Annotated in this window: 33 protein-coding genes, 6 tRNA genes, 2 pseudogenes and 1 other annotated feature (1 of these 42 running past the window's edge); of the genes and pseudogenes, 31 read left to right on the plus strand and 10 right to left on the minus strand. The window is 45.0% G+C overall.

Annotated features, from left to right (window positions below):
* The 7 genes and pseudogenes from BMY80_RS01175 to BMY80_RS01205 form a co-directional block, all read left to right on the plus strand.
* Positions 1-274, plus strand: a pseudogene (locus BMY80_RS01175) (transposase); the annotation flags it as partial.
* Between the two features lie 454 nt (positions 275-728).
* Entirely contained in the window at positions 729-1,700 is a 972-nt protein-coding gene (gene glk, locus BMY80_RS01180; protein ID WP_031579587.1) for a glucokinase, read from the plus strand.
* A gap of 219 nt (positions 1,701-1,919) precedes the next feature.
* Positions 1,920-2,198: a hypothetical protein gene (locus tag BMY80_RS01185; RefSeq protein ID WP_093140144.1), complete on the plus strand. Its 279-nt coding sequence runs from the start codon at positions 1,920-1,922 to the stop codon at positions 2,196-2,198.
* 14 nt (positions 2,199-2,212) lie between these two features.
* Positions 2,213-2,479 (plus strand): hypothetical protein, encoded by a 267-nt coding sequence (locus tag BMY80_RS01190; protein ID WP_093140147.1) that lies wholly within the window; start codon positions 2,213-2,215, stop codon positions 2,477-2,479.
* Between the two features lie 92 nt (positions 2,480-2,571).
* Complete coding sequence (locus BMY80_RS01195; protein WP_093140149.1) at positions 2,572-5,265, plus strand: ATP-dependent DNA helicase; 2,694 nt, start codon at positions 2,572-2,574, stop codon at positions 5,263-5,265.
* Between the two features lie 151 nt (positions 5,266-5,416).
* Positions 5,417-6,121, plus strand: coding sequence for a tRNA (adenosine(37)-N6)-threonylcarbamoyltransferase complex dimerization subunit type 1 TsaB (gene tsaB / locus BMY80_RS01200; protein ID WP_177178459.1), 705 nt, complete (start codon positions 5,417-5,419; stop codon positions 6,119-6,121).
* A gap of 380 nt (positions 6,122-6,501) precedes the next feature.
* Positions 6,502-7,578, plus strand: a complete 1,077-nt coding sequence (locus BMY80_RS01205; protein ID WP_093140155.1) for a Gfo/Idh/MocA family protein — start codon at positions 6,502-6,504, stop codon at positions 7,576-7,578.
* A gap of 83 nt (positions 7,579-7,661) precedes the next feature.
* On the opposite strand, the gene BMY80_RS01210 is transcribed toward BMY80_RS01205, so the two are convergent.
* Both BMY80_RS01210 and BMY80_RS01215 read right to left on the minus strand, forming a co-directional pair.
* Positions 7,662-8,360, minus strand: coding sequence for a hypothetical protein (locus BMY80_RS01210; RefSeq protein WP_093140158.1), 699 nt, complete (start codon positions 8,358-8,360; stop codon positions 7,662-7,664).
* Between the two features lie 326 nt (positions 8,361-8,686).
* Positions 8,687-10,243 carry a hypothetical protein gene (locus BMY80_RS01215; protein ID WP_143066424.1) on the minus strand — a complete coding sequence of 519 codons (1,557 nt, stop codon included), beginning with the start codon at positions 10,241-10,243 and terminating at the stop codon, positions 8,687-8,689.
* A gap of 544 nt (positions 10,244-10,787) precedes the next feature.
* Here BMY80_RS01215 and BMY80_RS01220 point away from each other — a divergent pair.
* From BMY80_RS01220 to xseA, 13 genes are all read left to right on the plus strand, one after another.
* A tRNA-Gly gene (locus tag BMY80_RS01220) sits at positions 10,788-10,863 on the plus strand.
* A gap of 5 nt (positions 10,864-10,868) precedes the next feature.
* Positions 10,869-10,942 (plus strand) — tRNA-Cys (locus BMY80_RS01225).
* 14 nt (positions 10,943-10,956) lie between these two features.
* Positions 10,957-11,046, plus strand: a tRNA-Leu gene (locus tag BMY80_RS01230).
* Positions 11,047-11,545: 499 nt separating this feature from the next.
* Positions 11,546-11,621: transfer RNA gene (locus BMY80_RS01235), tRNA-Gly, on the plus strand.
* 5 nt (positions 11,622-11,626) lie between these two features.
* Positions 11,627-11,700, plus strand: a tRNA-Cys gene (locus tag BMY80_RS01240).
* Positions 11,701-11,714: 14 nt separating this feature from the next.
* Positions 11,715-11,804: transfer RNA gene (locus tag BMY80_RS01245), tRNA-Leu, on the plus strand.
* 303 nt (positions 11,805-12,107) lie between these two features.
* Positions 12,108-15,635 (plus strand): protein kinase domain-containing protein, encoded by a 3,528-nt coding sequence (locus BMY80_RS01250; RefSeq protein ID WP_093140164.1) that lies wholly within the window; start codon positions 12,108-12,110, stop codon positions 15,633-15,635.
* Between the two features lie 401 nt (positions 15,636-16,036).
* Positions 16,037-18,424, plus strand: coding sequence for a protein kinase domain-containing protein (locus BMY80_RS01255; protein WP_093140166.1), 2,388 nt, complete (start codon positions 16,037-16,039; stop codon positions 18,422-18,424).
* 612 nt (positions 18,425-19,036) lie between these two features.
* Positions 19,037-21,358: a reverse transcriptase domain-containing protein gene (locus BMY80_RS01260; protein WP_177178460.1), complete on the plus strand. Its 2,322-nt coding sequence runs from the start codon at positions 19,037-19,039 to the stop codon at positions 21,356-21,358.
* A gap of 408 nt (positions 21,359-21,766) precedes the next feature.
* The gene (locus BMY80_RS01265; RefSeq protein WP_051621917.1) at positions 21,767-22,111 is read left to right on the plus strand and encodes a CPCC family cysteine-rich protein; all 345 of its coding nucleotides are present in this window, start codon (positions 21,767-21,769) and stop codon (positions 22,109-22,111) included.
* 458 nt (positions 22,112-22,569) lie between these two features.
* Complete coding sequence (locus BMY80_RS01270) at positions 22,570-23,595, plus strand: alpha/beta hydrolase (RefSeq protein ID WP_177178461.1); 1,026 nt, start codon at positions 22,570-22,572, stop codon at positions 23,593-23,595.
* Positions 23,596-23,937: 342 nt separating this feature from the next.
* A complete protein-coding gene (locus tag BMY80_RS12665) occupies positions 23,938-24,888 on the plus strand; it encodes a methyl-accepting chemotaxis protein (protein ID WP_093140172.1) in 951 nt (316 codons plus the stop codon).
* A 313-nt stretch (positions 24,889-25,201) separates the two neighbouring features.
* Entirely contained in the window at positions 25,202-26,701 is a 1,500-nt protein-coding gene (xseA, locus tag BMY80_RS01280; RefSeq protein ID WP_093140174.1) for an exodeoxyribonuclease VII large subunit, read from the plus strand.
* Between the two features lie 42 nt (positions 26,702-26,743).
* On the opposite strand, the gene BMY80_RS01285 is transcribed toward xseA, so the two are convergent.
* Positions 26,744-29,959: a tellurite resistance TerB C-terminal domain-containing protein gene (locus BMY80_RS01285; RefSeq protein ID WP_177178462.1), complete on the minus strand. Its 3,216-nt coding sequence runs from the start codon at positions 29,957-29,959 to the stop codon at positions 26,744-26,746.
* Between the two features lie 374 nt (positions 29,960-30,333).
* Here BMY80_RS01285 and BMY80_RS01290 point away from each other — a divergent pair, with 374 nt between their 5' ends.
* The 9 genes from BMY80_RS01290 to BMY80_RS01330 all read left to right on the plus strand — a co-directional run bounded on the left by BMY80_RS01290 (position 30,334) and on the right by BMY80_RS01330 (position 47,140).
* Positions 30,334-31,719, plus strand: a complete 1,386-nt coding sequence (locus tag BMY80_RS01290; RefSeq protein WP_093140180.1) for a YcjX family protein — start codon at positions 30,334-30,336, stop codon at positions 31,717-31,719.
* A gap of 32 nt (positions 31,720-31,751) precedes the next feature.
* Positions 31,752-32,876 carry a TIGR01620 family protein gene (locus BMY80_RS01295; protein WP_093140182.1) on the plus strand — a complete coding sequence of 375 codons (1,125 nt, stop codon included), beginning with the start codon at positions 31,752-31,754 and terminating at the stop codon, positions 32,874-32,876.
* A gap of 29 nt (positions 32,877-32,905) precedes the next feature.
* Positions 32,906-37,999, plus strand: a complete 5,094-nt coding sequence (locus tag BMY80_RS01300; RefSeq protein WP_093140185.1) for a hypothetical protein — start codon at positions 32,906-32,908, stop codon at positions 37,997-37,999.
* 340 nt (positions 38,000-38,339) lie between these two features.
* Complete coding sequence (locus tag BMY80_RS01305) at positions 38,340-38,798, plus strand: ribosome maturation factor RimP (RefSeq protein WP_031579694.1); 459 nt, start codon at positions 38,340-38,342, stop codon at positions 38,796-38,798.
* Positions 38,799-38,885: 87 nt separating this feature from the next.
* Positions 38,886-40,415, plus strand: a complete 1,530-nt coding sequence (gene nusA / locus BMY80_RS01310) for a transcription termination factor NusA (protein ID WP_031579693.1) — start codon at positions 38,886-38,888, stop codon at positions 40,413-40,415.
* Between the two features lie 227 nt (positions 40,416-40,642).
* Positions 40,643-43,147 carry a translation initiation factor IF-2 gene (infB, locus tag BMY80_RS01315; protein ID WP_093140187.1) on the plus strand — a complete coding sequence of 835 codons (2,505 nt, stop codon included), beginning with the start codon at positions 40,643-40,645 and terminating at the stop codon, positions 43,145-43,147.
* Between the two features lie 81 nt (positions 43,148-43,228).
* Positions 43,229-43,678 (plus strand): 30S ribosome-binding factor RbfA, encoded by a 450-nt coding sequence (gene rbfA / locus BMY80_RS01320; protein WP_031579691.1) that lies wholly within the window; start codon positions 43,229-43,231, stop codon positions 43,676-43,678.
* Between the two features lie 12 nt (positions 43,679-43,690).
* Positions 43,691-44,707, plus strand: a complete 1,017-nt coding sequence (gene truB, locus BMY80_RS01325; RefSeq protein WP_093140190.1) for a tRNA pseudouridine(55) synthase TruB — start codon at positions 43,691-43,693, stop codon at positions 44,705-44,707.
* A 570-nt stretch (positions 44,708-45,277) separates the two neighbouring features.
* Complete coding sequence (locus tag BMY80_RS01330) at positions 45,278-47,140, plus strand: AAA family ATPase (RefSeq protein WP_093140193.1); 1,863 nt, start codon at positions 45,278-45,280, stop codon at positions 47,138-47,140.
* Positions 47,141-47,678: 538 nt separating this feature from the next.
* Here BMY80_RS01330 and trpA read toward each other — a convergent pair.
* From trpA to BMY80_RS01355, 6 genes and pseudogenes are all read right to left on the minus strand, one after another.
* Entirely contained in the window at positions 47,679-48,494 is an 816-nt protein-coding gene (trpA, locus tag BMY80_RS01335) for a tryptophan synthase subunit alpha (RefSeq protein ID WP_093140195.1), read from the minus strand.
* The gene (trpB, locus tag BMY80_RS01340; RefSeq protein WP_031580003.1) at positions 48,494-49,696 is read right to left on the minus strand and encodes a tryptophan synthase subunit beta; all 1,203 of its coding nucleotides are present in this window, start codon (positions 49,694-49,696) and stop codon (positions 48,494-48,496) included. Before trpB ends, trpA begins: the two co-directional genes overlap by 1 nt.
* A gap of 92 nt (positions 49,697-49,788) precedes the next feature.
* Positions 49,789-51,282, minus strand: a complete 1,494-nt coding sequence (trpCF, locus tag BMY80_RS01345) for a bifunctional indole-3-glycerol-phosphate synthase TrpC/phosphoribosylanthranilate isomerase TrpF (protein ID WP_093140198.1) — start codon at positions 51,280-51,282, stop codon at positions 49,789-49,791.
* A 2-nt stretch (positions 51,283-51,284) separates the two neighbouring features.
* Positions 51,285-52,325 (minus strand): anthranilate phosphoribosyltransferase, encoded by a 1,041-nt coding sequence (trpD, locus tag BMY80_RS12490; RefSeq protein ID WP_245730019.1) that lies wholly within the window; start codon positions 52,323-52,325, stop codon positions 51,285-51,287.
* Positions 52,323-52,895: pseudogene (locus tag BMY80_RS12495) on the minus strand (aminodeoxychorismate/anthranilate synthase component II); the annotation flags it as partial. The gene trpD and the pseudogene BMY80_RS12495, both read right to left, overlap by 3 nt.
* Positions 52,896-52,898: 3 nt before the next feature.
* Positions 52,899-54,449 carry an anthranilate synthase component 1 gene (locus tag BMY80_RS01355; RefSeq protein WP_031580006.1) on the minus strand — a complete coding sequence of 517 codons (1,551 nt, stop codon included), beginning with the start codon at positions 54,447-54,449 and terminating at the stop codon, positions 52,899-52,901.
* 44 nt (positions 54,450-54,493) lie between these two features.
* Positions 54,494-54,594 (minus strand) — a sequence feature (Trp leader region).
* A gap of 356 nt (positions 54,595-54,950) precedes the next feature.
* Here BMY80_RS01355 and BMY80_RS01360 point away from each other — a divergent pair.
* Entirely contained in the window at positions 54,951-56,309 is a 1,359-nt protein-coding gene (locus BMY80_RS01360) for an MATE family efflux transporter (RefSeq protein WP_177178463.1), read from the plus strand.
* A 98-nt stretch (positions 56,310-56,407) separates the two neighbouring features.
* On the opposite strand, the gene BMY80_RS01365 is transcribed toward BMY80_RS01360, so the two are convergent.
* Complete coding sequence (locus tag BMY80_RS01365; RefSeq protein WP_143066425.1) at positions 56,408-56,980, minus strand: hypothetical protein; 573 nt, start codon at positions 56,978-56,980, stop codon at positions 56,408-56,410.
* Between the two features lie 596 nt (positions 56,981-57,576).
* On the opposite strand from BMY80_RS01365, the gene BMY80_RS01370 reads away from it, so the two are divergent.
* Positions 57,577-57,671, plus strand: the start of a protein-coding gene (locus BMY80_RS01370; RefSeq protein ID WP_093140209.1) for a carbohydrate kinase family protein. It continues 796 nt past the right edge of the window; the window shows 95 of its 891 coding nt (coding positions 1-95); the start codon lies at positions 57,577-57,579; the stop codon falls past the right edge of the window.

The following is a 57,671-nucleotide window of genomic DNA, read 5'->3' on the forward strand; positions in this document are numbered from 1 at the left end:
ATACGGCGAAATGATGGATGATCTGTCATCCGCATGGAGAATGACTGATGCGCCTTTAAATGTACCGGCATCATCAGATGACGGATACTGGGTTCACACCCTCAATACAGTGATGGAAACATTAGAAAAATTGGGACTTTCAGTTCCTGCAGCAAAACCTGAACCAAAGAAAAGAGGAAGAAAGCCCAAGGTAAAAGAACAGTCCGAAACAACACCTCGTAGACCGAGGGGGAGACCAAGAAAGGTTATAGTTTCACAAAACACTGAAAATTAGAGGTATAGTCCGTAGAATTGTGAAACTTTTATTTAACTTAACGTGATAACGTTTTCAATTAAATAACTGAATTTTGGCACAAGATCGTTTAAAAATTGTTTAAAAATACTACATCTATCATAAATCACTGAAAAATAAAGCCGTTTAACTTTAAGTTCATAAAGTGTCAGAGGACGGGTTTTTACAGGTTTTCGCAGAGTTTTATGGGATTTCAGGACACCTGAGGCCTGATTTTGTAAAGATGTCTGAATGCGTCCAGGAAATATTGAGCAGGCGGGGATTCTTTTGATGTAATTATCTTCCTTTCAGGTTGTCATGCAACATCATAAAATATATAATACTCTTTATTATTTTTATGTTCAGACCTGCGGGCGGATTCCGGTCCGGAAGTCTGAATATCACATGTTTACATACAGAATGTTTTAGAAAAGTTCAAAGAGACTTAGGAGTTTTTATGTCAGGTTTTGCTTTAGTCGGTGACGTGGGCGGTACCAATGCTCGTATTGCATTATGTAATCTTGAAAATGGAGAAATTCAGGATACCGTAGTGTACTCAGCTGTGGAAAATGAAAGTCTGGAAGGTGTGCTCAAGTCATACATCGCCGATCACACGGACAAGAATATCAAGCAGGCCTGCATTGCCATCGCCTGTCCTATTACCGGTGATCATGTTTCCATGACCAACAATCCATGGGAATTCTCAATTTCTGAAATGCGTACCAATCTCGGTCTTGAAAAACTGTCAGTAATCAACGACTTCACTGCCCAGTCAATGGCTATCCCCGTTCTTGATGAAAAGGACATGGTTAAGCTCGGCGGCGGTGAACCTGACAAGACCAAGCCTGTAGCAGTATACGGTGCAGGTACCGGTCTCGGTGTTGCTCATCTGTTTAATTTCAACAATACCTGGTACAGCGTTCCGGGTGAAGGCGGTCACGTAGACTTCGGACCAAACAGCCCTGAAGAAGATATCCTACTGTCTGTTCTCCGTGAAGAAGTAGGTCACGTATCATGCGAAAGACTTCTTTCAGGCATGGGTCTTGTTAACATCTATCGTGCGATTGTTCTTTCAGACAACCGTATTCCTGAAGATCTTGAACCTAAGGACGTAACCGGTCGTGCCTTACTCGAAGACCCTGATACCGACTGTCACAGAGCACTCAATCTGTTCTGTGTGATGATGGGTCGTTTCGGCGGTAACCTCGCTCTCAACATCGGTGCTTTCGGCGGTGTTTACATTTCCGGCGGTATTGTTCCTCGCTTCCTCCAGTTCTTCAAGAACTCTGGTTTCCGTGTTGCTTTTGAAGACAAGGGCAGATTCAAGAACTACCTTTCTGCAATCCCTGTATACGTTATCACCAATGCATACACCGGTTTAATCGGTGCCGGTGCATACTTAAGACAGGAACTCGGCTATAAGCTCTAACGGTTTTTTACGGAGATGAATATTCTCTGCTGAATCGTGTTAAAGTTCAATTTATGCCAATAGGGTCGGAACAATGTTCCGGCCTTATTTGTAATAAGCGTAAAAATAACGGATTGTCAGCAGAGACTGTCTTACACGAAAAGACATATTCCGGATATAATTTCAGTTGCGGATAAGAAGAAACGGATCCGTGTCGTATGTTTATAAGGGATGCGATAAATGAGTGCCAAAAGCGATTTTAAGAATAAAAATGCCGTAAATCTAAAGTTAAGAGTATTTTTATTGGTTATAGCTATAATTTTTTTATTGGTGTCCTTGATCTTTTTATCAGACTGGTATATTGTTATTTTTTTCGCACTTGCCGCCCTGGCTGCAAACTACACCGTGGAAGGCATGAGGCATGTTATGTGCTACAAGGGACAGTCTGCTGAACCGGGGAATCCTGAAAGGGATCCCTATGCGGACCTTGACAGATATGACTCGGACTGCGAAGAGTAAAGTACGGATTGATTATGAGTGAAGCAAAAGATTCCGAAAAGGAAAAAATGAACGGCAGTTCAGCATTCGGTACCGGATATTACGTAAGATGCGTGATTATTCCGGTTACTGTCGGCGCGGCCTCCATTGTCTTCGGTTTTCTGAAAGAGCCTGAAAGAATAGACCACTGGAGTTATTTGTGGAAGCTGGTTAATCTCCAGCCGAAGTACGCCATAGTCTTTGGCGGAATTCTTATATATCTGGCCGCAAGGGCTTACTTCAGAGCTCAGGATAAAAAGTAACAGTTTGTTTCAGGTTGTGACAGGCAGGCTTAAATGTTCATGTTCAGAATTTCTGCCGTCGGGTTTTTGTTTTAAAGAAGGATTCGTTATAAATGAAAGATTCAATGCCATCACCATTTGAATTTGACGGGCATAGTTCTCCTTTTAACGGCAGCGGCATGCCTACCTTCTTTAAGACCAGCGGAAACGACGAACCTGAAGAAAACACAGAGGCTGAAACCAGTGAGCTGACTTCTGAAGACGAGGTGACCCGGGTTTTTGACAACAAGGGGCCTCTTTCGGAAAAGGAAGGATACAAGATAAGACCCGGACAGGTTGAAATGGCCAAGGAAGTTCTGAAAGCCATCTACGATCGACACAATCTGGTTGTTGAAGCGGGTACCGGCGTAGGTAAAACCTTTGCGTATCTGGTGCCTATCCTTCTTTCAGGCAGAAAAGCGCTTATCTCAACCTATTCCAAGGCCCTGCAGGATCAGCTTTTCAATAAGGACATTAAATTTCTCAAGTCCGTTCTCGGTGTTTCGTGTTCCGTATCTGTTCTGAAAGGCGCTTCAAACTACATATGTCTTAAAGGCATGAGCAGAGCTTTCAGCGTCCCTGAACCTCCTAAAAGCAGCGACGAGGCGGACTCAGGAGGTTCTTCTCATGAGGAAATTCCCGCTCAGCAGGATCTGTTTGCCGGCATGATTGATGAAGCCCAGGCCGGTCTTACCAGGGAACAGATTCAGAAGAATAAAAAGATCGTTAATACGGTTAAGAACTACCTTAAATCTGCCAGAACAGGCGAAATAGAAGAATTCAAAAACTACATGATGTCCACCGGCGGTTTTGAGCCGGAGGTGCTTCAGCTGAACCGCCTTGCATACAAAAAGGCGTTCTGCAACAAGAAAAGCTGTCCTTTTTCCGAAAACTGTTTCCTTTCCATTGCCCGTAAGAAAGCCAAGACTTCTCAGATTGTGGTGCTTAATCAGTCTCTGCTGTGCTACGGCGTTCAGAATGACGAAATGCTCTTTCCGAAAGCGGGAATCGTGGTGGTGGACGAAGCACACAAGTTTGAGGATACTCTTAGAGACGCTTTCAGTGCCGAAATAGGTACTGAATCGTTTAATGAGGCCATCAGCTCCGTTTTTATAAGTCAGCCTTATGAAAAGGTTAAAAAGGATCTTAACGGCAGGGAAAAGAAGAGAACCGGCGGTAAAAAGCTGGTTGAGGGTAAACTCAGGGATACTGCCGCCGATAATAACGGTGAGGCCGGCAATAATGAACAGGATGCGGTAATCAGGTACGAGCATGATCTTCTTTCCGAAGTGGATAAGGTCATGGCGGATCTGAAACGTTTTGTCGATGGAAAAAACAAGGACTCATTCCTTTCCTACCTCGATAACATGTATACTGATGATTCCTGCAGTCTGCTGCCTCAGTATGAAAAACAGGCATACAGAATCAGTACCTGTGCCTCCGTGCAGAAGAACAGACAGGAAGCAACGGTAACCTTCGGTTCAGAGGAAGCCGTTCTGATGGATCTTAATATCGACAGGTTCATTCAGGGGCTGTACAGGCTCGGAGAAAAAGTGGGGATGGCACACAAGGCCGTCAGCCGTCTTAATGAAGGTGCCAAAGTTATTCTTACCCAGGCCGGCAGAACCTCGGAACTCAAGAGTGTGTCCGAGGAAGGTGAGGCTGTTCTGAACATATTTGTCGACACCTATAATTTCATAGGCGGAATAATACAGTATATAAATACCTGCAGAACCTCCGGGATGATGGCGTCGGCCTATTACTACTGGTACACCAAGGTTGCGGAAACCGGCTTTACCATAACCAAGTCTCCGTTCAGACCGAGCATGGAATTCAAGAACTTTTTCCTGTCAAAGGAAGACTGTTTCCACAGTTTTATTTTTGCAAGTGCCACCATTGATACCGGAGCCACGTCATCACCGGCTCTGGATCTGATTTATGATAAAAAGTCGGAAAGCGGAACAGGTAAGGAAACGGACTTCCAGAACTTCCGTTACGGAATAGGACTGAGCAGTGACAATACCGTATGCAGACTGGTTTACAGTCCTTTTAACTTTAAGAATAATGCCATTCTGTGCGTTCCTGAAGACCTGGCAAACTTTACCAGTAATTATGATGAAAGCAAGTCAAAGAATCTGCCTTACAGCTGTCCGATGAATACCATAAAAATGCTGGCTCCGGTAATTAATGCCACCAGAGGCGGTATTTTCATACTGGTTACCTCCTATGATGCCTGTCACCGCTACGCCGAGGCTTTGCGCAAAAATCAGTTTACGTCATTCGGCTTTACCACTGCCCGCAAGGTTCTGGAACAGGAAAGAAACAGTACAAACAACGGTCTCATCAGCAAGTTCAAGGAGGCCGGAAATGCGATTTTAATCGGTACAAAATCATTCTGGGAAGGTGTTGATATTCCGGGTGACGCACTGTCTCTCGTTATTATTGATAAGATTCCGTTCCCTCAGAAAACAGTTCATAAATTCATGACCAGAATGAGATATGAAAGTGAGGGAATGAATGCCTTTGACAAGGTGGATGTCACCTCCGCCATTATTGATCTTAAACAGGGCGTAGGCCGCCTCATCAGAACAGAAACCGATAAGGGTGCCGTTATCATCTGCTCAAAGGATCTTCTGAGCTCGGCCAACAAGAGTTATGCCGGAAGAATACTGAACAGTCTGTCCTATTTCAATATTACCAACAGGATAGAGGTGGTGAGGGATCTTATGGAAAATGATTTTAAGCATGACGGTGACAGTCAGGAATAGAGTCTTTTCATGAAGGTTCGCAGGCACGGAACATGGTAAAGATGTTTCGTGCCTTCTGTTTTTATGGAAGATATTTCAAGCTTGGTTTATACTACACCGAGTTTAATGAGTGCTGATGGTTTTGAATGCATGTATGCAGAATGGGGGAAATATGACCAGAATTCTAGCAATTGATGCCGCAACGGAAGGCTGCAGTGTTGCACTGTATCAGGATGGCAAAATTGAGGCTGTAAGAAGCGTGTCTCCGCAGGGGCATACCAGACTGCTGCTGCCGTACATTGATGACGTGCTCAAAAAATCAGGACTCAGGCTTTCAGATCTTGATGCCGTAGCCTGCGGCAGAGGCCCGGGATCATTCACCGGGGTTCGCATAAGTGTAAGTATGGCTCAGGCTCTGGCTTTCGGCGCCGAAAAGCCTTTAATCGGTATTGTGGATCTGGAAGCCATGGCTTTACGGGCTCATAAGGAGACCGGATCCCAATACGTGGTATCTGCAATCGACGCCAGAATGGGAGAAGTCTATCTCGGTATTTACGAAATTTCCGAAAATGTTCCGAAGGCCATGATTCCCGAGGCAGTGACAGCTCCGGAAAAAGCCGTTGAACTTATAAGCGGAACTCTTTCAGGAAAGAAATTCACTTCTGTAGGCACAGGCTTCGGTACTTATCCTGTTCTTTCAGAATCCTTTGCCGGTTACGTTTCTCCTGCATCTGATAATCTTCCTGATGCCGTTGAAATAGCCGAGCTCGCAGCCGGAGCTTTTGCAGACGGCAGGGGAGAAGAACCTGAGAATGTTCTTCCCGTATATCTCAGGGACAATGTATCATGGAAAAAAGTCAGTGAGCAGCATGCTTAAACCTCGTATGACTGCATAACCTGATACAAGGTTGTAATTCAAGACTCCGCTACCGGACAGTCAGGTTCGTTAACGGAGTTTTTTCTTCTTCTGCAGTGATGAAGCATTCACTGCGGAACTCTGTTTTCAGGCTCTGAATGAGGCATTTTTCGAACGCATGAAGCCTTATCGGAGATAAAGAATTCCAACTCCTTCAAAATACACGGTATTACAGGTGATACATATCAATAATGTGATACTGATATAATGCAAATTATTTTTTTTTGATTTATTCTTTAAGCATACTCAGGGATAGTGTTTGTATAATTTCCGCGGTCTGGATAACTATTATGAAAATGACCGTGGAATTTGTGAGTGTTTAAATAGTAGTGGTTACGCATATGGCTGATTCAGTCGCTGATTCACATGGTTATGGAGTGGCAATTATAGGTGCCGGTGCCATGTCACGTGAACGCATAAAAATATATAAGGCGTTGAATCGTCCCATTACTGCCATTTACAGTCATCATACTGACAAGGCTGTCGCCCTGGTTGAAGAATTCGGTCTTACGGGGCAGACAAAGGTTTTTGACAGCATATCAAGTTTCTGGGAATATGAGAAATCATCGTATGTCTATATAGCCACATCCAATGATTCACACTGCAATTATGCCACGGAGGCGATGCTTCATGATCGCAATGTGCTTGTTGAGCAGATGATGGTCTGTTCCATCAGTGAACTGGCAAAAATTCACGAGTGTCTGAAAAACAGCAAAAAAATAATTATGGAGGCCAATCCGACACTGACATCTCCGCTTCTTAACAGTTTCGGCGAGGTAATCAGAGGGCATGAATCCTTTGAAGATATAGGCCGTCCCACAAATGTCTGCATCAGTCTCGGAAAGTCCAATCCGAAGTTCGTCAGAGACGATTTTCTGAGATATAAGATCAATCTTTCAGACGGGGTGCTGTTTAACCTCGGCGGTTATGCCATAGGAGCTGCGGTATCTCTTCTTGGAACCCATGTTGAAGTGGTTAATTCCCATCTGGACATATCCAGGGAATACCATGTAGGTGTAAATGCCCATATTATTCTGAGAAACAGGTTCGGTGTCAGTGTCACCATAACAATTTCCAACGTATCCAATCTTCCGTGCGTCCTTGATATCGGCGGAACCAACGGCTTTTATTTTGCCAGGGATTTTATTCATGCCCAGTCCTATAACTGCTGCATGAACGGTGATGCTCCGGAAGCAAGGGATCTGACTTCAAGGTTTGACAAAGAGTCAGGAATATGCAGAAAGACTTTTGAGAATGATTCGGAATACAATTTTGCCATGCAGATTCTTCAGTTTGAAAAACTTCAGGAAAACGGATACGATTCATGCATGGCCGGTAACAGGAATCATTTTAAGGAATCAAAGGCCGTCTTTCGTATAATAACTGAAGTAATGGCCAATAATTACAGTGACGTGTAAAACACCTGCGGAAATAGCCGTTTAAGCTCTGATGAAATAAAAAAATCCCCGAAGGGATTTTTTTATTCTGTACAGGAATCAGGCTACTTGCTTTCTTCTTTTGCCTTGCTCTTGTTCTTGTTCTTTGAAGAAGTGCGAAGTTTCTTCTGGGGCTTGTCATTATCAGCTTCATCACCTTGATTAGGATTCATCATGCTCATGTCGTCAGCCTTGATGGTAGGGGCTTCACGATACTTTTTCATGACTTCGTCAATCATGGACTGATCGGTGATGTTGTTGAAGCAGTGGTTTGCACTCTGTTCCAGAATTTTCAGGTTTTTAAGACGATCGCTTTCTACCTGAAGAATACACTGATCGTATTTTGCAGACTGCTTGGTTCTGTTGTACTTGTATTCACAGTCCAGCTTCTGTTTGATGCTGTTATCATCTATGTGACGCTTCTGATATGACATCTTATCAAAAGTTATATCCACACAGGTCTGCAGACGCTGAATTTCATGTTTTCTCTGTAACTCCTTTTCCAGAGCCAGCCTGTCCTGATTCTGAATATTGTAGAGTTCCTGCTTTTCCTGATTTGACTTTTTAATGGCTTCCAGCTGCTTGCTTGAGAAGGTCGTGTCAATTACGTCAATACTTTTTACGCCATAAGGCTTGGTAGGAGAGTAATGGATGGCTCCATTGCTGTCTTCCCATCGATAGAATTTATTGCCGGCATAGACAGGTGATGATACAACGGAAACAACCGTTAGTAAGCCTGCAATAAGAGCTAATTTTCTAAACATCCTTTAAACGACCTCATAAAGATAGAGTTAAAACTGCTGATTTACGGGGTGTTGCCTTGCCGTTCTGAACAAAACATTATGCCGGACCGGCTACATGATATGTCAGGAATAATCCTAAACCCTCTTTCTTCTAGTTATACAATAATTATTGAACCAGTTCTAGAAATATTTTTACATTTGATAGGGCTCTCAATAATTTATATACAAAGTTTCCGTAAATACAGATTAAATTGTTTTTATGATCAGTAATATCTCTATTATATATAATTTTTTAGCAAAAAATTGTTTTATTTGAATTTAATTATAAAAATCAAATAATGTGTGCTTTATTTGCTTTTGTTTGATGTCAGAGAGGAAGAGCACTGCTTGATAAGTTCCAGCAGCTCTTCCGGAGTGGCATCCTGGTGTCCTGCTATGGCCTTTTCCGCTTCGGCAATAAAACTGTTCCATGTTTCTTCGTTCCTTTCCGCTTCAGGAAGGTTGTTCCACATTCTGACGTTAGGTATGGTCATGATGTAGTCTTTTTCCATTTCAGTCATGTTGCTCAGTGTCGGATTCCATCTCAGATTGTTGTACATGAGTCCGGCATTCACAATATCTTCAATTTCGTTGTCTGTATTGTCCCCGAGGAGCATTACCAGCATGATGGAATCATTCATCCTGTCTTCAGCTTCGGAATGTCTGTCATTATTCATGAGTGATGAGACATTTATTGCCAGATAAGATTTGGTGAATTCGTCTGTGCCGAAAGTGTTGTCACAGTCAATGATGATGGAAGGCAGTCCCATGGTTTCTTTCTGGGTAATCTCGTGCGGTGCCATGCAGGTCTTGTCTTCGGCAATTTTTTCAGCCAGATTCTGCATGGACTCGGTTCCCATGAGTTTAGGAGTGACAAGGGTCAGGGCGGCCACATGCTCCTGAGAGTCGTCACTGATGGTCATGAGATTGTTGCCGTAGTAATTTTCCGTAACGTTGTACAGAGACAGTGATACGTTTGCGGTATCGTAATTGATTTTTACCTGTTTGAATTTATTCTTTCTGGAGGATATCAGCAGTTTTCTGTTGAAAAGTGAATCCTTCATGATGTCTTCCGCTCTGGAATGAAGAATGTCAAAATCACTGGCAAGGGACTCAGACAGGTCTTCAGACTGACCTTCAGGACTTCTTTTGGCGAAAGAGGATGAAAGGAAAACGTTGAAAGTTGCTTCCGGAATAACCAGATTGCTGAGAGTGGTGTCAGGATTCTTGTAGTTTACCAGTTCTCTTGCAAGATAATTGATTATGAATATTTTTCTGTTAGGCTTGTCCTTTGATGAAGAATTCTTCGGAGGTTCGGAAGCATACATGTATGTCTGTCCGAGTTTCTCATCATCATTCTGAACAATCACGAAAAAATCAGCATTGCGGGAGGAACATCCGAAATACATGACATCCTGATCGTTTATGCTGAATTTTTTAGTGTACAGGTTACGGCATTCCTCATTCATTGTTTTTGAAATGCTGTCCAGGTTAAAATCATCCCCTGATTCAATAAGTCTGCCGGACAGGTCGGGAGATATTTCCGACATGTCAAATTTAGCCACACCGCCGTCCTTTATGCCGATGAACTCAACAAACGGCTTGCTGTAGAACTGTTCCCTGATTTTCATGACGTTACCGGAGACTTTCGGAGGTGTGAAGGTTACACCTGATGAAAGGGTGTCATAAGGTATAGGATTAAGAATTATGTCCGCGGTTGTGAACAGAACCTGTTTAGGCTTTGAGGAAAGGGCGTGATTAACGTATACACCCATGAATGATGTGTTGATGTCACTGGGTATCTGAATATTGATTTCGGAAAAATCATTTCCGAGCACAGCCCCTGAGACAAGTCCCAGTAGCACAGCTATTGCTTGGCAGGTTTTCCGAAAATTTACCCCGAACATTTTTATTATTACATCTTCCTGATTTATGAATGTGGCAATGATTATGCTGTAATGATTTCATGATTGATAAATTACATGGCGATAATCCTTTACGGCACGTGTAACAAAATTATGAAACCGTTCTTAAATTATAATTCAATAGGGATTAAACATAAATTTTGAGATTACAAAAACGCATTATATGTCATGTGTTTTGTGATCGTCTATAAATAGTTGTGTTAATACAGTGTAAAAAATAACCGGTAAAATACTGAGAAAAACGTTTTATCGTAATATTGAAAGGTGAAAACATTGCAGTGATAAAGGCGCCTTAAGCATCTCTAAACAATATCCAGGCATAAAATGTTTAAAAAGAGAACAAAATAACGTAAAAAAGGCTGTTTTATAGACTTTTAGTTCAAATTTTGAATGAACGGATAAAAATGTTTAATTTTTTTTTGACAGAAAAATAATTTTCTATATAATACACCTTGTTCTCTGACAGAGAGCAAAGCATTGAGATGCGGGAATAACTCAGTTGGTAGAGTGCAACCTTGCCAAGGTTGATGTCGCGAGTTCGAGCCTCGTTTCCCGCTCCAAGTTTGGCGCGTTAGCAAAGCGGTTATGCAGCGGATTGCAAATTCGTCTAGTCCAGTCCGACTCTGGAACGCGCCTCCATCAAATGTGTCAGTGCCCGAGTGGTGAAATCGGTAGACACAAGGGATTTAAAATCCCTCGGAACTTATACTTCCGTGCCAGTTCGATTCTGGCCTCGGGCACCATCTTAAAATTTCTTATTCCATCCGACACCCTAAGAACAGATTCTTGCGTTGTATTTTTCTTTATCGACGTCAGCTGTGCCATTAGAATTCTGTACTCCGCATTCCGTTTTTCGAAATTTCATCACATGCGGTATCAGCAAACACCTTGTCGGCCCGGTAAAGTGGTTCTAGGCGGTCAGTTAATAACCTGTGCGATATTTCTGATTCTGTTTTTGTCCAAAAGAGCGGAACAGCCTGAAGCTGTTTTCTGTACTTAAGAATGCATGGCGGTGAGCAATTCTTCTTCATGAGATAACCGAAAACGGAAAAGAAAGCCCGGCAGACTGTTATGCAGAGATTGTTTTATAAGCATAAACAGCTGTTTCTGTATGTATTTTGTACGAAAAATACTTTTTCTGAAAAATTCTGCATATTTTTTTTGACAATGAAAAGTTTTCAGCTATAATGACCATGTCTTTTGGAGATGCAGCCGACAGGTTGAGTCCTCAATGCTGGACGTGCGGGAATAACTCAGTTGGTAGAGTGCAACCTTGCCAAGGTTGATGTCGCGAGTTCGAGCCTCGTTTCCCGCTCCAAGTTTGGCGCGTTAGCAAAGCGGTTATGCAGCGGATTGCAAATTCGTCTAGTCCAGTCCGACTCTGGAACGCGCCTCCATCAAATGTGTCAGTGCCCGAGTGGTGAAATCGGTAGACACAAGGGATTTAAAATCCCTCGGAACTTATACTTCCGTGCCAGTTCGATTCTGGCCTCGGGCACCATCTTGAAAATCATCCATAATTTCATCAGTACATATCATAGTCATTTTTATTGCTGAATTGTTTCTGTTTTTCCTCATGAACATGCAGTTATTCCTGATTAAAAATCAGACATGATTGTTCACCTAAAAAACATAAATGCGAAAAACTATACATGTTTTAATATTAACAATCTTTATCAATTTTTTTTATCGGTATGTCCTGATATACTTTGAAAAGTCTTATTTTCTGCGGCACCGTTTATTTTCAGATAAGTGATTTCATGTTCCGTTTCAGGAACAGACTGTCCGGTGCAGGAGTACATTCATGTCTGATACCAAAGTCAATTTTTTCAACAAACTTAAAAGCACCGTCATAAACAAGTTCAGTTCACTCAGGGATATTACCGGACAGACGCTGGGAGCTTTCCATATCGACAGTAAGATGGATATTCCATCCGGAGAAGCTGATATATACCTGTGTTCCAACGTCAGTTTTCACTCAAGTGATAAATTTATTTTAAAATACTACAGAAGAGAAAATGCAGTTAAACAGGAAGTCATTGAGAAACTCAGAAGTGTTCACAGTCCTTATGTAGCTCCGGTTTCAGACTATGGCGAATATAACGGACATCAGTACACCATACGTCCGTATTATAAGATGCCTGCACTTTCCGATGTTCTGACATCAGGAACCAGATTTTCCGAAGAAGAACTGAGAGTATTTATTATTCCTTCGGTTATAGAAGGACTTAAAGCGGTTCATGATGTGGATATTCTGCACAGGGATCTTAAGCCCGGAAACCTTATACCTGATGACAGCGGGGATCATATAGTTCTTATCGATTTCGGCATCAGTTCAAATGCCGACGGAAAGACTTTTATAGTGACTCAGCCTGGAATGACACCTTTCTACGCGGCTCCGGAAGCAATTCAGGGGATTTTTCACAGGGAAACTGATTACTACGCTCTCGGAATAACCATATTTGAGCTATTTACCGGCTATACACCGTTCCAGAATCCCGGTATGTCCGGAGAAGAGGCCGCCAAACTTGCCGCCATCAGTAAAATTGAGTTTCCTGCCGATTTTCCTGAAAATCTCAAGAAACTGGTTCTCGGACTCACATACAAAGACATTTCCCGCAGAAACGAAAAGGATAATCCTAACAGACGCTGGGGCTATGACGAAGTTAAAAGATGGCTTGGCGGAGAGGATGTACCGGTTCCCGGGGAAAATACAGGTGCCGGTAATACCGAATCAGCTACTGTTCAGGCTTTTCAGCAGTATCGTTTTTACGGAAAAACATATACTTCAGAAAAAGAACTTCTTGTGGCCATGCTGCAGAATCCGGAAGAGGCTTTAAAGGATCTGGGAAGGGGAATTCTTACCCATCATTACTACATCATCGACGAAAATAAAGGCAAACTCTGTGATTCGGCTGAAAATAAAATCAGCAAGGATAATCCGGAAAATATCAGACATTTATCTGCGCTTATCTACAGTCTCAGACCGGATATAACAGAGATTATATTTAACGGCAGAATACTGAACGGTCTTCAGGAAGTCGGTATGGCCGTTATAGATGCCGTAATTGAGGAGGCGGCAAAAAACGGAAATCTGCAGGGAAGGGATTTTGATCTCATCAAGCCGGTTAAAGAATTTGCGTTATCCGGTATTGCAGAAGACTACGCCTCCATTGTTTTAAAAAATTCTGATTATGCAAAGATTTTTGCCAATGTCCGAAAGCTATGGAGAGAAGGTAAAGGGGTTTATACCGACACGGAAATTGCATTGATTCTGGGATATTCCATCTGTGACGACCGCAGGCTTCCGGTTAACGGAAAAGTGTATGACAATCCTGAAGCATTCAGGCAGGAAATGAAGAAGTTTGCAGAAAATGATCGAAGGGCATACACGGAATTTACCCAGAAAGCTAAAGCTGATCTGGATTTTTTGGAAAACAAGCTTCCTGATCCTGAATCACGTGAAGCCGTAATTCAGGCACTTGCTGATGCAAAATGGGCCGTATTCGGAGATAGTGAATATATCTTTAAGAGCGGTAAGGATTTTGATAATTTCATTGACAGGCTGGTTAAGGAAGAAAAACCTTATGAACTGCAAAGTCTGTTTAACCGTTACAAAACACCTCTGAAGGAGGTCTCAAAGAAAGTCTGGAACTCTGATTCCGGAGCGAAACTTGAAAAAACTGTTTCCGGATTCATTCGTATTGGTGAACATCTCTTTACCGGAGAAAAAGCCTGTAAGGATTTTCTCAACGGTGTCATGGTTCGTGGAAAAAATGAACCGGCATATCTGCTTGGTTTTATAAAGGGTCACAAAAAATCTCTAGACAGTGCCGCCGGAGATTTTCCTGAAATTAAAGAAGCAGTATCAAAACTCTATGCAGCAGGTGACAACGTGATATCCCTGAATGAATATTTATTCCCGGGCATATCAGAATTCAGGGACTTTATTGATACTGTTCTAAACCATGGCCGCATAGATCCTGGATATCTGACTGACTTTATGAGACGTCATAATAATGCTTTAAAAGCTATGGAATCAAAGGAAGGTATCAGCAGTATCACGAAACCTCTTTATCAGGCCTACGGTGAACTCATATCCTTTGATAACAGGGTCTTTACGGGTGTTCAGGATTTTAATGCATACATAGACAGTGTAATACAGCAGGGAAAGAACAATCCCGGATTTCTGGTGAGCTTTACCAGAAATCTCCGTCAGGAAATTACAGAACTCCGAAACAGAGACAGTCGCTGTAATGAGGCATTAAACAAACTCATGCAAGCCAGAAACAGCTTTGTTTCCCTTGATGAATATGTATTTCCGACTGTCACTGAATTCAGAACCTTTATGGAAAATGTTCTTAAAACAGGAGAAAAGAATCCTTCATACCTTAAACGATTTATCAGTGTTCATGGAAAAGCTCTGACTGTTCTTAACGGAGTATCCGGTCTCTCCTCAATTGTAAAACCTGTTCTGGATGCCGGAAACAAGGTTGTTGAACTTGACGAGTACACCTTCAAAAATGCTGCTGAATTTGAAAACTTTGTAACCGGATTTTGCGGAGAAAACAACGAAAGAACTCTGCAGACGGCAGGTTTTGTAAAGGAACATCGTGACAGTCTCACTCTTCTTGAAAACAATACTTCCATTGCCACTCAGGTGAAGAAACTGCTTAAATCTGAAAACTCGGGAGAGAAAGAAAAATCAATCAGCGTAAACGGAGTAAAATACACTCCGGTTACAATGAAAAAAGGAGATATTATCAGGTTCGGACACTATCCGCAGAATTCTGATATCCAAAAATCTCCTATTGAATGGCTGGTCCTTCACGTGAAAGAAAAAGAAGTTCTTCTTGTCAGTCGTTATGCTCTTGACTGTAAACAATATCACCATGGCTATACTAGTACTAGTATAACCTGGGAGAATTGTGATCTCAGAAAATGGCTGAATGGTGATTTCATAAAATCTGCATTTTCAGAAGAAGAGGCAGAAAGAATTTTAGTCTCAGATATAAAAAATGGTGACAATCCTCAACATCACACTAAAGGCGGAAACAATACAAAGGATCGTGTGTTCTGTCTGAGTATTTCTGAGGCAAAGCAGTATTTTGGTAACGATGTATCCAGAAAATGTAAACCGACGGCTTACGCACGTCAACAGGGCGCTTCTGTTTACAATGACTGTTGTTACTGGTGGCTTCGGTCGCCGGGCGACTTTCAGTACTGCGCTGCTTTCGTAGGTACGGGCGGCGCTCTCAATCTGCGTGGCTACAGCGCCAACTATGGCAGCTCTGCTGTTCGGCCCGCTTTACGGATAATCTGTAATCAGTAATCTTTTAATCTGAAATCATCCGACCGCGGCCCTGCCGCGGAATTATGGCTTAGCTCATTGGTCGGTCTTTGTCAAAAACAGATGAAAAGTTCCATTCTCATTAAAATTTAAGACTGTCAGTTCAATGGTGCTGTCTGAATTTTAATGAGAGATGATTTTTGACGGACAGACAGTTACCTGATTGAATCCGGATTTTAAAGATACAGACATAAAAAATATACAGTCGTTCAAAGAAATCAAGCATATGTAGTGCCTGGAAATAGTATTTATGTTAATGTGGTACCAATGACACGGAGCAGCAGAACTATTCAGAATAGTATCAGTAAAAATGATGAATCTTTTGTTTTTTTAATGTAAACCTATCCGTTATTACAGATATATAAGCAGTCAGGTTAAAAGTTATGTCTTCCGAAACATTACTAAATTCAGCAAATAATAAAACACTCATAAATACCGGTTCAGGCAGTGAAGTTGATAATCTTACAGGATCTGTTGTATTAGAAAAATACACTCTGTTAAATAAAATCAATGATCCGTCAGGAGAAGCTGCTCTGTACATGGCTGTAGGCAATACCTCACAAAATTCTTCTGTTCAGAATACTCCGGTGGTAGTAAAGATATACAGAAGAAAGGAGGCCGTTAAACAGGAAGTTTTAAATAAGCTGGCGAAACTTAAATCTCCGGGAATTGTTGAAATTATCGATCATGGTTTTTACAATGGTTTCGCCTGCATTGTTATGCCTTATTACATGAATGGCAGTCTTGCCGGAAAAACCTTATCCTACGGTGTAATAAAGGATATAGTCATACCTGAAGTAACAGCAGGATTAAAGTATCTTCATGAGAACGGCATTATTCATAAAGACATAAAACCAGCCAATCTGATGATTTCCAATGACGGAAAACATGTACACATCATAGACTTCGGCATCAGTTCCGCAAAGGATGACGGAGTATCTGTACTGATTACTAAAACCGGCATGTCTCCGGAATACTGTGCTCCTGAAACATTCAACAATGTCTGGGTCGAGGAATCTGATTTCTACTCTTTCGGCATTACTCTTTTTGAACTGTTTAAAGGTCATACTCCATTTAATTATTCATCCGACAGAGACGCCTTGGCCGCAAGCGCATCCATTCAGAAAATCCGGTTCTCACTTGATTTCCCGGAAGAACTTGTAAATCTTATCAAAGGACTTACATACAAGGATTTATCCAACCGCAACGATCCGAATAATCCGAATCGCAGATGGAACTGGAATGAAATAGAAAAATGGCTTAAAGGAGAAAATATTCCTGTTCCTGGTGAATTAAATTCCAATAATAAAACATCCGATTCAACCGGGAATACCAGTGAATCCTCAGGATATATTTTTTCCAATCCGTATGATTTCAGAAATAATCAGGGCAAAGTTGTAAAACTTAACAACCTGGCAGAGTTTACAGATGCCTTCGGTCTGAACTGGAATGACGGTAAAAAACATGTCGGCAGAGGTTTTGCTTCAAAGTTTTTCATTCAGCAGAATATGCAAAACTCAGCAAGTATCATCATGGACTGTGAAGATGCGGGTATTACTGACATGGCATATGCCAAAATGCTTATAGAATTGAGTGCTTCTGCCGGTAATTACAGACTGTATTGGAATTCAGTTCGTGTCGATGACAACATGAAGATTCTGTCAGATCTGCTGACTAACGCATTGTACAGTCAAAGCAACAACCTTAATGAAGAGTTCGATACTATTAGGCAGCTACTCTGCTGCTGGTATGAAAAAACAGGAAAAGATAAAGAATTAGGTGTAATCAATAACCTGCAAAAAATTGCAGAGGTGTACAGTGATGACCTTTCTACCAAGATAATTGCACTGTGTTCATTTATTGATCCGAATTTGGTTATAAAAATCGGTAATGATATTTTTCAGACAGCAGAAGAACTGAAAACCAAAACCCAAAAGCAAAAATTGAGTAATGAGGAACAGTATTTTGAATGGCTGCTGAATAATCAGAATGATATTACAAGATATCAGGCTTGTATTATTCCCGCAGTAAAACAAATTATTGACAGTCTGTTACAGGACTTACATTCAGAATTAAACAGGCGCAGAGAAGAGCTGGCACGAAAGGAGCGTGAAGAAAAGGCACGAAAGGAGCGTGAAATACGTATTTTCGGGAAGCCTTTAAGCTCTGTACGAAAAGGAGATATTATCAGATACGGCAAATATTATCAGGATACTGACAGACAAAAATCCCCCATTGAATGGCTTGTGCTTCACGTGAAAGAAAAAGAAGTTCTTCTTATCAGTCGTTATGCTCTTGACTGTAAACAATATTATCATGGCTATACTAGTATAACCTGGGAGAATTGTGATCTCAGAAAATGGCTGAATGGTGATTTCATAAAATCTGCATTTTCAGAAGAAGAGGCAGAAAGAATTTTAGTCTCAGATATAAGAAACGACGATAATCCTGAATATCACACTCATGGCGGAAACAATACAAAGGATCGTGTGTTCTGTCTGAGTATTTCTGAGGCAGAGCAGTATTTTGGTAACGATGAATCCAGAAAATGTAAACCGACGGCTTACGCACGACAACAGGGCGCTTCTGTTTACAATGACTGTTGTTACTGGTGGCTTCGGTCGCCGGGCGCCAATCAGTACAGCGCTGCGAACGTAAATGCGGACGTCGCGCTCGATCTTTATGGCTACAGAGTCCGCATTTATGGCTACAGCGTCCGCAGTGGCGGCTTTGCTGTTCGGCCCGCTTTACGGATAATCTGTAATCAGTAATCTTTTAATCTGAAATCATCCGACCGCGGACTTGCCACGGAATCAGGGCGTAGCGAAGCTACGCCCCAAACCGACCGTGAAGCGGTCGGTTGACAACAAAAAAATAGAATAGTTGGACGTGTATATATAAAATATCATAGACAGTTATGAGACATTACTGATAAAGGTATTCTCATAAGAAATCAAAACAGTCAATGGGTTACCACCTGTTATTTGCACCTTTTCGACAGGATTATAAATGAAAGGTTTTGGATATGATATTGTCTCTGTTACACGGATGAATTGTTGCTAAAGGTGCTCTGACTCGGGTAATAAAAACAGAACGCTCATCTGAAACAGGGACACACAGGTAATCTTCGCTGTCTTGCTTTCAGACAGTTTGTACTGAAAAGGAATGAAAAGAGTATTTAACACCTATATTTCTTAGTTTAATAAAATTTTTTCTGAAAGATATTGTATAATTGATAACAGTTATTTTGCTATGATGTATTTTCTGGTGTTGTTCAGATGAAGCATACACAGCAGGTATTCAAAAGATACATGGAAACTCAAGGTTAAGAAAGGATAACGGCTCCGATTCCTTAAAGTGAGGTTATGAGCCGGGCTGACTTTATGAAAAATAATAAAAAGAAGAACAAAAACAATAAGAAAGTAACAAAAACAGATAATGATTTCGTGTCTGATTTTTCCGTAAATCTGCACGCGCTCTCCCGTTTTATGAAAAATCTGCCTAAAGACGCCAGACTGAAGGAAATGGCCGGCGGCAGAAATGTTATAGAAGTAAAGAAAATACTTGAAAACAACGCATTGAACGAAATGCTGATTTCCAATCAGCAGCTGATATGCGATCATCTGCGCGATGAGGCTGAGGTGTATCATGAAATTCAGAACCTTATCGCTGAATATGAACGGGAACTTAAGAGTCTGGAGGAAGAATTTGATGATTCTGAATCTGAAGAAACTCCCGTGTCTGCGTCAGATTCCGAAAAGTCAGAAAATGGAGCCGGCGGAAAACATAAACGCAGATTTTCACAAAAACACGTCCCTGATGAAGCCACTCTTAAGCTTCAAGCTCTGATTGCCGAGAAGCTTCCTTACTATCGTGAAAAAAATACCGCGCATTTTGATTCAAGAATCAGCTTTTCCAGTGAAGACGATGTCATAAGAATGCATGACTGGATAAATAATCCTGAAGAAATTGCCAGACATTCATTTTATCCGCTGATATCAAATACTCAGAAGACCCGTCAGAAGAGAAAAATCGAGGAATTCCGTTTTTACAGTAAAGCTCTTAAAGAAAACACGGATCCTGAAATTGTAAAAGAATGTCGCGAGAAAATTGAAAAGTTCAAAAAAAACGGCCCCGTAAAGGAAAGACCGATAAGAATCTGTTCACATCTTGATTCCCTCATTTATGCCCGCTACGCCAGACTGCTGCGGAAAAAATATGAGGAATACATACGTGATCTGGGATTTTCGGATTCCGTTCTTGCCTACAGAAAAACTCCCGTGAGAAAGATAAACGGCGTGAAAGTTGAGTTTCCGACCATAGGAGCCGTTTATGATGTAGTGCGGTTTATCAGAGAGAAGAACTGCAGGTGCATCGCTCTTTCCGTAGATCTCTCATCTTTCTTTGACTGCATTGATCATCGTAATCTTAAGGAGGAATGGCAGAACATTCTCGGGGTAGCAGAGCTTCCACCCGATCATTACAATGTTTTCAAATCACTGACAAACTACTGTTACGTGGAAAAGAGTGAACTCGAAAGATATGCCTGCGAGTGCCATGCTGATGAAATTCCTGATGATGAGGATGAGGACGATGAAGTTGTATATACCTCTTTTTCATGGCGCAGGTTCTTCAGAAACGGTGCTGATTTCCGAAAATTCAGAAAATGGTACAAGGCACAGCCTGATTTTGCCGGTTTCTCATCATTTCACCGGAATCCCGGAATTGTCAAAGGCGGCCGAGGCTGCGGTGTTCCTCAGGGACTGAGCATCAGTGCGGTTCTTTCGAACATCTACATGATTAAATTTGATAAGGCAATGGCTGATTTTGCCAGGGAAAACGGCTGTATGTACCGCCGCTACTGCGACGATATTCTGCTGATAGGTCCGGATGACCGGAATTTCATGGACAGCGCCTATGAGTTTCTCTGTGAAAAAATCAGGGAAAGAGGGGAGGGACTGAAGCTGCACCCGTATCACAGGAATTTCAGAAATCCTTACTCAAAGTGTCAGATGTATGATTTTACTTCTCCGCAAATCAGAGAGATGCCGATGCAGTATCTCGGTTTTTACTTCAACGGCGAGAGAGTGCGCATCAGAGAAAGCAGTATTGCCGGTTTTTACAGGGATATGAGCAAGGCGGTGACGGCCCTGCGCATCAGAAAATTCAATTTCGCCAGAAAAAAGATAATGGATGATATAGGTTATCTTGCTGCAGAAAATTTAGGAAAGGTTAAGCTTGTCTGCGTCCGGCACGTGATGGAGGATAAACTGTCAAAGGAGGTTAAAAAGGTTATCCGCAGATGTACTCCCGAAGCGGCCAGACGTGTCACCAACCGCTGTCTTGATATCAGTTCAAGAATAGACGACTTTGCCGAAAGTGATCAGTTCAAGGATAAGCTTCTCCGGTTTATCATCAGTGACGTGGACAAAAAGACCGGCAGAACCGTATACAGACAGGCGTTCGTACCAAATCTCAGGCTTCTGCACAGAATATATTCCTTCAGATCCACCAGAAACTTCATGCGTTATGTGATAAACGCGGCTGAGGTTTTTGATGAACCGGAAAAGGGGAACGATACCATCAGAAGACAGCTTCGCTCACATACGACCCACCTGAACAGAAAGATTCGCAGGGCTTATCTCATCAACTGTGAGAAGCTTAAGGAATATGCTTCCGAGTTTCTTCTGGCACAGAATAGGTAACAGCTGACAAAGTTACGTTCCCGAATGACCTGAATGTCATGACGGAGTCGGTATCAGACTCTTGACATCATTAACCGTTGGGATAGAATGACCGGTGCTGAATATGCAGATATTCAGGTTAATTAGTAACTAGTAAATAATCAATCAGGCCCTGCTCACTGAGCTTTTACGGCTGAAATTCTAGTCTGTGGAATGTGTCTTAGGTTCTTGAGATTAAATCCGTTGCACATTCCGTGCAGACCTGTCGCTGACCGTGTTCAATTTACGGTTTTCATCAGAAAGCATCTATACGGAATATTGACTTTTTGTTCCCTTGACATATATTTGAATTAATTGATTTGTATCTTTTTCTGAAGCCGGTCATATACGCATTCTGCGGAAAAATGGTCCCGGCATGACGGAGATAATATGGGAAAAAAAGCTTCAAGGTGGTTCAGGAGTCATCAGATATCCGAAAACGCTCAGAATAAAAATAACGGTGATGTCATCAGTAATAAGGCTTCTTCGGAACATCTCTGTCCGGTGTGCGGACGTTACCTGTTTGAATCAGAATCAAGTCATGACATCTGTCCGTTCTGCGGCTGGGAGGATGATAGCCTGATGGAGTCTGAACCTGACGGCTGGGCCGGCTGTTCCAACGATTTATGCCTCAGTATGTACAGGAAACGTTATCTGAATGCTCTGAAAAACAATTCCTCATACGAATATTCAAGAGACGGAATTCCGGAAAATTCCGAAGATTCCGGCAGCTGAAGCCGGCTGTTTCTGAAAAAATTAAAAACATGTTTTTAAAATTTTCACATCCTGCTTGACTGTAATATCCGGCAATGTAGAATAGAGGTGCTGAACATGCAGATGTTCAGGAATATTATATCTAAGATAATTATCAATAGGCCGGTATCGGGCGTGTCTCGGACATTACGGCTGAATTTAAGGTTAGAGGAATGCATCTTAGGTTCTTGAGATTAAATCCGTGGTGCATTCCGTGCAGATTCTTTCTTTCCGTATCCGCGTCTATTTCCGCTGTCTCTCTTTTTCATTCTATTTCTTCATCGGTTAGCGTGTTCACAAAATCATCAGAATAAACATGCTTCTGACTGATTATGGGGAAACAGTCACATTCATTCAGACAATAATCGTTCACAATCAACATGAGCATAATTATTCCGATTAATAATCGGTTCAGTACCGACGCAGGAGGATTATATACAATGATAAAGAAATTTGTTTCGTCTCTGATGTTATTCAGTGCTGTGGCTGCCGGAGGTTCCGGTATGAGTTTTGCCGATGACGGATGGGACAAGACTTTTGAAAAATCGGACAGAGTCAATGTTCGTAAAGTTGAGTTTTCAAACAGGTACGGCATAGTTCTTACCGGTGATCTGTACATTCCGAAAGATGCGTCAGGTAAACTTCCTGCCATCGCCGTTTCCGGACCTTTCGGCGCCGTCAAGGAACAGTCCAGCGGTCTGTATGCCCAGACTCTTGCCGAACGCGGTTTTGTGACACTGGCGTTTGATCCTTCCTTTACAGGTGAAAGTAAGGGTACTCCGAGAAATGTGGCCAGTCCTGATATCAATACCGAGGATTTTTCCGCTGCGGTTGATTACCTCAGTAACAGCGAATATGTTAATCCTGAAGCCGTAGGTATTTTAGGTATATGCGGTTTCGGCGGTTTTGCCATCAATGCCGCGGCAATGGATACCAGAATAAAAGCCACCGTTGCCAGCACAATGTATGACATGACTCGTGTGTCGGCCAGAGGATACAATGATTCCGTTGATGAAAATGCCCGCTATGAAATGAAGAAAAACCTCAATAATCAGAGAACTGAAGATTTCAGAAACGGTTCATACAAACCCGGTGTCGGTCTGCCGGAAAAACTTACCGGCGATGAACCTCAGTTTGTTAAGGACTACTGGGACTACTACAAGACAAAGAGGGGCTTCCATGAACGTTCCATAAATTCCAACGGTCACTGGAACATGACATCTTCTCTTTCTTTCATCAACATGCCTATTCTTCAGTACAGTGACGAAATTAGAAGTCCGGTGCTGGTGATTCACGGGGAAAAAGCCCACAGCCGTTATTTCGGTGAAGATGCCTTCAGAAAATTAAAAGGCAACAACAAGGAGCTGCTTATCATCAAGGGAGCAAATCATGTGGATTTGTATGACAACCCCGACAAGATTCCTTTTGACGGAATCGCAGAGTTTTACAAAAAGAATCTGAAGTGATTTTTTATAAATTATCCGAACAAGTCCCGTACGGCGAAAGCTGTGCGGGATTTTTCAAAAAATGTCTTCCATAATTTCCGTTTCCGTTCATCCTGCCTGAATTACCTGAAACAGCGGTTATGCGTGCATGTGACGGAACGGTCAGGGAAAGGCCTGTGTGTATCGCTTAGTTTTCAGTCAGGCGGCAATATTGAACTTAACAGGTTAACCTGTTCACAATTTTTACAGAAAATCTGATTTTTTGGCTGATTACAGGTCTGACATCACATTCAGGTGAAAGTGCTGCCTTTACAATTGAACTAGTGAATTGTCTTTTTTTTGAACGGACAGGAGTGGCCCTGCATGTGGTTTTTAAAAAAAGAAAGCTCTGATGTCGATAATAAAGCCAGAGAGCTGATAGAAAAAGAAAAGAGTTCTGCAAAGATAATCATGGAACTTGCGAAGCAGCATGAATCCATAATAAAGAGTATCAACAGTCAGCTGTCTCAGCTTAATGAGAATGTGTGCAAGCTGTATGATATGGGGCAGAACAGGGAAGATTTTGTCAGGGATCTGAAGGATAAGACTCTTGCCGATGCCAGAAAGGAAGTGCTTGATGTCTGTCATCAGGATCTTGATCTCATAAGTACCATGAAAAGCTGTATGGCCGTAGTGCAGGCTGATGTGGTTGCTCTCAGAAAAATGCATGAAACCTTTATTAAGGGGTTTGACAGCCTGAGAGAACAGATGTCGGCAATCAGAGAATGTACAAGCATAATCTCCTCCGTGTCCAGTCAGACCAATCTTCTGGCGCTGAATGCCACCATTGAGGCCGCAAGAGCCGGCGAACACGGCCGCGGTTTCGCAGTGGTTGCAGGTGAGGTTAAGAAGCTTTCTCTTGACACCGCAGAAGCTTCTTCAAGAATTGATATATGTGTGGATGACTTTACCAACCAGATTAACAATCTCATTGAGGATGCCACGAAGAGTGCCGCAAAGTTCGAAGAAGTCAGCAAGTATACCGAGGAATCCGGTGGAACCTTCCAGCTTTCCATAGACAAGCATGAGGAAATCGCCAACGGTATTTTCTCCTATGTGGACGACACTCTGAAAAATGTTCTTAACAGCGTGCACGAGCACATTGAAAGCGAGAATAAGGATTACGGCATTGAGCATATAATCAGGGATGTGGAGGAAATTTCGTATAAACAGTCTGAACTGGCAAAAAACTATCGTACCTTCAGCAGTTACATCAATGATTTTTCTGCCAGATTGTCCGAACTTAAAAATGCGGGTGAAGATGATACGGATTGATTCCGGAAAGATCCCGTAATCGGTAGTAGGAAGCACTTTCCATGAATGCGGAAGTGCTTTTTTATTTCTTTAAAAATCAGGTCGGAAATAAAAAAGCCTAGAGCAGAGCTCTAGGCACAAAACAACTAAACAATAAGGAGATAAAAACACATAAAAGATGTATTTTGTGCATATATTATATATTTAGCGGGAAAAATGCAAAATGTTTTTGTATTTTGATGAATAATTTTCGAAAAGAATCTAAAATTACCGCAGTTTGATGCTATTTCAGCCTGCAGTTAAGCTGAAATAAAGGAGAATTTCTGGAGGAGCAATGAAGGATTACGATATGTTCTCTGATTACGACGTTTCCGTCGGTAACGGCAATTGTCGGAATGACGGCAGAAGCTCTCCGGAACTGGCTGATCTGGGGCTTTCTCCGAAAATGGCGGAGCCTCATGTTTATTCCGTAAGCGAGCTTAATAATGAAATAGCCGGGCTTTTCGGAAACAGATATGCCGTAACGGTTCAGGGGGAACTCAGCAACTGCGGAAACAACCGCCGCGGAAGTTATTTCTACTGCATCATCAAGGATGCCGAGAATGAACTCAGCGTGGCTTTTCCTTCAGGTGTCATCCAGCATCAGTTTGATCGCATCCGTGACGGCGTTACGGTTGTCATCAGCGGCAGGGTTTCATTTTACAGGCCAAAGGGCAAGGTAACACTGTGGGGCTCCTCCCTTAAAATTCAGGACAGACCGGGAGATCTTTACAGGGCGTTTCTGAAAACGCTGGAGCTGCTCCGTTCTGAAGGTCTGTTCGACATCCAGAGCAAGAAGCCCATTCCCGCAAACATTCACACCGTGGGGATAATCACCTCACCGGACGGCATGGCCGTAAAAGACGTCATCAGAACCATTAAAAGACGCAACCGCTTTATCAATATTGTGGTGTATCCCGCCATTGTTCAGGGCAGCATGGCCGTGCAGAGTATTAAATACGCTCTGTGGTATGCCAACAGACACAATGTCTGTCAGGTGCTGATGGTGGTTCGCGGCGGAGGCAGCGTGGAGGATCTCAGCTGCTTCAATGATGAAGGTCTTGCCCGTTACACCAAAATGTCGGTTATCCCTGTTATCAGCGGCGTAGGTCATGAAGGGGATGTCACCATAATGGATTACATTGCCGACATGCGTGCCTCGACACCGACTGCCGCCGCCGAGATGGTCAGTGCCAGCCTTGATAATTCCATTGAAAGACTTGCCATGCTTAAACGCAGACTGTGGAATGCGGGAACCGGACGCATCGGTTATGAGAGACAGCGTCTGAATGCGGTAAGAGCTGGATTCTGCAACTATGCTCCTGAAAAGAGGCTTTCGGCGGTAAGAACGGGGCTTCAGGAGCTTCAGGGAAGAATGCGTCTTTCACTTATCAGGGCTCTGCAGGTGCGTACAGCCGCGTTCAATGCCGTAAACGAAAGGTTCAACCGCCAGAATCCAAAGAATATCATAACGGAATATTCGGCGAGATGCTCTCTCTCCGGACAGAAGATGCTGCAGCTTATGGAAATGCATCTTAAGGAATTGAGGCACAGACTGGTTTCCGGAGCCTCCCTTCTTAATGCCAACAATCCTTTGAAGATTCTGACTCAGGGGTATTCCGTTACCCTTGATGAATCAGGAAAGGGAGTAACGGTCTCCGGAGTGGGCAGGGGGGATCGCATCAGAACCATCCTGGCAGACGGGGAGATTGTTTCAGAAGTTACTGACACCGTTCCCGGAAATCCGGTCTCTGACGGTGTTGTTTCCGAAAAAGCGTCAGACCTGAAAAAATAACCTGAGCATTTGCTGCTCAGGCTGTTCTGCCGTCGTTTACGCCTATTCAAAAAGTTCCGTCAGCAGATCTCTGTCGAAGAACATCGGCTCGTCTTCTTCGATGATGGTACAGTCAAACTGTTCCAGGGCCCAGCTGTTGATTACCTCCATTGCTCCTGAAGCCATGAGATTCTTTTCGGCACAGAAGCTTTTGAAGTCATTCATGGTAAATTCACCTACCTGCAGCAGTCGTTTCAGCAGAGCCTGGTATTCCGGAGCAAGGAGCTCGAGTACGGCCATGCCTGATACATTTTCAGGTGCGGTCTCTTCATTCTGCTTTTTCCCGGCATTCTTTCCGGAGTCTTCTGTGACGGTCTCCGCTTTCTTTTCCGGAACCTGTGCTGTTTCTGCGGAACTGTATCCGGTGTCGTTTTCAGCAAAGATCGGAGCAAGGATTTCCTGAACCTTCCGGGTTTCCAGAGTGGTCTGGCTGATTAAATCCATATCCAGATTTTCAGGTGAATTAACCTTTGGTATCAGGTCGTCATGATCCGGCAGACCTCCGAAGTATCCGCCTCTTGCCGAAGCGAATTTTCTGATGGTCATTTCATTTTCTTCGATTACCGGTTCCTTGAGCAGTTTGTTCAGGCTGCGCACCGTGCGGTTGAGAAGATCAACCTCTCCGCCGGTTACCAGAATTCTGAACAGTGAGCGGAACAGTCCTTTCTGCAGACCGTCGAATTCGTATCTGTTTTTGTCGGCGGTGTTTTTGAATCTGCAGCGGAGATTGGTACTCATTTTTATTTCGGTGATTCTGGCGACGTAGGTCAGCAGATCGCTTATCTGTTCGTCGCTGTAGTCCTGCAGTTCCTTCAGCTGCTTTCTGCTGATGACGTTGCTGAAAAACTCGTGAATGAGCTTGATGGTCTTGAATCCGGTGCAGGTGTTCAGAATGATGCGGTAAGGAAGAATAAGCTTTCTGTTGTACGGATGCGATTTCAGTTTAAGCTCACCGAAAGTCATGTAGTCGAAGGCGTTTACCACCAGTTCCTCTGATTCAAAACTGAAATTAGGGAATATGGTGACGTCCAGGATGGATGCGCATTCGGAGAAAATGCGGGCGCAGCAGCTGTGATAGGAAATATTCAGATTGAACTGCTGTCTGAGTTCCGCAAAGGAGCTTATATCAGAATTCAGCAGTGTCTTTCTGAAATTTCTCAGGCCGGCGGGAAGCCTGTTTTCTCCCGAGAGACTGTATTCATATATGCGGTAGACAAGATCGTTGCATACGTTGCTTCCCGCACTCCCCAGGTAGGTGAGGAAGGTGTCCTGTTCCTTCTTTATTCTGGTTACGATGCCGTTGACGAGTTCCCGTCCCTTTTCTCCAAGAACCACCTTAGGCGGCAGCATCGGGGCTATAACCTTGTTTTTGAAGGACTTGAGGCTTGGATATCTGTCGGTAAGTTCCACCGGGGTGTCCGTAAACTCAAGTCCCTGCAGAAGTTTGGCCGGAAGCCGTGGATCCTCGGCAATCATGGCATTGAACAGCTTTCTGGCATGACTGTAGAGTACCGGTCTGGCATCTCCCTGAATACGGATGTTGAGATTGTATCCCGGATGGGAAAGAATAAAGCCGCTGAAGATATACGGCAGACTGTTTTCCTGAGTGAGTTTTCCTTCGGAATTCAGTGCTGACAGTCTGTACAGGGCGTAGTCCCTGCATTCAGGGAAAACGCTCAGCATGGTCAGATGACTGTCATATATCTCGTTTCTGTGCATGAAGGCGAATATCGCAATGATGCCGCCGAAATAGTCCAGACTGCTGCGCAGATCGTAGGAGGTGCTGTCGTTTGCTCTCGTGGCATTTCTGAACCAGTTGACCAGTATGATGAAGGTTTTGATGCGTTCCACGTCCGTAAGTCTGCCGCAGAGGGTATCTTCCGCCAGAAGTCTGTATTCAAGGTTGGCGGCAATGAGAATCAGCTGGTCGTTCAGCAGGGGAACGGTGTATGATTTGTTAAGCATGCCTGCCAGATATTTAAGTCCCTGCTCGTTGTCCGACGGCTGAACCGGCTGGTATCTGTATTTGCCTGCCGAATGGATCTGGTGAATGAAAGGACTGCCGTTAAGGGCAAAATCCCAGTGTCTGCTTTCTGCTGCGGCGGATGTCTTTGCCATGTACATATTGGCATCATCCACTGCCATGCCTCCTATGAGAGCCATGTCGTGGCCGGTCTTGAAGGTCAGCATGGAGGAGTCGGTGTAGCCTTCAATGTCGAAATACCTGCGGCAGTGTTCAAGATGAAGATTTATGCTTTTCTGATCCATGCGGCAGACTGATTTGTTTTTGAAAAGAGGTTCAAAACTGCTGAATACGTCGGTGTCTCCGATTTCTCTCTGAAGCAGGGCTGAGAGATTCTTTTCCTGAATGGTTCCGGGAAGAGTGTCGGCGGTGTTTTTGACTCTCGCCCTTCGGGTCATTTCGACAAGCTTTTCCCTGTACGGAGACTGCTCGAAGGTTACCTTGTGTTCGGAAAGGGCGGCCATGCCGCTGATTATTCTGAGATATTTGTTCAGAACGTCCGGATTTTTAATAGGTTTGAGATAGGCCTTTTCCGGATTGAGCTCGTTTATCTGCGGAGCCAGATCTATTATCTGGGAGAAGCAGCTCTGCAGATAACGCTGGGTATCTGCCGGAAAACATTCGTTTTCGATGAAATTCTGCAGAAAATAACGCTGCTCGGTATTAAGAAACGATCCCGGGTTGTTGACCAGAAACAGTGATTCGAATACATGAAGACTTACGGCGAAATTGTTTATTTTGTTTGAGGCCGTTTTGATGCGGTTCTCGAGAATTCTGCCGAGATTGGCGGCTCCGCAGTTCTGACGTGCGGAAACAATGTCGGGATCCCTGTTCAGATCAAAGGCCGGACAGATGCGGAATCTGGTGTTTTCATTAAGCTCAAGAATGTTGCCAGGAGGTGCTATTTCAATTCCGGCGTGTTTTTTGAGTGTGGTTCTGAGCTGTCTGTACAGTTCGGGAAGAGGCTCCTTTGTCAGATCCTTCATTCTGAGGTTCAGCACGATGAAAAGAGAATTGAGATCCGTGGAGATGGAACCCTGTACCCTGACGTCCTCCTCCAGCTTTTCAATGCGTCTGCGGAAGCTCAGGGGCAGAAAGTCCGGATCCTGCACTTCGTTCAGATGGAATCTCTGTGTTTCGGGCACCTGATCTCTATAATCCTGCATGTTTAAGAAAATAGAAGTGTGACGTGCCATAATCTCCATCCTTACGTAAAAAAGTTCTGTACGGTCAAGTACCGGTTAGATGTAATGCAAGCACTGATTATAGCATGTTTTGACTCCTTAAGATATTTGCGCGCCGGCAAAATATGATAAGAAACCGTGGTTTTACGGATGATTCCGGTCAAAGAAAAGCGGAGCCGTCATGTTTTTGCTGTGTGAGAACGACAAAAACCATACCCATTCAAAAATCATTTATACAAATGTGGTATAGTTAAAAGAGGCGGTTTTCAGGGAGGTGTTCCTCATTTTTCTGAACTATCCGCGCTGCCGCACCGGAGGGAAAACTGATTCCGAATGACCGGTGCATGGATGTGACGTTTTTTCATCAAACTGCAGGTATGCGGTCCATGAATATATTTAACGATTTAACAAATGCCGTGAACAGAGGTATCAACCTGATGATGGATCGGGAGATACGTCTCGGGGTAACAGGTCTGTCCAGAGGCGGAAAGACTGCTTTCATAACCTCTCTGGTTAATCTGCTGTCAACCTTCGGAGAGGTCGGAACCGCTGAGCGTCTGCCCAGGTTCACCGCATACGATGCCAAAGGAATATCCTATGGCGGGCTTGCCAGACCGAGAGATCTGAAAGTTGCCGCCTTTCCGTATCAGAATGCCTATGCTTCACTGATTTCAGAACCTCCGGCATGGCCTGAGCCTACCGTCGGCATAAGTGAAATCAGACTTGAACTTGTTTATCGGAACGATGACTGGTTTTCCCTGTCCAAGAAGAATCATTTATACATTGACATATGGGATTATCCCGGGGAATGGCTGATGGATCTGATGCTTCTAAAGCTTGATTATGCAGAATTCAGCGAGAAAATCAGAAAGAGAACGGCCGCACTGTCATCCGTTACCGACATGTCGGAGTGGATTAAGGCCGGTGCCTCTCTTGAAGCCGACAAACCGGTAAGGGAATATGAGCTGCACCGTGTGGTACAGGCCTATACCTCCTGGCTGAAGCAGTGCAAGGAGCAGGGCTTTGCCATGGTGGTGCCTGGACGTTTCGTCCTTCCGGGAGATCTTGCGGGTGCCCCGATTCTTGAATTTGTTCCATGGGTCTGGGACATACCGGAGAACTGCGGTTCCGGCTCCCTGTACCGCACCATGGAGGAACGTTATGAGGCATATCGTGAACAGGTGGTGAGAAAATTCTACCGCGACTGCTTTTCAGGGCTCGACAGACAGATCATTCTCATTGACTGTCTCAAGGCGCTGATGGGCGGCAGGGAAACGTTCATGGACATCAATGACACCTTTGATGTCCTGCTTGAAAATTTCAGCTACGGTAACAGCAGTCTGCTCGGGCGTCTGTTTTCTCCGAAAATAGACAAGGTGATTTTTGCGGCCGCCAAGGCCGATATGGTTACCATGGATCAGTATCCGAATCTTTTGAGTCTGCTTCGTTCCATGGTAAAGCAGGCTTCAACCAGAGTGAGGGCTGACGGATCAAACTGCGAGTTCATGATTCTGTCTGCCATAAGGGCCACTAAATGCATGTATGCGGAACATGAGGGAAAACAGGTGCAGGTTCTGACCACAGACTACTGCGACGAGGCTCCTTTCTTCCCGGGCAGCGTGCCGCCGAAGTGGTCAAGAGAGTGTATGGAGTTTTTCCAGAAGTATTTCGAGATGAGGGATCTGAGACCTCCGAAGATTAATCCTGGAGACGTGATTCCAGAAATCAACATGGACATTCTGCTTCAGTATATTTTAGGTGACAAGCTGTAACGGCTTGAAACAGTATCTGCGGAAAAACAGTAATGAGCAAAGATTTTGATGAAAGCATGAAGGCGGGCTTTAAGCTTAACCCGGGACAGCGTCTTAAGGATGTGCACCCGGATGTCGGAGCTGCCGCTGTCGAAGACAGGAGCAGGGATATCAGTCCCGGGGAGACAATGGTTAAGAGTTTCACTCTTGATTCCTCCGGACATAAACTGGTGGAGGTGGATCAGAGTGATGAGGCTCTTGCAGGGTCTTCCACCGTTCCCATGGAGGAGCAGGAGGATGAACCTGTAGCTCCCGTAAAATTCTGGAGCAGTCCGGTTCTCTGGATACTCATCCTCCTTCTCTGTTACGGCGGTCTTCAGACCTATTCAATTATCAGTTCGGCATTTGCCACCGGTTCAGTTACGGGAATTTTCTGGAGTGTGGTTTTCATTCTGGCCTTTGTGATTTCAGTATTCTGCATTTACCGTGAATTCAGTTCGGTTCTGATGTTCAAGCACGTGGATGAGCACCGCGAGGAGGTGCTTCAGGCATGTGCGTCCGGTTCATTTGCCGATGCCGTGAAAATCTGCAGAAATCTTGCGAAGGATTCCGGTGCGGACAGGAGAAAATGCTGGGAAAGCTTTATGAAAAGACTCCAGCCTCATTTTTCTCCGAGGGAGGTGTTTGATCTGTATGAGGCTTTTGTCCTGAAGGACATGGATGAAAGAGCCAAGAAGGTCATAGTGAAACGTTCACGGGAAAACGGGGTGATAGTGGCTCTGAGTCCTGTGGCCTGGCTGGACATGTTTCTTACTCTTGCCAGGTCTCTGAGAATGATCAGGGAGATTTCCGAGGTATACGGACTCAGTACCGGTGTCTGGGGACGAATGCAGCTCTACCGCAGAGTTGCGAGAAACCTGATTCTCATCGGGATGACCGATCTGGCGACCGATGCGGCCGTTGACGTCATCGGAGCCGGGATTGCCGGAAAGCTCAGTGCGGCTTTAGGCCAGGGTGTGGCTGCAGGGATCTATTCCACCAGACTCGGGTACATGACGGTAAAGGCCGTAAGACCTCTTTCCATAAGCCCGAAGGTTATTACCCTTGCGGAGCTGCGAAAGGATCTCCTTTCAAAGGGAAAAATAAGCGAGCTGATAAAATCTGATAAAGGCAGATAGGCTGATGTCTAAGGTTAAAAGGAGGGGGAATGACAGATAATAATAACGTCCCGGATAAAGGCCCTGTGTCATCTGGAGAGAACATGTGCCATGAACGACATGACGAAAAATCACGCAGGGAGAGAATTCACCGGAGACTCGATGAAATTCTGTCAGACAGGATCTCTGATGAGGACTGTGACGGTCTTCTGGCTCTGATGGAGTCCTATATTAAAGAGAAAAAAGAGACTTCGGCAGAAAAAACTCACAGCAGTGAAGAGCCCGTCTTTAGGGAATCTGCGGTTTCTGAAGATATCGGTGTAAACGTATCAGAAGACCGGCCTGAAGACAGCGGCAGTGCCGCAGAGACACCGGAAGTCGTTTCTTCTCAAAATGCGGTATTCGAAGATGAAGTTTCACCGAAACTTACTGAAAAGACCTGCGCTCGGGAAGATTCCGCGGACGGTTTTTCGTCTGACATCATGAATGACACTCAGACTGCAGGCTTCTCAGGAAATTATTCCTCAGGTGTGAACACGGAAGATGCGAGAGCCCGCAGAAGTTCAGACGGTGAGTTCCTCGAAATGATTACCGGAAAGATGATTGCAGGCATAGGAGCTGCAATCCTGCTGGTGATAGGCTTTGTCATGATAGCCAGAAGCATCCATTTCTCATTCGGTCCGTATGCCAGATTCTTCACCATGCTGGCGTTTTCCGGCGTCATGATTTATTTCGGCGGTTATAAGGCCGACCGGAATGAAAAAGCCTTATCCATTGCCAGACTGAGGCTGGGAAGAGTTACTCTTTCCTCCATCGGTTTCGCTCTCCTGTACGTTACCATGGCGGCAGGTTTTATATATTTTGACATCGTTCCCGGAGGGAGCGGTGCCTGGATATGTTTTCTGGGACTGTGGACTTTCATGCTGACGCATATGACCTTCAGAAGACACGGCGTGTTCAGTCTGATAGCCCAGACGGGAGTAATTGGCAGTATTCCTCTGGTTTCATTCATGGAAAGCAATTCTTTTGTTTTCGCATGCATGCTGATAATGCTGTCCCAGCTGCCGACAATTGCCGTCAGCATCTTCAGAAAGCATCAGTGGTCATTTATGTGCGGAAGTGTCGGTTTTGCCATGGTGTCTCTCTGCGCCGGCGCAGGGTTCCGGACAGGTTCCTCAGGCGGCATGATTCTGGCTCTGGCCGTTTTCGGTCTCATCATGCTGCAGAAGGTGATGATTATTGTAAACTGCTATCAGACGGATGAATCCGGACATCCCGACGGGGAAAACCGGTTCATGACGGGAGTTGCCGCGTCAGCCGGGGCTCTGCTGCTATCTGAATTTTCCGGTCTGCTGATTATCGGTAAAATGTTCGACAGCGTCATTGCGTATACCGCTGTCATAATGTCATCATTCTGTATTCTGATGGTGACGGACAGCCTGCTGTCATCACTCTGCAGAAAAGAAATCTTACGGCACCGTGCCGGAGCTGTCATGAATTCGCTTGCGGTAATGCTGGCAGTGGCTGGATTAACGGTTCCGGATTATTCTCTTCTCATATGGGGGATGGCTCTGGCATTCGGTATAAGGTTCTGCATTGTGTCCGTTATAAAATCACAGACTCCGAATACGACCGATGTCCTCTGCTGTACTTTTCTGGCGATAATTTACATGATGCAGATGAGCATGCGCCATATCATGAATGCTGATTACGGTAATGTACTGCCGGCTCTTTGCGTTGTGGGCGGTACGGCTGCGGTATCAGCCGCGGCATATTATCTGCACATGGTCAGAACCGCGGAAGACAGGTGCGGAGGCGGTTACGTTTCTGTCGTGGAATGTGTTAATGAGAACATCCGAAACGGGCTGAACCAGGTTTTTGGCGAAGGAGCTTCATATTTCAAATACATCGGCGTCAATGTCCTTGTCATTCTCTTTTTTATCTTCTGTTCCATCTGGGTACTGCCTTCAGTCAGACACTACATGTATTCGGATATCCTCTGGTCAGCGATAATCATTTTCGGCGTCATAACACTGTTTCTGATTAAGGGGGCTGATTCCCCGGAAGACGGAACTTCCATGCAGAAAAAGGTGACAGGGGAAAATACCGGATATGTTAAGAATGAATCCGCTGGTGCGGCAGCGGCATACAGTATCGCCGGCGGTCTGACAGGATTTGTCATGACACTCACGGGAACGGCAGTGGGAGGACATTCTGTCGCTGAAAACAGCCTGACCGGATTCACGATGCTTGCCGCGGCGTTTCTTCCCGTGTTCATCTGTCTGTTCGGATTTGCCCGCGACAGGGTTAAGAACCTCAGACTGCTGGTTACCGCAGTTTTCTTTGCCGCGGTCGCCATGCTGGCCGTATGTGTTGAGAATTATCTGCACTGGAGCTGCGGTCTCGGACTTTTTGCGGGAATATGCGGTCTTGTCGCTCTGAAACATGTCGGCAGTTCTTTTGCCTCAGCGCCTGACAGGACTGTTCAGAACACTGTTGCCCAGCGTGAGGATAACAGCTTTTTCTTCAGCGGAATTAAGATAATATCCGTAGCACTTGTCACCTGTTTTTACGGTTTTTACGGTAATCACGGATTTCTGTCATCGCATTTTCATGATTTCCCTGCGGCAGGTACGGCAATCTGGATTTTATACACGGCCGTGCTGGGTATCTGTTATTTCGGGGACGCTCTGAAGAATTTCGGCAGAAAGCTTTCTCCGGCTGCCGTTACCGGGTACACGACGGGAATGTCTGTTTTTCTGCTGCTTGCGGTAAACGGCTTCTTCCATACTCAGACAGCGCTTGTTCTCGCTCTGTACATTCTGTCTGTTCCGGTATACTTCATAAGCTTGCGGTACAGATCGGGGTTCCTCAATATACTGAGTGTTCTGATGCTGTGTGCCGGCAGTGCGCTGGTTTACAGAAATGTTTATCCAGACTGGTCAGAAAGCGGAAGGATGCTTTTCAATACCGCGACTCTCACGGGAACCTTCGGAATTTGGATGCTTACCTGTTTCGGAAAAAATTTCAGGGACGGCTCCGTCCGGTACAGGCTGGCAGCCGACGCCGGCTGCTTCCTTATGTGGTTTGCCATGGTGATTATGGCATATTCCGGACATGTGCATGCAGGTGGCTCATCAGCGGTATCAGTACCTGCGGTACTTCCTCTGTACTGGTGGGTGCCGGTTACCGGATATCTGGTTTTCGGGGGGATGAAAAAGCACATGCTTTCGCTGATACTGGCAGTCTGCACCATGTATCTCTTTGTATACGCGGGGCTGGACGACGGCTGGAGGAACGTGGCCAATACTCTGAGCTATATCCTGGTTGCCGGTGCGGTTATGCTGCTTGTAAGGCCTGTATACCCTAAAGTGTACGGTTTCCTGCTTCCGGGACTTGTGCTCATCTGGATGGCGCTTTTCAGTCTGTATGATGATTTCATTCTGCACATGACGGACCGCAGTGATGTTTACTGGTCCCTGCCGATAATCATGTATCTTGCGTTTGCCTGCATCAGAAAGGATCTGATACCGTTAGTTGCCGCGGTAATAATGATTTTCTTCGGATATCATTTTGATTCCGTACCGGGCTGTTCTCTGTTTACGGTATTCGCCTACGTGATTACCGTCTGGGTAATGAGCGTGGAGATGTCCGGAAAATACAGAATAGCTCATCAGGTTCTTTCTCTGGTGCTTTTATACGCGCTCCTGGTTTACTACCATGATGTCAGAGAATACGGATACGTCTGGATTCTGCTGATTCCTGCCTGCTGGCATTTTCTTGAAGCACTGGTTACCAGATGCCGCTTCAGTTTTTTAAAGGGAGCGGTCCTTACCGTAATGGGTACTTTGGTAATAAGTTTAGGAAAATATTCCGATTCGTTCTATTATCCGATGTTCTTTATACTGCCGGCCGTTCCAGTCATGCTGCTGGTTTACCGGTCCGTTGAGAAATCACGCGACACGTTATACATCAATCTTGCTGCCGCGGCGGCAGCGCTGTATGTCACGGCATCCGTTATGATAAATGCTTTTGACAGCGGTGCTGCAGCATTACAGTCGTTCAGAGATTTTATTTCCGCATACGCCCTGAAGGATATTTTTGAAAAAGGCTGGATTTATGTACTTACGGAATACGGCTTCTTATATGTGCCTGTCCTTCTTGGTCTGCTTTATGTCGTGTTTGCCGTTAACCGAAAGGCTGATGAATTGAGAAAACCTGCGCCTGAATGTTTTCTGGACAGACAGGGGCTGGGATGGCACATGCCGTTATCGGCATTTGCGGCGGGAAAAAAGAGGTATGCCGAAATTATCAGTGTTTTTGCCACCTCCGTGTATGTGAAGTTTCTGGCGGTCATAATGCTTGCCTGTCTGGCGCGCTATCTCGTGCATCTCGGATATGCCCTGAATCTTTCATTATCAGGTATGACAAAGACTGATTTCATGTCTGTCTTTTCACATGACAGTGATTCAATAAAGACCTGGTCGGGAATCGGAACACTGCTTGCGGTAACCGTCTGTTTTGCAGGTGCTTTTTTCACCCGGTACACGAATACGGCTGCCTGTAACGCCGGAAAACTCAGGCTTGTTTACGGAAATTCCATCGAGGATTTTGTAGACAGGGGGAACCTGATTAACCGCAGAATGTGGTACATTACCGAAGTTGTCGCCATGTGCGGCACGTTCATGGGCATTAACTACGGAATCACCAGCCATCATTTCCTGGCTCTTTCAGCTTTTGCCGTAAGCTGCATGATAAGTGTTCCTGTGATGTTTACGGATAGAAAGTTCATTGTTCAGAAGTATTACTACTGCATTGTCAAGTACTTCGGCTTCCTGCTTGCGGCATGCATTACGCTGAATCTCGGAACAGTGGTGTTTACCGTCCTGTCCCTGCTTTCGTCAGCGGTGATGCTGGTCATCGGGTTCAGGTACAGGGTTCCGCTCGTCAGACGTTCGGGACTGTTTATCTGTATATTCTGTGCCACCAAGCTGATTGTTTTTGACGTCAGTTATCATACGGACATCACCAGAGCGTTATCGGTGTTATTTGCTGGTATTGTTCTGCTGGGAATAAGTCTGCTGTACAACTATTTCAGCAGATATGTGGATGAGAACGACAGGTGTCGGCAGGACATGCAATAATCTGTTGAATAAATCATAACTAGATAGTATAATCGCAGTTGGTGAAAGGGTGATTCGGATGAGTTTCCCGAGGTGAACGTCGGATGTTCACTCACTGACAGTTTATGATCGAGAAAGCTCCGGTCAAAAGAGTCCGGAGCTTTTTTTATATATTTATAAAAGTAAAAATATTTAATACTTATGTTTTTATACATATTTTAAATAAAATTTTGTTATTTAAAATATGTATAATTGATAATTTAAAAATGAGAATGTTCTGACCGGTTATTCATAATTGCGAGTGGTTCACATTTTATGAAAATTATCAGGCGGAACTGAATTACAGATAGGAGTTTTTTCATTGGCAACAATAGAACAGAGAGTGGCAGAGCTTGTTGCTCCGGTACTTGAGGAAAAAGGCATTGAACTCTGGGGTGTTAAGCTTATCAATAATCCGAAGCGTACCACTCTGCAGATTTTTATCGACAAGAAGGACGGCGGTGTAACCATTGATGACTGCACGGAAGTGTCTCTGGAACTCAACGGTATCATGGACGTTGAAGATATCTTCAATCATCCGTACTTCCTTGAAGTTTCTTCACCAGGTCTTGACCGTTATCTGTTTACCTTTGAACAGGTATGCGCCTATGTCGGCAAGGAAATGACCGTTGAAGTCAGCATGCCTGTTGCCAACAGACGCCGTTTCAGAGGTCTTCTTGAAAAGACTGAAGGGGATATTCTGTTCCTCAAGGTTGACAATGACGTTTATGAAATTGCCTATCCTAACGTTTCCAAGGCACAGCTGATTCCCGTAATCTGATCGGCCGGACAGGTTTTTGAGGTTCAGGGCAGGAAGTCCTGAATCATAAGATTTTAGAAATATTATTAATTTTTAGGAAATAGTGAAATGTCAAAAGAGATTTTAGCAATAGTTGATACTGTTTCAAACGAAAAGCAGATTGATCGTGATAAGGTTTTTAACGCTCTTGAAGGTGCTTTAGCCATTGCAATCAAGAAGAAGTTTGAAAATCTTGATCCGGACATCAAGGTTGAGATTGACCGCAAGTCAGGTGACTACACCGTTTTAAGACGCTACCTCATTGTTGATACCGACGGTCAGCTTGAAAACCCAACCCGCGAAATCACTCTTGAAGCAGCCAGACTTGATGATGAAAATGCAGTTGCAGGCGATTACGTATGCGACAAGATCGATGATGATCTGTCAAAGGCCGCCAACATTCTTGACGATCGTATCACTGCCACTACCGTAAAGCAGGTTCTTCAGCAGAAGATCCGTGAAGCTGAACGTCAGCAGGTTATCGATGAATTCATCGACAGCGTGGGCAAGCTGGTAATCGGTCTGGTTAAGCACATTTCACGCAACGACATCGCTCTTGACCTCGGCAACGGCGCCATCGCCTCACTGCGTCGTCAGAACATGCTTCCTCGCGATTCATTCCGTGTCGGTGACCGCGTAAGAGGCATCCTGCTTCCAATCAAGGCCGACGGCAAGGGACCTCAGCTTGAAGTGAGCCGTACCAGCAATGATTTCCTCAGAGAACTCCTTACTACCGAAGTTCCTGAAATCGGTGAAGGCCAGCTGGAAATCGTAAATGTTGTACGTGACCCGGGCTACAGAGCCAAGGTTTCAATCAGAGCCAAGGATCGCCGCATTGATCCTAAGGGCGCATGTATCGGCATGAAGGGTTCAAGAATCAAGAATGTTTCCAATGAACTCTGCCAGGAAAACATCGACATCATCATTTACGATGACGATATTTCAAAATACGTAATCAACGCCATGGAACCTGCTGAAGTCAAGCAGGCAATCATCGACAAGGACAAGAAGCTTGTTCAGATCGGTGTTGACAACGATGAAAGAAAGTATGCCAAGGCCATCGGTTCAAACGGCCAGAACGTAAGACTCGCTTCTGCTCTTATCGGTGACGGCTGGCGCATCAATGTTATGACCGCTGATGAGCTGGAAAACAAGCAGCATGCTGAAAAGAACCGTCTGGTAAGCAGTTTCGGTGATATTCTCAACATCGACTCTGACTTCGCTCAGGCTCTTATCGATGCCCGTTTTGATACCATTGAACTGGTTGCATTCTCTGATCCTAAGGTAATCATGCAGGATGTTGACGGTCTCGATGATGAACTCGTTGCAGAACTTCAGAAGGTGGCAAGAGACGCCCTCAAGAACGTATCCACTCCGTCAGGCAAGCAGGTTGATGCAGCTTTAATCAATCTTGACGGCGTTGACAACGCAACCGTTCGCGCTCTCGCCGCCAAGGAAATCGCCACCCTTGACGATCTTGCCGAATGTGCTACGGATGACCTTCTGGACATTCCTGGATTTGATAAGGAAAAGGCAGGCAGTCTGATTATCAAGGCTCGTAACATTGCCTGGAATCTGGACGAACTGGAACAGAAGTAATAGTGCTGGTCGGACGGGAGACCTGTTTTTCCGTCTGAATGAAATCATAGGATTTTCAATACCGGTTGACAGTATCTGACAGGTAAAGATGTTTTAAATTTATCAGACAGTTTAAACCGGCAGGTATGCGGGGATAACCGGTCAGGTCGGAAAGGAAAGACAGCATGAGAGTCCTTAATGTTTTCAGTGAGATCAGTTGTTAACCATATAGTTTTAAGTGAATAAATATGACAGAAGAGAAAAATAAAGAAGAAGGTAAGAAGTTAACCCGTTTAAGTCGCAAGCCAAGCGGGAAGAGCAGTTCAAAGACCGGCAGTTCTTCTGAAATTGTTGTTAAGCGTTCTGCTCCGTCTGCCAACGAAATGTTGTTAAGAGAAGAAGCCGAAGCCAGAAGAAAGGAAGAAGAAGCCCGCGCAAAGGCTGAAGCTGACGCCAGAAAGAAGCAGGAAGAGGCCCGCAGAAAGGAAGAGGCCGAAGCGAAGAAGAAGGAAGAGGAAGCCCGCAGAAAGGCTGAAGCTGAAAACAAGAAGAAGACTGCAGACAATTCAGCTGAAAAGGAAGCCCGCAGAAAGAAGGAAGCCGAATCTCTGGAACTCCGCAGAGCCCAGGAACAGGAAGCTCTCCGCAAGATTGAAGAAGAATCACGCCGTGCAGCTGAAGCCGCAGCCAGAGAAGTTGAAGAAAATCAGAAGCGCTGGGACGAAGAAGATGCCGCACGTCAGGCAATGGAAGATTCAATTGATGACGATTCAACTTCACGCTACGTAAAGGAAGCTGAAGAAGAACAGGACCGCGAAGAGGAAAACAGAAACCGTCGCAAGTCCGCCGGCACCAAGATGCGTTCAGGCAAGAATGCACGTTCTGAAGATGAACATGACGACAAAATGTCCAGCAAGAAGAACGCCAAGCACCAGAAGAAGTTCAAGGGTTCAGCAAAGCTCAACCAGCAGATGCACGCCTTCAACAAGCCTGTTGCTCCGGTTACCAGAGACATCGTTATCGGTGAAACCATCACCGTTGCCGAACTGGCTCAGAAGATGGCCGTAAAGGCTTCTGAAGTAATCAAGGTGTTCATGAAGCTCGGTGAAATGGTAACCATTAACCAGGTTATCGATCAGGAAGCCGCTACACTTGTTGCTGAAGAAATGGGGCACAAGGTTGTGGTACGCAAGGAAAACGAACTTGAAGAAGAACTTCTCAACGATCGTGACGTAACCAACAATGCCGAACCTAGAGCTCCTGTTGTTACCATCATGGGTCACGTAGACCACGGTAAGACCTCTCTGCTCGACTATATCCGCAAGACCAAGGTTGCTTCAGGTGAAGCCGGCGGTATTACCCAGCATATCGGTGCATACCATGTACAGACCAACAAGGGTGATACCATCACCTTCCTGGATACTCCGGGTCATGCCGCATTTACCGCAATGCGTGCCCGCGGTGCCGCAGCTACCGATATCGTGGTTCTGGTTGTAGCAGCCGATGACGGCGTAATGCCTCAGACCATCGAAGCTATTCAGCACGCCAAGGCAGGTAACGTGCCTATCGTTGTAGCCATCAACAAGATTGATAAGCCGGCTGCCGATCCTACCCGCGTAATCAACGAACTCCTCCGTCACGGCATCGTGTCTGAAGAAATGGGCGGTGACACCCAGTTCGTACGCGTATCAGCCAAGACCGGTCAGGGTATCGATGAACTTCTTGACGCCATTATTCTTCAGGCTGAAGTTCTTGAACTCAAGGCCGTATACGAAGGCATGGCATCAGGCGTGGTTATCGAATCACGTCTCGACAAGGGCCGCGGTCCGGTCGCTTCCGTACTCATCAAGCAGGGTACCCTCCACGTAGGTGATATCGTTCTCTGCGGTCTTGAATACGGTAAGGTTCGTGCAATGAAGGACGAACTCGGCAGAAACGTTGAATCCGCAGGTCCGTCAATTCCAGTGGAAATCCTCGGTTTAAGCGGTGTACCTGTAGCAGGTGATGAAGCTACCGTGGTAAGAGATGAAAAGAAGGCCCGTGAAGTTGCCAACTACCGTCAGGGTAAGTTCAGGGAAATTAAGATTGCCCGTCAGCGCAAGGCCAAACTTGACAACATGTTCAAGGAAGGTACCGCTTCAGAACTCAGCATTGTGCTCAAGGCTGACGTTCAGGGTTCCGTTGAAGCAATCAGTGATTCCCTCATCAAGCTGTCCACCGATGAAGTTAAGGTTAACATCATCTACGGTGCCGTCGGCGGTATTACCGAAACCGATGCGACCCTGGCCGCAGCATCCTCAGCAATCATTCTGGGCTTCAACGTCCGTCCTGACAATGCAGCCAGAAAGGTAATTGAATCCAACAGCATTGACGTTCGCTACTACAGCGTTATTTACGACCTGATTGACGAAGTTAAGCAGGCAATGAGCGGTCTTCTCGGTTCAGAAATCAAGCAGCAGATCATCGGTATGGCTGAAGTACGTCAGGTGTTCAAGCATCCTAAGTTCGGTCAGATTGCAGGCTGTATGGTAACTGAAGGTCTCATCAAGCGTTCTGCTCCTATCCGCGTGCTTCGTGACAACGTGGTAATCTTCGAAGGTGAACTTGATTCCCTCCGTCGCTTCAAGGATGACGTGAGCGAAGTTACCAACGGTTTCGAATGCGGTATCGGCGTGAAGAACTACAATGACGTTCGCGAAGGCGACCAGATCGAAGTGTTTGAAAACATTGAAGTTAAACGTACTCTTGACTAACGTTCGGTATTAAACGGGAGGGAATGCTCCTCCCGTTGCCGAACGTATGCATGAGTATTTTTGAGGAGAAAATACGTCTTAATGGCAAAAGAATTTAGTCGTGCGGATCGCGTCGCACAGCAGATGAAGAGAGAAATCGCGGTTCTGCTGCAGCGTGAATTCAAGGATCCGCGTGTCAAGATGGCAACTGTAAGTGACGTAAGGGTTTCAGGTGACCTGTCTTACGCCAAGGTTTACGTTACCTTCCTGAATTTTAATAATGATGAAGCTGAAGTTAAGGAAGCAATAAAGGTTCTCAACAGAGCCAAAGGCTTTTTCAGAGGTCAGATCGGTCATCTGATGAAGCTCAGAATTGTTCCTGATATTTCTTTTTATTACGATAAATCACTGGATACCGGTATGAGACTTTCAAGTCTGATTACCTCAACCATCGCTCATGACAAGGCTTTAAGCAGGGAATTCGGCACTGAAGCTGAAGAAAATGCCGCAGAAGCCGCGGAAAATGAACAGAATCTTGAAGAAGAGGATTAAAGAAAAAACAAAATGCCACGACGAAGTAAGCGTGATATCAGCGGTATACTGCTGTTAAACAAGCCACAGGGAATCACTTCAAACGATGCCATGATCAGAATCAGAGGGATTTTCCATGCTCAGAAGGCCGGTCATACCGGGGCTCTGGATCCGCTGGCAACAGGCATGCTGCCGATTTGTCTGGGGGAAGCAACCAAATTCGCCCAGTTCCTGCTGGATTCCGACAAGGAGTATGAGGTAACGGCCAGATTCGGTCAGAGAACCACCACCAGTGATGCCGAAGGTGAACTGGTGAGCTCTTCTCCGGTGCATTTTTCAAAGGCTGAACTGCTTAAGGCCATGGCCGGTCTTACCGGTACCATCGAGCAGGTTCCAAGTATCTACTCTGCCTTAAAGTACCAGGGACGCCCTTATTACGAATATGCCCGCAAGGGAATTGATATTCCGAGAGAAGCCCGTACCATTACCATCTACAGCTTTGATCTTGAGGATGATTTTGAAGTGGCGGAAGGCGATATCTTTGATATCCGCATGAAAGTGAGCTGCTCCAAGGGAACCTATATCAGAACCCTGATTGATGATCTGGGTGAGGTTCTCGGCTGCGGTGCTCATGTAATCCGTCTGAACAGAACCAGGGTGAGTACTTATCCGGTTGACAGAATGGTTTCCTTCGAGGACCTGAATGCCATCGTTGATGAGGCACACAGCAAGGGGTTAACCGCTTTTTCTACACTTGATAATCTGCTTCTTCCGGTTGATACCGCAGTATCGGCTCTTCCTGAGATTGAACTGGATGAGATTCAGGGCAGGGACATCATGATGGGCAAGCGCATCAAGGTTACTCCGGTTAACATGCTGACTTCCGATCTTCAGCCTATAAGAATCTATGTCGGTCTGAATGACGGAAGTGACCGCAGATTCATCGGTGTCGGTGAAATCAGGTATGACCATTTGGCTCCGAAGAGACTTATATCCACGGCAAAACTTGATGACGTGGCAGAGCTTGTTTCCGAGGAAATCTTCGAATAGCCCTGAAACGCAGTTTCAGGAATAATGTCAAACTCCGGATACCCGCAGGATATCCGGAGTTTTTTATGCGTGTGATGCTGTAGAACGCTCGAAAAAGATTTGAAAAGAAAATCGGATAGAGCTTTACATTGCAGAGAACATCTGCTGCGAAATCGTGTCCTGATGCAATAGGATAGCTCGTTAAGCCGCACTACTGAAAGAATTTGTCTGTCGGCAGGAAGCAGTCACTGTTCCTTCATCTGAAAAGCATGTCTACTGTGTCAGCAGGTGGCTGCTTAAAATTTCCGAGAATCCTGTAAGGGCCAATTCACGCTTCATGCTCGTTCCGTATTGACGCCTCCGTTTATGGAAGTGCTCACATGCCTCGGAAAGAAGGGAATTCTTTTGCCGGAGTGCGGGAAAATATGGTAAAGATTGCAGGAAAGGCTGTTTTTTTAGGAGAGCAGAATTCATGAGGTGGTGACGATATCTTTCGGAATGATGTTCGGAAGGATATCGATAATAATTTGACATCCTTCCGAATAATGTTTATGCTGTGGTAAATGACCGATGCAATTGGAGAATGCCTATATGAAATCCTGTAAGGAAATGTCTGCAGTATGGAGTATATCAGAACGCAGAGTAAGGGAATTCTGCGAGGAAGGAAAGATTCCGGGGGCTGTTAAACTCGGAAGACAGTGGCAGATACCTGACGGAGCAGAGCGCCCCGCTGACAGTCGCATAGTTACCGGGAGATACGTTAAGTCTGGTGGGGCGAACGGCAGAAAACCGCTTCCGGTCGGGATTTCTGATTATATCCGGGCGCAGTCTGAATACTATTATGTGGACAAAACTCTTTTAATCAGGGATTTTCTGGATCGCAAAGCTCTTGTATCGTTGTTTACGAGACCAAGAAGATTCGGAAAGACTCTGAACATGGATATGCTGAGAGTCTTTTTTGAAATATCGGATGAGGATACGGGCCGGTATTTTGCTGACAAAGCCATTTGGCAGTGTGGCGAGGAGTACAGGTGCCATCAGGGAAAATATCCCGTAATTTTTCTGACATTTAAAGACGTTAAATATGATTCTTGGCAAGCAACGTTTGCAAAGATCTCTGGATTGCTTCAGGAAGAATTCGGGAGACACTCCGAACTTGGAAACAGTGACAGGCTTGCTAAATATGAGAAGGAATATTTTGAGAAGGTTCTGAATGGTGAGGCTGATGAAGTAGAACTTTCCTCATCTCTTCAAAAACTGTCAAAAATGCTTACCGTTCATTACAACAAGGCTCCAATCATCATTATTGACGAGTACGATACTCCGATTCAGGAAGGATATTCGAAAGAGTTTTATGATGAGATTGTGGGATTTATGAGGAATTTTTTTTCCGGTGCATTCAAAGATAACAGTAACCTGTCATATGGTTTCCTTACCGGTATCTTAAGAATAGCGCAGGAGAGTATATTCAGTGGTCTGAACAATCTGGCTGTCAGTTCGGTCATGGATGAGGAGTACGACGGTTATTTCGGGTTCACTAAACAGGAAGTTGGAGAAATGCTTTCTTACTACGGAGCCTCTGACAAAGCTGATGAGCTTAGGAATTGGTATGACGGCTATTTTTTCGGAAGTAAGGAAATATATAACCCATGGTCAGTAATCAATTATCTTTCCAAGGGATGTCTGCCACAGGCATATTGGGTGAACACCGGAAAAAATGAAGTTCTGGAAGATGTTTTGGATGCGGCAACGGATGATATCTCTGAAAAACTGTATTCACTTCTTCGTGGCGAACCTGTTATTGCTAGAATCGATCAGAACGTCGTGTACAGATCTTTAGCAGATGATCCTGCTAACATCTACAGCCTGCTTTTGGTTGCCGGCTATCTGAAAACCGTGAAGAAGGTTCTTCAGGGAGATGGAGCCTGGCTGTGTGAGGTTGCCATTCCAAACAGAGAGACTGCTGCAGTATATAAAAGTGAAATTCTTTCACATCTTATGCAGATTGGTGCGATGAGGAGAGCTACGGCCAACAAGATTGCAGAAAGCCTCTATGCACGGGACACAAAGAAACTTCAGGACGGAATCGAAGAGTATATGAAGAACAGCATCAGTTTCTATGATGCAGGTGCTGAAGGGTTTTATCATGGCCTGGTTCTTGGTTTAATCGCATTGATGGATAATCAATACAGGATCAGATCCAACAGGGAATCCGGTGACGGACGATATGATATCTGCATGATTCCGAGAGATAATAAGTATCCCGCTATACTAATGGAACTGAAATGGAATAAAGAACTGAATGAAGAGAATCTGGATGCGTTATCCGCAGAGGCTCTTAATCAGATAAACGTAAAAGGTTATGATGCCGAAATAAGAACTGAAGGTATAGCTGACAACATAAAATTCGGGATTGCCTTTTCAGGAAAAAAGGTCAAGATACGAACGGAATAAATTGCGGCATAACATATCTTCCTAATTCCTTTTTTTATCCTATGAATCAGTATGGTAGTGATGTTAGATGTTTAACAGAGTGTTCAATGATTTATTTTGATTGCCTGAAATACGTATTGAAATTACCGTTGTTCGGAAAAGCGGTGATGAAAAGAATTCTGTACTTAATTCCTGTCGGGATATTACGGACTAAATAATAAAAGGCATTATTGATAACAGCTTTGAATCTCTGACGGTAAATTATAAATTTACCGGATGTCGGAAAAAAAAGCGAAAGTCTGGAAAAAACGAGGCTTCAGGCATGATAGTGAAAAATCATGTCAGGGTGTGACATAAAATTCGTGTATTCCTGTTAAGTCTGTTAATATGCTTTGGCGGAGTGACAAAAGCTCCCCCGGGGAACTGACTTTCGGCAGTTCCCATATTCGTGCTGTTCATGATTTTTTCCTTAAAATACTCCGGTGCGTCAGATGTCGCACCGGAGTTTAGACTTACCGCGGACCGTAATTAACGTCCGCGGTTTTTAAGATGCGCCTAATTAGCGCTTGGTTGCAGCCTTCATTTCTGAAACGAATTTCTTCAGGGCTTCGTAGGTGGCGTCGATGTCGCCCAGATGTTCTGAAACAATCTTAACCAGAGCACTGCCGCTGATTGCACCGTCAGCACCGTCGGCAATAGCCTGCTTAACATGTTCAGGCTTGCTGATACCGAAGCCGAGGAGTGCAGGAGGAGCACCGTTTTCCTTCAGGAATTTAACGATATGGGAAATAGGCTTGCCTGCTTCCTTTTCCACCCCGGTAACACCTGCTCTGCTCAGCAGGTAGATGTAGCCGTGGCAGTTCTTTGCAATCTTGCTGAGAGTTTCGTCATCAGCGTTAGGCGGAGCCAGCATAACAAGATCAACACCGTTCTTCTTGGCCTCATCCTGCCATACAGGTTCCATTTCAATCATCTGAAGAGGAACGTCAGGAATCAGGACTGAATCAACACCGCTTTCGGCACAGAGCTTGAAGAAGGTATCAATGCCGGGAGCGAATACCAGATTCACGTACATCAGAAGACCGATAGGGGTATCAGGGTACTTGGCTCTGACCTTCTTGATTACTTCAAAACAGTTAACGGTATTGGCACCGCTGTTCAGGGCTCTGCGGTCTGACTGCTGAATGGTAGGACCGTCAGCACCCGGATCAGAGAAAGGAATACCGAGTTCAAGAGCATCGGCACCGCCGTCAATCAGGGCGCTTAATACCTTGAATGAATCTTCAACTGTCGGGTCACCGATAGTCATAAAAGGAACGAAAGCACCTTCGTTCTTAGCCTCTAAGCGGGCAAATAATTTTTCATAACGACTCATTAAAATTCTCCACGTTCCTTAAGAATGTTAGCTACAGTAAAGATATCCTTATCACCGCGACCGGACAGGTTAACCAGAATGGTCTGTTCCTTTTCCGGATTTGCTCTGGCTTCCTTAAGAGCCCATGCCAGTGCGTGAGAAGATTCAAGTGCCGGAATAATACCTTCGTGAAGTGATAATTCCTTGAAGGCGTTGAGAGCTTCTTCATCGGTAACTGAGTTGTATTCGGCACGGCCGATATCCTTGAGGTAGGCGTGTTCAGGACCTACTGAAGGGAAGTCCAGACCTGCAGAGATGGAGTGAGATTCGTGAATCTGACCGTACTTGTCCTGCATGTTGTATGAACGTGCGCCGAAGAAGATACCCTTTGCACCGTGACCTAACGGAGCACCGTGCTTGCCGGTTTCGATACCGTAGCCTGCAGGTTCCACGCCAACGAGACGTACGCCTTCTTCCTTAACGAAGTCGGTGAATACGCCGATTGCGTTTGAACCGCCGCCTACGGCAGCCACTACGATGTCAGGGAGCTTGTTGTTTTCAAATTCCTTGAACTGCTGCTTTGCTTCTTCACCGATAATCTTCTGGAAGTACTTAACGATTGAAGGGAAAGGATGCGGACCTGCGGCGGTACCGAGCATGTAGTGGGTGTTTTCGAAAGAACCTGACCAGTCGCGGAGTGCTTCGGTGCAGGCTTCCTTCAGAGTGGCAATACCTGTGGTTACAGGTACAACTTCAGCACCCATAAGTCTCATTCTGAATACGTTTGGTTCCTGACGCTTAACGTCAACAGCACCCATGTAAATGCGGCACTTAAGACCGAAAAGGGCGCATACGATGGAAGTTGCCACACCGTGCTGACCGGCACCGGTTTCGGCGATGATGCGGGTCTTGCCCATTCTCTTGGCAAGAAGAGCCTGACCGAGTACCTGGTTGGTCTTGTGAGCACCGCCGTGCATCAGATCTTCACGCTTTAAGTAGATCTTGGTCTTGGTGCCCTTGGTGATGTTTCTGCAGAGAGTCAACGGAGTAGGACGGCCTGCATAGTTGTAGAGCAGGTCACTCAGCTCAGCCTTGAAAGTTGGATCGTCCTTGTACTGTACGAATGCTTTTTCAAGCTGTAAAAGAGCCGGTACAAGGATCTGGGGTACGTACATACCGCCATATTCACCGAAAAACGGATTTAAAAGAGTTTCTGTAGACATTTCTTTTTAATTTCCTTTATTTAACAATTTTTTTCGGCACGCTTTTTCATGAATGCGGAAGCGTGCCACGTTTCTATTCTTCTGGTCCCGTCTTAATAGCTGGTTACGGCTTTAAGCGCGGCTGCTATCTTTTCCGGATTCTTTATTCCCGGAGCGTCTTCCAGACCGCTGTTTAAATCGAGACCCACGGTTTCACTCATATCCCTTGCCGCTGCGGCATTTTCAGGATTGAGACCTCCCGCCACGATAATTCTGCTTCTGTCTCCGGTCACCAGGGACCAGTCGAAGGTCTGTCCCGTACCTCCGAATCCGGAAGCGTTTCCGGTATCCAGCAGAACACGGTCTATGCCGGAGTTTTCCAGGTACTCATTTACCAGTTCGGCAGGATATACATTGTTCTTTACCGGTACGGCCTTCCATATTTTCACGTTCAGTTTCTTTTCGCTGAGAATGGCGGCAAGCTCACTGATGTAGGCTCCGTCCTCACTGCCGTGAAGCTGAATTACGCTGATGCCGGTTAAAGCTGCTGTTTCAGCAGCCTTTTCCGCAGGGGTATTTACAAAAACTCCCACGAATTCCTGATTGCATCCGGCATTGACGGCTGCAATTATAAGACTTTTAGCCTTCTCAGGTGTTATATATCGTGGTGATTTTTCCGCAAAAATCAAACCGTTGTAGTAAATTCCCGCTTTATGGGAGCTTACGGCATCCTCGATTCTGGTGATACCGCAGATTTTATTTTCACCGTATATGAGACGTCTGCACGCCTTATCTATGTCAGGTTCGGAGGTCAGACTGCTGCCTACGAGGAAGCCGTTCGCATAATGACGGAGATTAAGAACCTCGTCATGAGTGTAGATGCCGGATTCACTGATGATGACGCGGTCATCCGGAACCAGTGCAGACAGCTTTCTTACCTGATTGAGGTCCACGGTAAGTGTTCTCAGATTGCGGTTGTTGATGCCGACAATTCTGGCATTGAGCCTGATGGCTCTTTCAATCTCATCCTCATGGGATGCTTCGGTCAGAACTCCCATACCGAGGCTGTGTGCAAGATCGCGAAGCTCTGTATAGGCTTCATCGGTAAGCACGGACAGCATCAGCAGAATCGCATCGGCATTGTTGTGTCTTGCAAGATACACCTGATACGGATCGTAAATAAAATCCTTGCACAGTACCGGAATGTCCACGGCTCTGCTTACTTCGGCAATGTATTCGTACTTACCCTGGAAAAACGGTTCATCAGCCAGTACGGAAATGGCGCTGGCATATCTGCGGTATACGGAGGCTATTTCCACCGGATTGAATTCAGGTCTGATAAGCCCCTTTGACGGAGAGGCTTTTTTGCATTCCAGAATAAATACGGTTCTGTTACGGGTAAGAGCGTCATAGAAGCTTCTTTCAGATTTCTTCAGGGAACCTGCAAAGCTCTCCAGCGGCAGTTCCTGCTGCTTGCGTTCAAGCCATGAAACCTTGGCGTTGAGAATCGTGGACAGAACGTTTCCGTCTATTGATGCTGCATTGATGCGCGGATTTGCCTTAAGCTCCGCGCACAGAGCCTGTCCTTGGGTTCTTGGTTCTGCCATTCTTAATCTTCCTTAGTTGAGGCGATAACTTCGTTCAGGGTTCTTATTGCCTGACCGCTCTTGAGTGCATTCAGAGCCATTGTCACGCCTTCTTTGAGGGAAGCAGCCTTTCTGCCGAGGTAAAGCAGGGCGGCGGTGTTGATGGCTACGGCCGCATTCTGAGCCGGAGTACCGTTACCGCTCAGAATCTGCAGGGTGATGTCTCTGTTTTCTTCAGGTTCACCGCCGCGGATTTCGGTAATTGAGTATCTTTCAAGACCGAGTGCTTCAGGGGTTACGGTAGCGTATTCGATGGAGCCGTTTTCCTTAAGTTCGGCGTAGTAGGTTTCGTCATGAACGGCAAATTCATCGAGACCTGAACCGTAAGCCACAATGGCTCTCTTTACGCCGTTGGCCTTAAGAACCTGGGCCATGATTTCCACCAGGTCGCGGCAGTATACACCGATAACCTGATATTCAGCGTGAGCAGGGTTGGTTAAAGGTCCGAGAATGTTGAATATGGTACGGGTTCCCAGTGTCTTGCGGATAGGAGCGGCGTATTTCATTCCCACGTGGTATACAGGAGCAAAACAGAAAGTGAAGTTGTGTTCCTTAAGTGTTCTGAAGGCTGTTGCAGGAGACATTCTGATATTTACGCCTAAAGCGTCGAGCAGGTCTGAAGCCCCGGTCTTTGATGAAACACCGCGGTTGCCGTGCTTGGCAATGTGAAGACCTAAAGAAGCTGACAGAATGGCACTCATGGTGGAAATGTTGATGGTGTGCTGACCGTCACCGCCGGTACCTACGATTTCACCGACTTCAAAATCACGATTGAGTTCGAACGGAGTGGCTGCACCGATCATGGCTGCGGCCGCACCGGCGATTTCATTAATGGTTTCACCCTTAAGCTTGAGAGCGGTAAGAATTGAACCGAGCATAACCGGATCCGTCTTGCCGGTGAAGATGTCGGTAAACAGAGAGTATGCTTCTTCCTTGGTGAGATCCTTCTTGTTGTAGAGCTTTTCGATAGGATTCTTTTCGCATACGGTCTGGTTTACTTCCATGTATTCAAGACTCTGAATGAGAAGCTGCGGACCGTCGGCGGTCATTACTGATTCCGGATGGAACTGGAAACCGAGAACGTTGTTGTGACGATCAAATACTGCCATTACCATGCCGTTGTAGTCGGCAATAACTTCGAGAGATTTAGGTACGGAAGTGGCCACAAGTGAGTGATAACGTGCTACAGGCATAGGGTTAGGCAGCTTCTTGAACATGTCTTCACCGCTGTGAGTGATGTAGGAGGTCTTGCCGTGAACGATTTCGCCTGCAGGTCCTACGGTACCGCCGTAGTACTGACAGATTGCCTGATGACCGAGACAGATGCCGATGATAGGAAATCTTCCCTTGGCCTTACCGATAAGTTCAAGCATGCAGCCGGCTTCGGAAGGATTGCCCGGTCCCGGAGAAAGAACCAGGATAGGGGTGCCTTCACATGCTGACATCTTTTCGATGATGGTGTCAGCGCTGATTGAGTTGCGGTATACGCTTACGGCGTAACCGATGCTGCGGAACTGGTCGACCAGGTTATAGGTGAAAGAGTCAAAGTTGTCCAGTAAAAATATCTGCTTCATTTATCAGAGCTCCTGTAAGTTGGTACCGTGTGAAAGGGCAATGGCGTTGAGAACGGCTGCCGCCTTCTTTCTTGTTTCGTCTGCTTCGGCCATAGGCTGAGAGTCGTAAACGACACCGCAGCCTGCCTGTACGAAGGCCTTGCCGTCCTTCACGAATGCAGAGCGGATAACAATACAGGTATCCATACTGCCGTCACCGCTTAAGAAACCGATGGCGCCGCCGTAGCTGCCGCGTCTGGTCTTTTCGGTCTGACGGATAAGTTCTGATGCCTTAATCTTTGGAGCTCCGGTGAGAGTTCCCATGTTCATGCATGCCTGATATGCATGAAGAGCGTCAAGTTCCTGTCTGAGTGTGCCGATTACACGGGATACGAGATGCATTACGTGACTGTAACGGTCAACATTCAGAAGATCCTTTACGTATCTGGTGCCTGGTTCACTGATTCTGGCGATATCGTTTCTTGCCAGATCCACCAGCATCAGATGTTCTGCGTTTTCCTTCTTGTCCTGACGTAATTCAAGTTCAAGACGGCTGTCCTTGTCGAGGTCAATGGTACCGTCCTTTTTACGGGCACGGCCGCGGGTACCTGCTATAGGGTACATTTCAACCTGACGGTTGGAGCTGGTGTATTTTACTGAGCTTTCAGGTGAGGCGCCGAAAATGATGAAGTCTTCGTCCTGCATGTAGAACATGTAAGGGGAAGGATTGGTGTGCTTGAGCTTGTGGTAGGCGTTGATTGGAGACGGGCATGGAAGCATGAAGCTTCTTGACGGAACAACCTGGAATATATCGCCCCTGAAGATATTCTTTTTAAGCTGTTCAACAATATGACAGAAATCCTCGTCGCTGATGTCGGTTTCAACTCTGCTGCCCTTGATGGAGATTTCTGCGGGACGTTCAGGTTCCTGATAGGCGTCAAGCTTCTTTTTGATTGAGTACACTCTTTCTTTTATGTTTTCAGCTTCGTCACTGCTGAAGATAACGCCGTGAATTACGGAGTTGTGCTTGAGATGGTTAATGGAAACCACGGTATCAAGGAGATAGAAGCAGTAGTCAGGACAGGTGTTTACGCCTTCGCTTACTTCAGGAAGCTTTTCCACGGAAGCGATGAGATCGTATCCGAAAATACCTGCCAGAAGGAAGTCGTTAGGATCACTGATTTCAGGAGAAAGTCTGAGAATCTGTCTGAGAGTGTCAATGACGGTGAGTGATTTAAGACGTGAGTCTTCATCAAGGCTTCTGTCAACTTCAGGGTAGGTAATAACCAGAGAGTCAGCCTTTTCCTCAAGTCTGACTTCAGCAGGCAGAGCCTTCTTTAAGAGTTCTGCAGCTGCACGGCCGTTGCCGTTTAAAATCTGTACTGTTACCTGCAGACCGCGGCAGCTGATTCTTAATGCAGAATTCACGCCGAGAAGAGACTGGGTACCGGCCTTGGTATGAATTTCCATGGATTCCAGCAGAATGTTGTTTCTGGAGCCATTGGTCAATTCGTAGAAGAGTGCCAGCGGATCACTGATATGACCGCTTTCTTCTTTTATCAAATCAATCGTCATAATCTAACGTTCCTTTTGTTACTGTATCTTTAAACTAAAACCTAAAAGAAAGGCCCGCAGTTCTGCGGGCCTTTCAAGAATCTTGCTATGTTATTTAAGCATGTGCAATTCCACCCGCGTCTTATCGAGTGTGCCACCAAGAGAATGCATTAAATAACTTTGAGAAAAACATTTTTTAATCCTGAAAAAGATTTATCAACTGCGGTAATTCTACAAACTTTAAAAAACGATATCAAGAGAATTTTAAAATAATTTGATACAGATCATTGTGTATTCATATCAGTCGACAGTGTTTTATCTTCAAGTGCCTGAAAATGGCTGTTTTATAGGCATTTTGCTTAAAAAACATGCATTTGTCTGCCTGCTGTTCCGGGCCGTTAATCCGACGGATGCCGTTTTCTGAAAAACATGTACTTCGGTGAGTCCGCGGTACTTATATTTTTACGCCGTTACAGTTATAATTTCATTAGAATACATATAGGCGAAAAGGCTGGGACGGCTATGGCTAAAACTAACATGAACATGCTCAGCGGTTCATTATGGGACAAGATATTTATTTTTGCGATACCTCTGGCGATAACCGGAGTTATTCAGCAGATATTCAATGCGACTGACGTTGCCATTGTCGGACATTATGTGGGCAAGCATGCCATGGCGGCCGTAGGCTGCAATACGCCCGTTGTAGCCCTGATGGTGAATCTCTTTATCGGCATAGCCCTGGGTATCAATGTCGTTAGTGCCGGATTCATAGGATTGAATGACAGGGAAAAAATCAGCAGAACCGTTCACACCGGCTATGCCGTGGTGCTAGTTCTGAGTATTTTTATTTCAGCCGTCGCCATTCTGTGTTCTTCGTACATCATGGGGCTTCTCAATGTGCCTTCTGAACTGATGGATCAGGCTTCACTGTACTTTAAAATCATCATGGCGGGGCTGCCTCTGACTGCCGTATACAACTGCGGGGCTGCGGTTTTTGCAAGTCACGGTGACACCAGAACTCCTCTTTTGTGTCTTACCATTGCAGGCATCATTAACGTGGTGCTCAATATATTTTTCATAACATGCCTCAACATGAAGGTGGAGGGGGTTGCCATTGCGACTGTAGCTGCCAGTGCGGTGAGTGCGCTGATGCTTATTTTTTTCCTGAGAAAGGACGAGACCTTCAGTTTCAGTCTGAGACAGTTTACACCTGACAGAGCCATCATGAACAGGATCCTTAAGATAGGACTGCCTGCATCTCTTCAGGGAATGGTGTTTTCGCTGTCCAACACCTGCATTCAGTCTGCGATAAACAGTCTGGGGGCAGATGTGATGGCCGCATCGGCAGCTGCCTTCAATATAGAAATTCTGGTGTATTTCCTGCTGAACTCTTTCGGACAGGCCGCGACAACCTTTATAGGACAGAATTACGCCGTCGGCAATATAAAAAGATGTTTTGAGATTACCAGGGTCTGTTTGTGGCAGAACATGATTCTTACCCTTCTTCTCTCGGGATTCCTTCTGTATTTCGCCCGTACGTTCCTGCTTCTTTTTACTGATGATCCTGATGTTATTGAGATTGGCAGACTCCGTCTCATGTTTATTCTGCTTCCTGAAGGCATAAATGTTCTTCTTGAAGTGATGTCCGGAGCCATGAGAGGGTACGGCAGGTCTCTTACTCCGGCCATGATGGCTCTGGCGGGAATATGCGGTATCCGCATCATATGGGTTTATACCGTCTTTTCACGCAGTCCTGATTTTGCGGTACTGATGACCTGTTATCCGGTAAGCTGGTTCTTTACCACTCTGGCTATTATCATAGCCTATATAAGATTCAAAAACAGGCATCTGATTCCGCTCACAGTGAAACAGCATGGATAGGAACAGCCAGACTTATTCGATGCAAAAAATCCTCGGACATCTGTCCGGGGATAATTCAGAAATTCTGCAGTTATAAGAAGCTGCAGGTTAGTATGAGATTATGCAGCAGACTGATCTTCAGGAGAAATTTCATCGTCGTTTTCAGCTTCGCTGTCTTTAGTCTCCATGGCGATTTCTTCATTCCGGAGATCGGCGGTTCCGCCAAAGCCCAGTGCATTAAACTGCTTTGTAATCAGAGCCTTGCTAACGATGCTTATGTTGCTGATGAGCTTTCCGAGTTTGTTGTCCAGAAGTTTTGAGATCTGTAATCTGGCAACGTCATCCAGATGTCCTGTCAGCCAGTAATAGTCAATTTTCTTGAGCAGTATGTCGTAGCGCACAATTAAATTGATGAACCTGGATACTGCAGGACAGTTTACCATCAGTTTGAACTCTTTTTCTGAAGATGATTTTACGCAAAGATAACTGTCAGACGGCAGCTGTTTTTCCTTATATTTGTCGGCGTACTCATTTTCAATCTCAGAATAGTAATTTTCAACTTCCATCCAGGTATCATTGATGAATTTCTGCATTGACTGCTTTATGGAATCTTCTATTTTTAAGGTCGGAAGCGGCATCTGAGTGGCAACGAAATAAAGAACCTTTCTTATATGTGAGAAACTTCTTGTCATTATTATCTGCGGTTTTTCAAGACTTAATGTGATATTACGTTCAATTTGAGAGGTAGCGTATGCTTTTGTTTTTTCTTTTTGATATGTCATTTTTTATTTTCTCTTTTTTAAATAATCTTTGTGAAGTTATTTCCGTATAAATACCGTTTTTCCGGAGTTTTCGGAAAATTCTTCAGTTTTTGTAGTGCCATTGACTGTTTAATACTGTTATATATGATATAACAAAACCGATATTATGTTAATAAAATACCAACATATGTTACTTATATGCTGATTATATTCTTGTTAATGTTATGTTGCAACGTGAAAATGTTGCATGTGTAAATAAAAATGATAATGCGTGCGGATTGTTTTCACGTAAGATCACCGAAAAATTCCGTAACGGCCTTAAGCCTTTGGTCATGAGAACATGAGAAAAACGAGGATTAATCACTGTAAAGTAAAACTGCATAGGTGATAAAATGATGCTGCAGTGATGGATTAAGTCCATTTCATCATTACGGATAAATAACGATTGTTGTCATGATTTTTTGGAACTGTCGTCTCTTTTAAAAGTGAGAGGCGGAAAAACAGAAGTCATGTAAGTTGAGGAATATATGAGCAAAGTTCTGGTATCCGGTCTGCTGAATTACGAAACCACCGCACGTATCCGCGGATTTCCGGTTGAGTACTATCCGATAGATTATGATTT

The sequence above is a fragment of the Ruminobacter amylophilus genome, from assembly GCF_900115655.1.
GTDB classification, from domain to species: domain Bacteria; phylum Pseudomonadota; class Gammaproteobacteria; order Enterobacterales; family Succinivibrionaceae; genus Ruminobacter; species Ruminobacter amylophilus.

Bases quoted from the DNA above. Each gene is read 5' to 3' on its own strand.
- glk (WP_031579587.1), top strand. From the start codon at position 729: ATGTCAGGTTTTGCTTTAGTCGGTGACGTGGGCGGTACCAATGCTCGT.
- BMY80_RS01185 (WP_093140144.1), top strand. From the start codon at position 1,920: ATGAGTGCCAAAAGCGATTTTAAGAATAAAAATGCCGTAAATCTAAAG.
- BMY80_RS01190 (WP_093140147.1), top strand. From the start codon at position 2,213: ATGAGTGAAGCAAAAGATTCCGAAAAGGAAAAAATGAACGGCAGTTCA.
- BMY80_RS01195 (WP_093140149.1), top strand. From the start codon at position 2,572: ATGAAAGATTCAATGCCATCACCATTTGAATTTGACGGGCATAGTTCT.
- tsaB (WP_177178459.1), top strand. From the start codon at position 5,417: ATGACCAGAATTCTAGCAATTGATGCCGCAACGGAAGGCTGCAGTGTT.
- BMY80_RS01205 (WP_093140155.1), top strand. From the start codon at position 6,502: ATGGCTGATTCAGTCGCTGATTCACATGGTTATGGAGTGGCAATTATA.
- BMY80_RS01210 (WP_093140158.1), bottom strand. From the start codon at position 8,360: ATGTTTAGAAAATTAGCTCTTATTGCAGGCTTACTAACGGTTGTTTCC.
- BMY80_RS01250 (WP_093140164.1), top strand. From the start codon at position 12,108: ATGTCTGATACCAAAGTCAATTTTTTCAACAAACTTAAAAGCACCGTC.
- BMY80_RS01255 (WP_093140166.1), top strand. From the start codon at position 16,037: ATGTCTTCCGAAACATTACTAAATTCAGCAAATAATAAAACACTCATA.
- BMY80_RS01260 (WP_177178460.1), top strand. From the start codon at position 19,037: ATGAAAAATAATAAAAAGAAGAACAAAAACAATAAGAAAGTAACAAAA.
- BMY80_RS01265 (WP_051621917.1), top strand. From the start codon at position 21,767: ATGGGAAAAAAAGCTTCAAGGTGGTTCAGGAGTCATCAGATATCCGAA.
- BMY80_RS01270 (WP_177178461.1), top strand. From the start codon at position 22,570: ATGATAAAGAAATTTGTTTCGTCTCTGATGTTATTCAGTGCTGTGGCT.
- BMY80_RS12665 (WP_093140172.1), top strand. From the start codon at position 23,938: ATGTGGTTTTTAAAAAAAGAAAGCTCTGATGTCGATAATAAAGCCAGA.
- xseA (WP_093140174.1), top strand. From the start codon at position 25,202: ATGAAGGATTACGATATGTTCTCTGATTACGACGTTTCCGTCGGTAAC.
- BMY80_RS01285 (WP_177178462.1), bottom strand. From the start codon at position 29,959: ATGGCACGTCACACTTCTATTTTCTTAAACATGCAGGATTATAGAGAT.
- BMY80_RS01290 (WP_093140180.1), top strand. From the start codon at position 30,334: ATGAATATATTTAACGATTTAACAAATGCCGTGAACAGAGGTATCAAC.
- BMY80_RS01295 (WP_093140182.1), top strand. From the start codon at position 31,752: ATGAGCAAAGATTTTGATGAAAGCATGAAGGCGGGCTTTAAGCTTAAC.
- BMY80_RS01300 (WP_093140185.1), top strand. From the start codon at position 32,906: ATGACAGATAATAATAACGTCCCGGATAAAGGCCCTGTGTCATCTGGA.
- nusA (WP_031579693.1), top strand. From the start codon at position 38,886: ATGTCAAAAGAGATTTTAGCAATAGTTGATACTGTTTCAAACGAAAAG.
- infB (WP_093140187.1), top strand. From the start codon at position 40,643: ATGACAGAAGAGAAAAATAAAGAAGAAGGTAAGAAGTTAACCCGTTTA.
- rbfA (WP_031579691.1), top strand. From the start codon at position 43,229: ATGGCAAAAGAATTTAGTCGTGCGGATCGCGTCGCACAGCAGATGAAG.
- truB (WP_093140190.1), top strand. From the start codon at position 43,691: ATGCCACGACGAAGTAAGCGTGATATCAGCGGTATACTGCTGTTAAAC.
- BMY80_RS01330 (WP_093140193.1), top strand. From the start codon at position 45,278: ATGAAATCCTGTAAGGAAATGTCTGCAGTATGGAGTATATCAGAACGC.
- trpA (WP_093140195.1), bottom strand. From the start codon at position 48,494: ATGAGTCGTTATGAAAAATTATTTGCCCGCTTAGAGGCTAAGAACGAA.
- trpB (WP_031580003.1), bottom strand. From the start codon at position 49,696: ATGTCTACAGAAACTCTTTTAAATCCGTTTTTCGGTGAATATGGCGGT.
- trpCF (WP_093140198.1), bottom strand. From the start codon at position 51,282: ATGGCAGAACCAAGAACCCAAGGACAGGCTCTGTGCGCGGAGCTTAAG.
- trpD (WP_245730019.1), bottom strand. From the start codon at position 52,325: ATGGAAGTAAACCAGACCGTATGCGAAAAGAATCCTATCGAAAAGCTC.
- BMY80_RS01355 (WP_031580006.1), bottom strand. From the start codon at position 54,449: ATGACGATTGATTTGATAAAAGAAGAAAGCGGTCATATCAGTGATCCG.
- BMY80_RS01360 (WP_177178463.1), top strand. From the start codon at position 54,951: ATGGCTAAAACTAACATGAACATGCTCAGCGGTTCATTATGGGACAAG.
- BMY80_RS01365 (WP_143066425.1), bottom strand. From the start codon at position 56,980: ATGACAAGAAGTTTCTCACATATAAGAAAGGTTCTTTATTTCGTTGCC.